Here is a 57,506-nt window from a genome sequence, read left to right on the forward strand (position 1 = left end):
CCGGGTGTGGCCCACACAGCAAGCAGCATCGTGACCCGGGCGAGGAGTTCGGGGGTGAGGTTGGCGGTCATTTTGGCGGTGCCGTCGGCGCGTTGGCGGTGGATGCTCAGGTTGCGGCGGCGTTTGCGGTCGGTGTCGTCGGCGAGTGTGCCGTCGGGATCGAGGTGAGCCAGCAGGCGTGCGCCGAGGGCGGTGATGTCGGCGGGGGTGTGGTCGACGGCGATCTCGGCCATGTGTCGTTCGGCGGCGACTTTGATGTCGTAGTCGACGGCGTGGGGGATCTGCTCGAGCACCTCGACGACCGCTCGCACGTGCGCAGGCCCGACGCGACCACCGGCGAACGCCTCCGCCAGGGCGGGATACTGCGGTGGCAGCTGCTCGCCGGTGTGGCTGGAAAAGCTTGCGGTGGCCGACATCTGGTTGCGGCGTCGGATCGGTTCGGCCACGCGCAGACGGTGGGTCATGAACTGGATGACGCTGCGGTGGCCGGTCTTGTGGGGCAGGTCTCGTTCGGTGGCCTCGACGATCTGGCGGTCACCGGCGAAACTCAGTCGCGCGATGGCACGTTCGGTTTCGGCCGCGACGTCGACGAGTTCGGAATCGGAGCACTGCGTCAGATCGGCGGTCTGCAGTTCGGCGGTGATCCGGTGCAATTCCTGCACGAGTTCAGACGCGCGCGAAACCGGGGCACCGGACTGCGAGATCTCGGTCAAGACGGTCACCCCCCGATGCCGTTGTGCGAATGTATGTTCGACTTTACTCGCAAACCTGTTGACGCGCAACGAGTATCGAAAAACAATCGGTCGCCGAACTTGTCGGTGGCGTCTGATAAGGGGCTGCCGTTGTCGGGGTTGGGGTGCTGGGCCCGACTCTGCCCATATTGCTTCTTACGGTATACGGGTAGGGGGTATATAGTCGGACGCATGAGTGCTACATCGACCCATCACGGGCACGACACGGGTACGCACGAAGGTCACCAGCATGCTGGTGGCGAACACGGCGGTCACGCCGACCACGTCGGCCGGTTCCGCCGACTGTTCTGGATCATGTCGGTACTGGCCATCCCGACGGTGGCGTTCAACGAGATGTTCGCCCACCTGATCGGCTATTCGCTCCCTCACCACGGGTGGGTCGCGTGGATCTCGCCGGTACTGGGCACGGTCATCTACGTCTGGGGTGGCCGGCCGTTCCTCACCGGTGCGGTCGCGGAAAGTCGGTCCCGCGCCCCGGGGATGATGCTGCTCATCGGGCTGGCCATCACTGTTGCCTTCGTCGCGTCGTGGGGTGCGAGTCTCGGGTTGTTGGACAGCGAGCTGAACTTCTGGTGGGAGCTGGCACTCCTCGTCGTGATCATGCTGTTGGGACACTGGGTCGAGATGCGGGCGCTGGCCCAGACGACATCCGCCCTCGACTCACTGGCCGCGTTGCTGCCCGACGAGGCGGAGAAGGTCGACGGTGCCGGAACGGTTACCGTCCCGGTCTCCGAACTGGAGGTGGGCGACGTGGTGCTGGTCCGCCCCGGTGCAGCGATCCCGGCCGACGGGGAAGTCGTCGACGGCACGACGGATTTAGACGAGTCGATGATCACCGGTGAGTCGCGGCCGGTCCGACGATCGGTCGGGGATCGCGTGGTTGCGGGGACCGTAGCCACGGATTCCGCGGTCCGTGTCCGGGTCACCGCGATCGGCGAGGACACCGCGCTGGCCGGCATCGAGCGGCTCGTCGCCCAGGCGCAGGCCTCGTCGTCGCGGGCTCAACGTCTTGCCGACCGCGCCGCCGGGTGGCTCTTCTGGTTCGCCGTCGTCTCGGCGGCTATCACTGCAGTCGTCTGGACCTCGGTGGGCATGCCGGACTCGGCCGTGGTCCGGGTGATCACGGTGCTCGTCATCGCCTGCCCGCACGCTCTCGGTCTCGCCATCCCGTTGGTGGTGTCGATCGCGACCGAGCGTGCGGCGCGTGGGGGAGTGCTGATCTCCGACAGGCTCGCCCTCGAGACGATGCGGTCGGTCGACGCCGTGCTCTTCGACAAGACCGGGACGCTGACCCGTGGCGCTCCGACGGTCCTTGCCGTCGAACCGGCGGGCGGCCGTACATCGGACGAGGTGCTGGCGCTGGCCGCGTCGGCGGAGGCGGACAGCGAGCATCCGCTCGCGGTTGCGATCGTCGAGGCCGCCCGGCGTCGGGACCTGAAGGTGTCGGCGGCGCAGGACTTCACCTCGTCGCCTGCGGTGGGTGTCTCGGCGCGCGTCAACGGGATGTCCGTCGCGGTGGGCGGGCCGAGATTGCTCGACACGCAGGGTGTTTCAGGGCTCCCGATCGCCGGGACTTGGCGCGACGAGGGGTCGATCATTCTTCATGTGCTCGCCGACGGTGAGGTCGTCGGCGCCTTGGCGCTGACCGACGAGGTGCGACCGGAGTCGCGCGAGACGGTCGACGGTCTCCGGCGCCGGGGGGTCGAGACCGTGATGGTCACCGGGGACGCGCGGGCGGTGGCCGAGGATGTGGCACGGGAGCTGGGGATCGACCGCGTCTACGCCGGGGTCCGTCCGGAGGACAAAGCCGAAAAGGTGGCCGAACTGCAGCGCGAGGGAAAGCGGGTCGCGATGGTGGGTGACGGGGTGAATGATGCGCCGGCACTCGCGCAGGCCGATGTTGGCATCGCCATCGGAGCCGGTACCGACGTCGCCATCGCCTCCGCAGGTGTGATCCTGGCGTCCTCGGACCCGCGGTCGGTGCTCTCGGTGATCGAGTTGTCGCGGGCGAGCTACCGGAAGATGGTGCAGAACCTGTGGTGGGCGGCCGGGTACAACCTGATCTCGGTCCCACTTGCCGCCGGTGTGTTGGCGCCGATCGGATTCGTGTTGCCGATGAGCGTCGGTGCGATCTTGATGTCGGTGTCGACGGTTGTCGTCGCGCTCAATGCCCAACTGCTCCGGCGGCTCGATCTGTCTCCCGATCGACAAGCGCCACGATGACTGCGATCTGGTGACTGACGCCTGGCGTCTCGAGGGCTCGGACTCGCTGTCGCCAGGCGGTTCCGAGCCCCGGTGGTGTCTGCGAAGGAGCGCCACTGAGGGTTTGTCATCGAGAACGGCGACATCACGCTGGTGATCTCACTCACACAGGGTCATCTGTCCAAGACGGCCTTACCGGCATCATCGTCTGAAAAGCATTGTGCCGCAACGGTATTGAGGATCGTATATGGATCGGGTCCTAATGCGCGTCGAAAGTAGTTTCGCGGATTCTTGAAATCGCCCCGGAATAGTCGAATATTCATATCTACTGGCAAGTAACAACGGCAAGGAAAAGGGGGACGAAAGTCCCCTCCATTCGCGCCCGTTGTTTCATCCCCCCAACGATGTGAAGATTTGTGACATCCCCTCATGAAATACTCTTCCTCTGCACGTAAGCCGCGCCATGCGTGCGACTCAATCGGTGATTCGTCTCAGTCCGGCCTCTCCCGATCTGCTCGCCAATGGGCAATCGGTCTCGGCGGAATAGCGCTCACTGCGAGTGTTGCGGCAACCGCATTCGGTGGTGCCGGTGCCGGCGTTGCCGCCCCGGCTCCGACGGTTCCCACGTTCAATCTCTTCATTCCCGGGACCTGGGAAACGGATGCGGCTGCTGATCCCACCCATGCAACCGGCGCGCTGGCGGGGGTGGCTGACTCGATCTCGCGGACACACGGCGGCTCGGCGACCATCTACTTCCTCCCGTACATGGCCCGCGCCTTCGACAACGGGCGGACGTACGCGGACAGCAAGGCCACCGCGATCGCGAACGCCTCGAAGGTGCTCGCCGACCGGGCGGAAGCCGACCCCGACCTGAAGTTCACGATCAGTGGCTACAGCCAGGGTGCGGATGCGGCGGGAGATCTCGCCGCAGCGATCGGCAACGGCGACGGCCCGATCCCAGCGGACAAGGTGCTCGCGGTCGGCCTCCTCGCCGACCCTGGCAACGGAACGGCCGGCCAGAAGACCGTGGGTCCGAAGCCGCGCGGAATCGGGATCGCCGATCCGCGCCCCGAGGGGATGGGCAAGCTGTCCGGGAAGGTCACGAGCATCTGCGCCCCCTCCGACCTCTACTGCTCCATCGACAAACGGCGCCATCCTGTCCTGGGCAAGATCGGCACCGTCCTCAGTGAGGGGGCGGAAGAGGTGGCGGAGGCCGTCGAGACCGCGATCGACGTCATCGGCGCGATCGCCAGGATCGACTACGCCGGTCTGGGTGCCGATATCGGTCGATTGCCGCAGCTCATCGGGGTCGGAGACCTTCGGTCAGCCCACAAGGTCGCGGGGCGGGTGAACACTCAGCTGAGGCCGTTCGTGAAGCTCGCGGACACGGTGGACTACGCGAAGACCGCCCGCATCCTCGACCTCATCCCGGACCAGACGGGCCTCGCCAAGGTCGGTGCCTCGATCTGCCGTGTGCTCGACCGGGTGGACATCGAACGGACCGCGGATCTGGTCGGGGAGGTCCAGGAGCTGACCTGGACGGCGGCGGGGTCGGTCGGTGCTCGCGTCGGAGCCGCGTCGCTCCCGGACACCGACGTCTCGGCCGAGGAGGTTCTCGAGTTGGGCAGGGAGCTCGCCTCACTGGTGGCGGATACGACTGTCGATGTCTCCGACGACGGGGACGAGGGGGAAGAGAAGGGCACCGGGGTGTTGTCCGAACTGATCTCGCCCGAGTTCAAGGAGCTCGGCAAGGAGCTGGCCGGGATCGTCGCGAAGCAGGCCGTCGCCGACCCCGCGTCGCTGATCCGTGACGCCGTCACGGCCAAGGACTGACTTTTACTCCGGCAACTCGCACACCAACTACGCCAAGCTCGTCGTCGACGAGGCGGGCCGAAGCGCGATCTCCTGGCTCGGGCTGTGGCTGACGGACACCATCAACAAGGCCGGCGCCGAGGTGGAGCGCGACTCCGAGTAGTCGACAGTTCGGCCGGGTTTACCAATAACTGTTGTCGAAATATCAATGATCATTGTCTTGAATAACAATGCTTATTGTCATTATCGCAATGGTCATTGTCGTAAATTTCGGGACACTAACGAAGTGGGTCGAACGACCATCGAAGAAATAGTCCGATCGGTCTACAAATAAGACAACGGCCGTATCCAGAAAATCGGTACATATGACCAAAAGGCGGTGAGTCACTTCACACGATTGATCTGCAAGAACTGGTAACAAAAAGCGCAAAACAATCTAAATTACTCGTGAGTAGCAATGAGCTACGCCCCCGCAGATTGATGGACGGAAGATGACCAACAACCAGACCCCCACCAGCGCCCCCCTGACCGACGAAGAGCGCAACCGCAAGAGCCGCAAGCGCAAGGCGATCCTCGCCTCCGGTGCGGTCCTCGGTGTCGGCGCCGTGGTCACGCTCGCCGCGTGGAACGACACCGTCTTCGGTGCCGGCGAGTTCGGTATCGGCGACACCGCGTGGAACGTGCAGGGGAGTATCGATGGCACGACCTTCACCGAGTACGAGACGAGCCCGGGCGGCGCGATCGCATTCACCGTCGACCCTCAGGTCGACGCCGGGAACCTGATGCCCGGCGAGACCGCGAAGGGTTCGTTCTGGCTCAAGGAGACCAGGGGCCACATGGCTGCCAGCATCTCCATCCAACCCGCGACGGGCGCCGGTAACAGCCTCGGCCAGGCCCTGCGCGTGACCATCAAGGATGGTCCCACGTCCATCGTGAACAACCAGCCGCTGAGCGCGACGGGCACCGCGAGCACCTTCACGGTTCCCGCGGGGCAGACCAAGAAGCTCGACTTCGAGGTGACTCTGCCGGCCAACGCCAACCCGAACCTGATCACCAACGACTCCGTGACCGCGATCTGGGAGATGAAGGCCCAGAGCGTCGAGTGACCTCTTGATCCTGGTCCGGCGGCGGTTTTCCCCCACCCGACCGCCGCCGGGCCGGCACCTCGTCTCCGGGGCCGACGTCGCCGCAGACCGAGTCCCGCACCACCCTCAAGTCAGAGAGACATACGATGACGACGACCGCGAAACCAGGACCCGACCAGGCTGAGGCGCCGCCGATTCGGGATTCGTGGACCGTCACCACCCCGATCAAGGTCGTCCCGTCGTCGCAGCCACCTATGTGGACGTCGGCCCCCCGAAGCTACGTCCCGGCGTCGGACGCGCCGACCATCCCAATCCCCATGGTCCACCCGCTACCGCCGGTCGACGCTGCCGCTGCAGCATCGGCGACCGCCGAGTCGCAGGCAGCATGGGCTGCCACACGGTCTCTCGGCAGCAAACTCGTCGACTGGGGGCTCAACATCCTCGCAGTGTTCGGCGTGCTGTGCATCGCACTGACAGTGCTTGCATTCGTGGGCAATTACACAATCATCATGTTCAAGACCGGCTCGATGGATCCGACAATCCCGCAGGGTTCCATCGCTGTCGTGCACGAGATCCCGGCGACCGAGGTGAAGGTCGGCGACATCATCACCGTCGACCGCGGGGTCGGTCTGAAGCCGATCACTCACCGGGCGATCGCCGTGAAGCAACTCGGTGCTGGCGAGGCCCTCATCGAGATGCAGGGCGACGCGAACCCGAACCCGGACCCGGAGCCCTACCGCGTCGGTCAGGTACGCAAAGTCGTCTGGCATGCACCGGGTCTCGCGAAGCAGATCGTTTGGCTCTCCAACCCGTATGTGCTCGGTTCCATCACGCTTGGCGCCGCACTACTCGTGCTCTGGGCCTTCTGGCCGAAGTCGAGCGCAGGCCGTCGCAAAGAAGAGATGACCGATCCCTCTCGCCCCTGACCTCCATTTCCTCCGCTACTCATAGAGATACACGGCAAGTATGAACCTCACCAAGCGCAGCAAGATCCTGATCGCCGTCGTCGGCGTAGTCGCGATCGTCGGTGTACTCGCGCAGGCCACCGGCGTCCTCGCGGCCTGGAACGACAAAGTGTGGGGTACGTCGACATTCGGCCTCGCGCCGGCAACAGACGGCTACGCGCGGTCGATCACCGCGCACGCCAGGAACCAGCGACTCATCAGCGGTGACACGTGGGAGGCCACGACAGCGACGCGTACATTTGCCAACCCGGGGACCACCTTGACGCCCGGTGCCACCACCTACACCTCCAAGTCCAGCGGTAGTGGCTTCTTCGGTGTCGGGATGGTGGCTGCCAGAGGGCGTTCGGAGGCGATCTTCTCTCGGAGCGGTACTAACATCACCGCGAGTGCGAAGTCCTGGGCCCGGGACCTGAGGGCCTCCCCGACACCGAACTGGCTTGATCCATTCAGTTCGATCGTGTCCGTCCTGGACACTAAAGAGAACGTGTACACAGCCTCGGTCAACTGCACGTCGACGAACTACGGCGGGACCGTCACACCAACGGCCACCCCTCCGACCGGCGGCGACATCTATATCGGTGTGGGCTCGAACAACAACTACCCGATGCCGGCTCCCAACCAGTCCTACACATTCACCGACTATGCGGTTGGGTACGACGTTGTGGGCACCTTCCATAGCATTATCACCACGACTGCCAAGACGGCGCTGTCGACCCTGATTCTCGACCTCGACATTCGGAATTCGTTGTGGCCGTACAACACGGTCTGGACTGTAAGTATCCAGTTTGTCCGCGCGGAATGCGGTATCGGGCCCTCGCTTCCGAGTGCATCCGTCCAAAACCTCGCTGCGGGGATGGCGGCGCGCCTTGCTCCCTCCTCGGAGAGCACCACGCCGTCCGAGTCCGCGGAGAGCTCGGCGGCAGAGAGCTCCGAGTCGGAGGGCTCCGAGAGTTCGGCTTCTAAGAGTTCTGAATTCGAGAGTGCCTCGTCGGCAAGCTCTTCCGAGAGCGAAGCTGCTGACGCACCGGCCTTAAAGCAGGGTCCGACGACACCGACCGACGTCGATGTCGGGGAACGGTTCCCGGTGACTGCGACCGACGGAACCGACCTCGGTACGGCGACGATTCAGAAGGTCGAGTCCACGGCTCCTTCGGACGGTGCACCGGCGACAGTTGCGGTGAAGATGTCCGTGACAACGTCGGATACCGACGACGACGGACGATTGTCGTCGATCGACTGGGATGACTTCGCCCCGATGGTCGGGGGAGTGCAACAGGCACCCGGGCAGGCACCGAACGAGGGGCCGGAGCTGCCGGACCAGCTGGCGCCGGGCCAGACCTACACCGGCTGGGTGACGTTCACCGCGCCCGGCGCGGCAGGCAAGGCGATCTGGAAGCCCGAGGGCACAGCGGGATTCACGTTCGTCCTGCCGGACCCCGAGGTGCCGGTCACCTCGACGACGTCCACGCCCGCGCCCGTCGCCGTCGCGCCGGAGACCAGCGAACCGGAAGTGGCCCCGACCGAGGATGCACCCGCGGCGGAGGCGCCCGCCGCAGAAGCCGAGGACTCCGACCCGGTGCCCACTCCGGAGAAGAAGAGTCGGGCACGGTCGAGTTCCGGCGAGTCCGCGTCTGATCCCTCGGACGAGGAGTAACCGGTTAAACATCCCGTTGCGTTTTGTCCCGTAACCCGGGACAAAACGCAACGGGATCTTTCGTGTCAGGAGTCCTGAGTCAATCCGGCGAGAGCGCTTGCGAGATAGTCGTCTTCGGCGTCGTTGCCGGGTAACTCGAGTGCGCGTCGGTAGGCGGCGGCCGCACCGTCGTGATCGTCGAGCTCCGCGAGCGTGAGTGCCCGCGCGACATGGAACGGACGGTAGCGGTCGAGTGCGGTGTTCGACGCCAACAGGTCGAGCATCTCCAGCCCTCGTGACGGGGGATTTCTTCGTTGTCGGGACACCCCAGGGTTAGGACGACGTCCGCTGCAGGACAGACAAAGCGGGCGGAGGGTGAGAATCCCCGAGTGGAAGGTCGCTGCATCGCAAATGTTGGCCGGTGGCGGGGCTTCAGGGACCCTCACCCTTCGTTGCTAGGAGAATACGCCCGCGAAAAACGTGCTGCTAAACACAATTACCACCAGGGCGAGTTCGACAATGCCGAGTCCGAGTCCCCACGCGGCTAGGAGCGAGCCGTCTTCGTGGTCTCGACGCCGGGTTTCTGAGAGGCCGATGGCGCCGAAGACGACAGCAGGCAGCGCCAGAACGAACAGTGCACAGAGCAGGCTGATGATTGCGCACACGTTGGTGTTACGGCGGATCGGTTGGGGTGCGGCGGCAGTCGCTGGAGCGGACTGCCTGAGATCGCTTGCGCGAGTGAAGCCTCGACGGGCTGTGCTGGTCATGACAGTTTGATAACACGACTGGTTCGCGCCTGCGCTTCGTTCATCTGACCGTGGCGCGGATTCGGCTGTGCGGAGAGACTCGGACTGGAGTGGTTCCCGCCGTGGTGACGCACGGGTGGACGCGGGAACACGTCGAACGCTGCCCACCGAACTCATCGTGCAGCGGGTCGTGTTCGCTAAGCCCGGCAGACGACGACCGACGCGTCGTTGTCAGCAACGACGACCTCGCCGCCCACCCGGATCCGGCAGTGCAGCTTCCCCGAACCCCTCGCGGCGACGAACAAGTGGTCCGGCGTCGAGACGGGCGAGGTGTTCAGCGTCAACGAGTACCGGCCGGCGAGATTCGAGTACTCGAGCGTGTAGTCCTGCCAGTACCCAGGAGCCCAGGCGATCGAGACGTTCGGGGCGTCGGATTCGACCGTGTACAGGACGTTGACGGCGCTCGCCGGAGCCGCGGTGGCCAAGCCGCAGGCGATGGCGGTCGCGCAGATAACGGGAACGGTTCGACGCACAGGGACCTCCTCGCAGGAGGTTCCATTATCGGCGACGGCCGAGGCGGTGTCGCGGGTTCGGGCGATCGACACCGGGAAACGAAAAGTGGGAGGTCCGAAATTCGGACCTCCCACTCGTCGGGGTGGATGACGGGACTCGAACCCGCGACAGCCAGGATCACAACCTGGTGCTCTACCAACTGAACTACATCCACCATCGGCGTCGGAAACCTGTGCTTTCGCACTTGGCCTCAGAGCCAAGAACACTCTAGCGGGTAGATGCCGCAGAACTCCAATCGGTTATCTGACCTGCGTTTTCAGGCGGGTCCGAGATCCTCGACGATTTTCGCGAGAGCATCGACGTCGGGGCCTGGTGCCGGTACGAAGGCCGCCGCACGGTAGTAACGGAGCTCGCGGATCGACTCGCGGATGTCGGCGAGGGCGCGATGGGCGAGTCCCTTGTCGGGCTGACCGAAGTACACCTTCGGGAACCAGCGTCGGGCCAGTTCCTTGATCGAACTGACGTCGACCATGCGGTAGTGCAGGTAGGCGTCGAGTTCGGGCATGTCGCGGGCGATGAAGCCGCGGTCGGTGGCGATCGAGTTGCCGGCCAGCGGGACGGCGCCGGGCGTCGTCACGTGTTTACGGATGTAGTCGAGCACCATCTTCTCCGCCTCGGCGAGCGTGACGGTGGACGCGCGTACCTCTTCGGTAAGGCCGGAATCGGCATGCATCTTGGTCACGACGTCCGGCATCGACGCGAGAGCCTCGTCGTCGGCGTGGATGACGACGTCGACGCCGTCACCCAGGATGTTGAGGTCACCGTCGGTGACCAGGGCCGCGATCTCGATCAACTTGTCCGACTCGAGTCGGAGGCCGGTCATCTCGCAATCGATCCACACCAGTTTGTCCTGCACCCGACAACCTTAGCCAACCGCCACGACAGGCCCGCGTCAGACGGAGAACAGCGGTACACCGCGGGCTATTGTGTCCTCGTGACCGAAGCCCTCAGCCCTGCTCAGACCATCGCCGCCGGCTATGCCTTCACCTCCACCTCTCTCGAACTCGGGACGGTGTCGGTGAACGGCCAGGTCGACGCCACCGCTTCGGTGCGCATCCCGCTCGCGATGATGAACCGGCACGGCCTCGTCGCCGGCGCCACGGGTACCGGCAAGACGAAGACGCTGCAGTTGCTGGCCGAACAGCTCTCCGCCAACGGTGTGCCCGTGGTGATGGCCGACATCAAGGGTGACCTCTCCGGGCTGAGCCGCGAGGGCATCAGCAACGACAAGATCGTCGAACGCGCACAGCAGACCGGCGACTCCTGGCAGCCCGCTGCTCACCCCGTCGAATTCGTCTCGCTCGGTGACACCGGCATCGGCGTCCCCATTCGCGCGACCATCACTTCCTTCGGCCCGATCCTGCTGTCCAAGGTGTTGGGACTCAACGACACCCAGGAATCGACCCTCGGACTGATCTTCCACTGGGCCGACAAGAAGGGTCTGCCGCTGCTCGACCTGAAGGACCTGCGGTCGGTGATCGCCTTCCTCACCAGTGACGAGGGCAAGGAGGAACTCAAGAACATCGGCGGGGTCTCGCGTCAGACCGCGGGCGTGATCCTGCGTGCGCTGACCAATCTCGAGGCAGACGGCGGCGACACGTTCTTCGGTGAGCCCGAGATCGAACCCGCCGACCTCATCCGCCTCGCGGCCGACGGTCGGGGCATCATCACGCTTTTCGAACTCGGCGCACAGGCCTCCCGGCCCGTTCTGTTCTCGACCTTCCTCATGTGGATCCTGGCCGACCTCTTCGAGTACCTGCCCGAGGTCGGCGACCTCGACAAGCCGAAGCTGGTCTTCATCTTCGACGAGTCGCACCTGCTGTTCGACGACGCGTCGAAGGCATTCATCGACCAGGTCGTCCAGACGGTCAAGCTGATCCGCTCGAAGGGCGTGGGCGTGTTCTTCTGCTCGCAGCTGCCCACCGACATTCCCAACGAGGTGCTCTCGCAGCTCGGCGCCCGCATCCAGCATGCGTTACGCGCCTTCACCCCTGACGATCAGAAGGCGCTGAAAAAGACGGTGAAGACCTACCCGATCTCGGAGGTCTACAAGCTCGAGCAGGTTCTCACCTCCCTGGGTACCGGTGAGGCCGTGGTGACGGTGCTGTCGGAGAAGGGTGCGCCGACCCCCGTCGCGTGGACGGTCGTGCGTCCGCCGCGTTCGTCGATGGATGCCATCGGGGCGGAGGCGATCACCGCCGCCGCCAAGGCGAGCCCGCTGTACGCGAAGTACGGGCAGTCGATCGACCGCGAGTCGGCCTACGAGATGCTCGCCGCCAACACCCTGGCGCCTGGCGAGCCTGCCGACGCGCCCGCACCGGCACCCATCCCGGCTCCGGCACCCGCTCCCGCGCCGGCTCCGAAACGTACTCCGGCACCGAAGCCCGTCCCCGAGGAGCCGGGCATCCTCACCGAGGTGCTGACCAGCAAGCCCATGCAAAGCTTCCTGCGGTCGGCGGCCAGCGCCGCGGGACGCGAGTTCAGCCGGGCGATCTTCGGCACGGGGCGGCGCCGCAAGCGGTGAGAAGTGTTCGGCGCGAAGACCTACTCGGCGCTGAACTTGCGGTAGAACCCGCCGACGATCGGCGCGACCACGGCCCGCGGGGTGTAGCCGCCGGCCACTGACATCGCCTTGGACAGGGTTCCGGGAACGACGCGCATCTTGTTGTGCGCCAACGCGTCCAGGCTCATCTCCGCGACCTTCGCCGACGAATGCCAGAGGAAGTCGGGGACGACCTTGTCCACGATCGACTCCTCTTCGGGCGTCGGCGTGTGGGTGCGGACGGGCCCGGGCGCGAGCAGCGTGACGTGGACGCCCTGGGACGAGACCTCACCGCGCAGCGACTCGCTGAAGGTGTTGACGAAGGCCTTCGACGCCGCGTAGGTGGCGTTGTTCGGGATGGGCATGTTGCCGGCCGCCGACCCCACCATGAGGATGCCGCCGGAGCCGCGCTTCACCATCTGGGGAAGCACCGCGAGGGTGAGGTCGTGAACGGCGTTGACGTTCAGGAGGACCTGCGACTTCTCGTAGGCGGCGTCGAGTTCGGCGACGGGGCCGAAGGTGGCGATGCCGGCGTTGTTGCAGAGGATCGAGATCTCGCGTCCGGCGAACTCGGCGGCGAGGACCTCGACCTTGGTCGGGTCGGACAGATCGACGGCGCGGACCTCGACCGCGACTTTGTGCGCCGTGCGCAGTTCACCGGCTAGCTCTTCGAGGAGTTCGCCACGACGGGCGACGAGGATGACCGAATGGCCACGGGCGGCCAGCGCCCGGGCCAGCTCGCGGCCGATACCGGAGGAGGCCCCGGTGACGACGGCGCGGGCGGTTTCTGAAGGCGGCGGTACCGGCATGGGAGCAATCGTAGCGGCCACTGCGCCCCGGCCCGAGGAGAGCCGGAGCACAGCGACAGCTGGTTCTCCCGGTCAGTCGATACCGGCGGCGACCTCGGTGCCCTGCCGGATCGCCCGCTTGGCGTCGAGCTCGCCCGCGTAGTCGGCGCCGCCGATGACGTGGGTGGTGACGCCGGCGAGGGTCAGCGGATCGATGAGCTCGCGCACCGATTCCTGGCCCGCGCAGATGACCACGTTGTCGACCTCGAGGAGGCGGGTCTCGGTCACGTTGCCCTCGTCGTCGCGGAAGCTCAGGTGCAGACCCTGGTCGTCGATCTTGTCGTAGGTCGCGCCGCTGATCTGCTCGACGCCCTTCATCTTCATCGTGGCGCGGTGAACCCAGCCGGTCGTCTTGCCGAGCGACTTGCCCTGCTTACCGGACTTGCGCTGCACCATGTAGACCTGACGAACCGGCGGCAGGGGACGGGGTTTGGTGACGAAACCGGGCTTCTCCGGATCGTCGGTGACGCCCCATTCCTGTTCCCATTCCTTCAGATTCAGCGTCGGCGACTCGTCGGTGGTGAGGAACTCGCTGACGTCGAAACCGATGCCGCCGGCGCCGATGACGGCGACCCGCTTGCCGATCTCGCGGTGGCCGAGGACGGCGTCGGCGTACGACATCGCCATCGGATGGTCGACGCCGGGGAAACTCGGGATGCGCGGTACGACACCGGTGGCGACGATGACGTCGTCGAACTTCTCCGCGATGAGGGTGTCGGCGTCGACCCGGGTGTTGAGCCGGACGTCGACGCCGAGGACCTCGAGCTTGCGGGTGAAGTAGCGGATCGTCTCGTTGAACTCCTCCTTGCCCGGGATGCGGGCGGCGATGGAGAACTGGCCGCCGATGGACTCGCCGCCCTCGAACAGCGTCACCTTGTGGCCGCGTTCGGCGCTCGAGACGGCAGCCGACAGGCCGGCCGGTCCGGCGCCGACGACCGCCACGCGCTTGGCTTTGCGCGTCGGACTGAGGACCAGCGTGGTCTCACGCCCCGCACGCGGGTTCACCAGGCACGACACCTTCTTGCCGACGAAGGCGTGGTCGAGGCAGGCCTGGTTGCAGCCGATACAGGTGTTGATCTCGTCGGCGCGTCCCTCGCGGGCCTTGTTGGCCAGGTGGGGGTCGGCGAGGAACGGACGGGCCATCTGGATGGCGTCGACGCGGCCGTTGGTGAGGATCTCCTCGGCGAACTCCGCGGTGTTGATGCGGTTCGCGGCGATCAGCGGGATCGACACCTCGTCGCGGAGACGCTCGGTGAACTTCACGAAGGCACCACGGGGGACCGAGGTCACGATCGTGGGGACCTGGGCCTCGTGCCAACCGATGTCGGTGTTGATCGCGTCGACGCCGTGCTCCTCGGCCTTGCGTGCCATGAGGGCGATCTCGTCCCACGTCTGGCCCTTGCGAACCAGGTCGGCGATCGACTGACGCAGGATGATCGGGAAGTCGCGGGGAACCTGACGGCGGATCTCCTTGATGACCTCCACGAGGAAGCGCTGCCGGTTCTCGGTGTTGCCGCCCCACTTGTCGGTGCGGTCATTGGTGTGCGGACACAGGAACTGGTTGATCAGGTATCCCTCGCCGCCCATGATCTCGACGGCGTCGTACCCGGCCTTGCGGGCCAGCTTCGCCGACTGACCGAAGGTCTTGATGACGTGCCAGATGATCGGCTCGGTCATCCGCAGGTGCTTGAACGGGTGGATCGGCGACGGCTCCTTGCCCGGCGCGACCTTGAACGGGGTGTACCCGTAACGGCCGGCGTGGATGAGCTGCATGGCGATCTTGCCGCCCTCGTCGTGCACGGCCTTGGTGACGCGCTGATGACGCTTCCAGTCGAGGGTGTTGGTCATCTTGCCGCCCGCGAACATGAGCAGACCGGTACGGCTGGTGCCGAAACCACCCGTGATGATCAGTCCCGCACCACCTTTGGCGCGTTCGGCGAAGTAGGCGGCGAGCTTGTCGGTGTCCCAGAGACGATCCTCGAGACCCGTGTGCATCGACCCCATCACCAGACGGTTCTCGATGGTCATGCCGCCGATCTGCAGCGGTGTGAACAGGTGTGGGTAATACGGGTTGGGTTGTGCCGTGTGGGCTGACATGGCGCGACCTTTCATCTCGGTGTCGTCGTGACGCTTGGTGCGTGTATCGCTCTGTCTGGTTTGGGCGTTCGTGCAGTCACCGGCGGTGGTTCACATGCCGGCGAGTTCGCGTTCGAGTGCCGGGATGACCTCGTCGCACCACTCGATGTAGCCCTCCTCCTGCCGGATGCCGCCGCGCAGCACGAGGTACTGGTGGAGCTTGCGGCCGGTCAGGGTGTCGGGCTCGGGGTAGTAATCCTTCTGGAACCCCTTGAACAGCTTCAGTTGTGCGACGTGCTCGTCGCGGTGGGCCTTGAGTTCGCCGATGATGGCGGCGAGGTCACCGAACTCGGCGGCGCGGAGTTTGACGCCGATGTCGCTACGGAGTGATTGCCGTGGGGTGGGGCTCATCGCCCACTGCGCCAACGCATCCCGGCCGGTGTCGGAGATCGTGTAGACCTTCTTGTCCGGGCGGCCGTCCTGACTGATCGACTCGACGCTGACCAGTCCGTCGTCGAGGAGCTTCTTGAGCGTCCGATAGATCTGCTGGTGGGTCGCCGACCAGAAGTAACCGATGGATCGGTCGAACTGCTGACCGATCTCGTAACCCGTGCCGGGTCGCTCCGCCAGCGACACCAGAATCGCATGTTCGAGCGCCATGTGAGCACGCTAACACTGCAACAGCGCACTATGCAACAAGGTGCTTATGAGTCTTGTTGCATATGCGGCTGGGCAAGCACGGGGTAAGGGGAGCGGGTAAGCCGTGAGTGACGCAAACTGTTGCGCATGACTGAACCGGGGACGAGATCCCAGAACCTGCTGTCGTGGAAGCTCACGACGAACACCGTGGTGGCACCGGAGGAACGCCTGACCTGGCCGAAAACCGTGAGTATCGGTCTGCAGCACGTGGTCGCGATGTTCGGTGCGACCTTCCTGGTGCCGGTGCTCACCGGGTTCCCGCCGTCGACGACCCTGCTCTTCTCGGGTGTCGGCACCATTCTGTTCCTGCTGATCACCCGTAACCGTCTGCCCAGCTATCTCGGCTCGAGCTTCGCGATCATCGCGCCGGTCACTGCAGCGGTCGCCTCCGACGGTGCGTCGTCGGCGCTCGGCGGCCTGGTCGCGGTTGGTGCACTGCTCGTCATCATCGGCCTGATCAGCCACTTCGCCGGGGTGAGGTGGATCGAGACGCTGATGCCGCCGGTGGTTACCGGCGCGATCGTGGCGCTGATCGGCCTCAACCTGGCTCCGGCCGCGAAGAACAACTTCGTCGAGGACCCGGTTCTCGCGACCATCGTGCTGGTCCTGCTCGTCGCGTCGGCGGTGCTGTTCCGCGGACTTCTCGGGCGTCTGGCGATCTTCCTCAGCGTCGCGTTCGGTTATGTTCTGGCGCTCGTCCTCGACTGGATCGACTCCGACAACGACTACATCGACACCTCCGGCATCGCTGACGCCGCGTGGGTCGGCCTGCCCGACTTCCAGACCCCGACCTTCGATCTCGGTGTCCTGCCGCTCTTCCTTCCCGTCGTCCTGGTGCTCGTGGTGGAGAACATCGGTCATGTGAAATCGGTGGCGATGATGACCGGCAAGGACTACGACGACACGATGGGCCGTGCGCTCGCCGCCGACGGTCTCGCGACGATGCTCGCGGGCAGCGGTGGTGGTTCGGCGACGACGACCTACGCCGAGAACATCGGCGTGATGTCGGCGACCAAGGTCTACTCGACCGCGGCCTACTGGGTGGCCGGTGCGGCGGCGATCCTGCTCGGCCTGTCGCCCAAGGTCGGTGCGGTGATCGCCGCGATCCCGCCGGGCGTTCTCGGTGGCGTCACGACCGCCCTCTACGGCCTCGTCGGCATCATCGGCGTGCAGATCTGGGTCAGCAACAAGGTCGACTTCTCCAAGCCGATCAACCAGTTCACCGCGGCGATCCCGCTCATCATCGGCATCGCCGACTACACCTGGCAGGTCGGCGATCTCGTCTTCGCCGGCATCTCGCTGGGCTCGGTGGCCGCACTGGTCATCTACCACTCGATGCGGATCATCGGCGGCTGGCGCGGGACGGTGGTTCCCGACAAGTCCTGACGTCACCACGGCAGCCGCAATTCGACGTCGGGCTTCCGGGGGACGTAGAGGTCGGGTTGCTGACCGGTGATGACCTTCACCATGTTCCGGAAGGCCGTCGAGTCGGGGTCGTTCCAGTAACCGCCGTGGGTCTTGATTCCGCTGTCGTAGGTGCGGCCGTCGATCGTGACCGTGCCGGTGTCCAGGCGGGTCACTCCCGGTGCCGAATCGGGGTCGGAGCCATGCGGATTCCCGGGGAGCGACTGTGCGAGGTGGATCGGGTCGCCCGGGAACGTCAGTGAATAACGTTCGACGCCGCTCGGATGCGGCAGGTCGAGCACTCCGGTGCCCGCCGACGACGCGTAGATGACGCGATCCGGTGTGAGGCCGAGCTGCTCGGCGGTGCCGACAACAGAGCCGCCGTACGAGTGGCCGATGTAGGTGGTGGTCGCTCCCGGCGCGTGGCACGCGATCTCGGCGTCGAGTTCGGATCCGAACAGTTCGAGCCGGCGCGCCATGGCGGCAGCGAAAGAAGTGCTCGTGGCCGCGCGGAGGTCCGGGGGTAGGTCGCCGTCGAGGTAGAGGAACACCGGGCCGCCCGTCCGTGCGGCGAGTTCGGCTGCGGCGCGACGGTTGTCGCCTGCGGCGGTGTCGACGGTGGTGCCGGTGCCGGGGACATACGTCGTCGTATTCCGGGTGCCGGGGCGCAGCGACCCGATCATCTCCACGACACGCCCCCGCGGTGTGTTCACAAAGGTCACGAAGCGCCGCTCGACCGGCCCGGGCGCCAGCATCTCCCGCAGCGTTCGAGCCCGACGTCCCTCGCCCCGGCCGGCCTGGATCTCGTCGACGAGGGCGTTGCGGATGTTGATCTCGTTGGCCTGGATGCGGACGTCGAAGGGCACGCCCGGAAGATTGCCCATGACATGCGGATTCGCCTGGAGGAGGCGTCGGACGTCGTCGGGTTCCAGGTGTTCGACGATCGCCCGGATCTGGGGTGGGCTGAGGCTCTCGAGCGTGCGGATCGCGGCGTCGGCGTCCATCGTCCGGCCGCCGGGCAAGATGACGTCGGGTTGGCCGTCGACCATGGTTGTCAGATCAGCGGCGTACCCGTCGAGTCGGGAGCCGTAGCGTTCGTCGAGGGCGTCGATCGCGGCGAGGCCCGAGTCGATGGTCTCGGAGACCTCGGCGGCGGTCGATGCTCGACGTGGATCGGGGTGGGTGACGGTCCCGTCGTCGGCGACGTCGAATCCGGAGGACGTCGCCGCGTCGACGATCCGAAGGACGTGATCACGTGCATGGGACAGATCAGTCCCCGCGTCGGAGGCCTCGTCGGCGATCATCTGCAGCACGTTGCGGACCTCCCCGCCGTGGTCGTGCTCCTGCCAGATCTTCTGGTGCGCCGCATCGTGGGCGCGGCCGCGCCACGACCGTACGGAATCGAAAGTCCGCACAGCGCGGTCGATTCCGGTGTCGACGGCTTCGGCGGCCAGGGTCGCCGCCGACCCGGCGTCGGAGAAGGACTGCGGATTCCACCCACGTAGGGCCGAGATCGAGGGGCGCATCAGCGGGTCCGCAGCGAGTCGAATGTCGATGCCACCCGGGCATCCGATGCGACGGTCGTCGTGACAGAGGTGTCGAGGAGTTCGCTCATCGTCAGCAGTCGGTGGCCGATCGACTCGACCGCGCGGCGGGCGGGTTCAGCGGTGTCGCGGAGTGCGTGTGCGATCCGGCTCGGCGAACCCTGGACCTCGCCGATGGCCGCGGTGTCGATCGCGGAGATGGCGATGCCGTTCCCGCGCCACGACCTGACCACGGCCTCGATCTCGTCCGGCGAGACCCCGAAAGTGCCTTTGTCCGAATCGTTTCTGCGTTCGGGTCGGGGAAACCACCGGGGCACAAGCGGGATGGGTACGGGAATGGGGAACGGTAACAGCATGATCCTCCGCGACTCGTCGAGGACTGCGACCACCCGGCGAGGTGATGCACTTCTTGGACGCGCCGGGTGCCTCGGCGGTTCCGAAAAATCGTTTCGCCCGGCCATGAGCGGTCGCTACGTTTGGGGGCACTCGACACAGGACAGGGGACTCACCGATGCCGCAACAGACTTGGCGCACGAGGTCGGAGCGGGCCGACGACATCGCGCGCGTCCACGAGATCAATGCCGACGCCTTCCCGACGTCGGAGGAGGCCGAACTGGTCGACGCGCTGCGCGCCGACCCGGCCTGGATCGACGGACTGTCCATGGTCGCGGTCGATGCCGACGATCGCCCGGTCGGCTTCGCGCTGCTGACGCGTTGCCACATCGACGATGCGCCGGCGCTGTGTCTGGCACCGTGTGCGGTCGCCACCGACCACCAGCGCACCGGGGCCGGTTCGGCCGCGATCGTCGCAGCCCTCGATGCGGCGCGCGAGATGGGGGAGAGCACCGTCGTCGTGCTGGGTCACCCCGACTACTACCCGCGCTTCGGTTTCCGACGAGCCGTCGACCACGGTGTCCGCCTGAGCATCGAGGTGCCAGAGGACGCGCTGATGGTGCTCGGTCTCGACGGGGCCGATATCCCGTCCGGGCTGGTCCGCTACGCGGCGCCGTTCGGTATCTGAGCGGGGTCGTTCCCGCGTGCCTGATTTCGTCCCGCTTGTTCGTTTCCTTCCCGCCAATTGAGCTCAATCAGCGGGGAGGAACTGAACAAGCGGGAATCCGGCGCGGCACCGCGGCGAGCGCCCCCGGCAGGATTCGAACCTGCGACCTAGGGATTAGGGGGTTGTTCCGGAAGGTTGGTTCGTCTTCTAGGTTCGTTTGGGTCGATAGAATGTGCTTTGCCGTGCATTTATGTGTCGAAACGTAGGGTCTTCTTGATTCTTCTGGGGATTGGTACGTGCGCCGAAGTCGGGCCGTAAACGGCACTTCCTGGGGCGAAAACGGCACGTATTCGGCACTAGAATTGGTGCTATGAAGGCGCTGATATTGACCGTGGGTACCGGTGATCCGGTGGCCATCCTTGGTGCGTTAAGTTGCGCCGTGGCGCGGGGGTGGAGCTGCTGTGGGTGAGTTGACTCCCGGCGACCGCCGGATGCTGGCCACGATGCGCGCCGCTCGTGATCGGGGCACGGCTGCGGGACGGCGGTTCCCTCTGCCTGAGGGGCTCTCGTTTGTCGGTGGTGACGTTCACAAGTTGCTCCGTGGTCGTGGGTATGTCGGCGGGTTTCGGGTCGCGACGGATGACGATGGGGCGCGGTATGCGGTGCTGACGGATTTCGACCGCCCTGACGCGTGGCGGTCCCTGTCGAGTGAGGCGTCGTGAGCATGGCGGTGTCGGCGGGGGTTGATCCTCGTGATCGGGTGTTCGCGTTGGTGGGTCGGCTCGATGAGAGTCTCGTGGTCGGCATGGTGAAGATGGCGCCGGGTCCGACTGTCTACCGTCGGCGGGGTGGCGTGTGGGTGCAGGACCGGGCGCTGCTCGCGACTCTGCGGGCGCGGTCTCGGCGGCGCCCGTTGCTTCGGGAACTGACGCGGCGGGACTTGATCTCGTCGGAGGTCGCGCGGTGGGATGCCGAGGAGACTCGGCGTGCTGCTGCGAAGTCCGGCATGTACGGCGAGGTGGCTGCTCGTCCGGCTGTGCCGTCGCGGGCGGCGGTAACGAACGCCCGCCGGGTCGCTCGGGCTGCGCGGGGCGATGATCCTGCGGCACGGGAAGACGCGTTGCTGGCCGAACTTCTGGATGAGCGGCGGCGGTCGGCTGAGGTGATGGGGGCGCCGGTTATGGCCAGCGCCGCGCGCCCGACGGGTGACAGGCAGCGTGAGGTCACAGCGGCTCGGCTGCGGGAGCTGAGGGCGTCTCGGGAGCGGATGGGTGCGCTGGTGGCGGCGGTGCGTGCTGGGGGTCGGTGAGGGTGCGCGTCTGTTTCGGCTGGGATGACATGGCGGCGTGGCTCGCCGAGGGCCTCGGCACGATGGATCCCGGTGATGTTCTCGACGTCGGTGACGGGCGGGCTGTCGAGGATGATGAGCTCGTTGACTGTGCTGACGTCACGCGGGTTGAGGGCGGGTGGATCGTGCGGTTGTCGAGGATTGCCCTTGTCGACGAGGTTGTCGGCGAGGGCGAGCTTGAGCCGGAGGTGTGGGCGGTCGATGACCTTGCGACGGACGGTGTCTTGCTGACCGGCGACGCTGAGCTCGCGGCGGGTGCTGTGGTGGGGTGGTTTCGGGACCGGCTGGGTGTCGTGGGTCCGGCGGCGCTGGGTTTCTCGTACTCGGAGGCTGTCTAACGCTTACGGTGGCTCGCATGGATATTGCGGCGCTGGTGGTGTCGATCTTCGCGGTGGTGTTGACGGTGGCGCTGTTCTTGGTGCGGTTGCCGCGCGTGGTGGTGGAACATACGCGCGATGCTCAGCCTGGGACTCCGGCACCGGAAGGAACGATCGTCGAGCCCGATGGTTCCTATCTCGACAGTCATGGCAACACGCATTCGACGTTGTCGGAGCAGCGGTTTCGGGTTGTAGTGGTGAATCATGGCTCGGAGGCGATTACGGTGCGGTCCATCGGCATCGTCGACGAGCACGGTAAGGCTCTGAAAGACGAGTCGGGGGCCATCCTGCTCGACTACGAGGAGTCCCAAAATCGGGGGTATCTCCGGCGTGTGGGCGGGGGTGCAGTTCTAACCGGTGACTTCCCGCTTGGGCCGGAGTTGCCTGCGCGGGTGGACGGGCATGGGTGTGTGGTCTGGCGGTACCCGACCGAGCAACTAGAGCCGATCCGTGGCAAACAGGCGCGGGCGTACGCGGTGGTGTATCGGTCGGCGTGGCTGCCGTTTTTACCAGTGAAGTCGCGGCGGGTCCTTGCGCCGCGTGACTAGCGGGGCGGTCGCAGCGTCAGGCGACGCGGATGGCCTTGGTGACGTCGAAGACGATCCGGAAAAACGAGGTTAGTTCGACCTGATGGCGGTTGACGTCGGTGCGTGTCGACCGCGTTGTGTCGAAGGGGGTGAGCTGGATTCGGACGTCGGTGTCGGTGATGGCGATGGTGCGGGCCGGGTAGGCGGGGCTGTAGTACCAAGCGACGGTGAGGTTTTGGAGGCCGAGGGCGAGGGTGAGGGCCGCTTCGGTGCCGAGGTGCAGGAGCGGGGTGCCGTAGGGCGTTTTGGCGTAGAACGCCGCCAAGGCGGCGCCGAGGTCGGTGGCGAGGTTGCCGGTGCTGGCGACAGTCTCGACGTCGGCGTGGGACAGGAACACCTCGTCAGGATCATCGAGTCCGGCGCCGTAGTACAGGTGGCGCGCGGCGTAAAACTCGGCGGTGCGGTTGGCGCTGGGGCTGACGGCGGCGTCGAGCTCGTCGAGGGTGGCGCAGCGGGTGGGAACTTGGGCATGCACGACCATGGCTTGGGGGCCGAAGTCTTCGCCGAGGGAGACCTCGGGCGGCTCGGGGAGCGGGTAGGCGGGTTCGCAAATGTCGGTGACGACGACGTTGGTGGTGCGGTCGAGGAACTCCTCGGGTTCTTTGGCGCGGGTCCAGCTACCGGCGGGTTCCTGGGTGACCGTGATCGTGTCCAAAAGTGTGTGGCCCATCATTGGCCTCCTAGTTGACTAATTGCCGGCTGCTCGCTGGTAGAGGGTTAGGGGCCTGCACCGCCCCGCACGCGTAGTGCCGGGTGCGGTAGTCCATGCGGCGCAGGCCTTGTCCCGTTGTGTCTCCGGTGGCGCGCTGCTTTTGAGGTCACACGCGCGGGTTGCCCTGGCTGACGAGCACCGTTGTGGTGGGCGCCGGAGATGTGGCGGGTGGGGGTGCGGGGCGTCGCAGGTGGCGTCGAGGGGGGTCATTTGGTGGGTTCCCCAAGCGGTGCGAGCGGGCTGTGGACCGCTCGCGGGCTGGCAACCTTACTGGCTCTGGTCGGTGTACCGATACCGACTGCGGCCCGATGGACGACGCCCCGCAGGTATTTAGGTGGTGGCCATGGCTGGCTCCTTGTGTGCGGCCACGGCTTCGGTGGCGGTCCGGATGGTGGGTGCGGCGCCGTTGGCGATGGCGTCGCAAATCCAGAGGGTGGTGCGGGTGCCTGCGGTGGTGGTGTCGGGGAGTTTGTCGGGGTGCTCGAAGTAGAGCGCGGCGGTGGTGGTGTTCGTCTCTGCTGGGTCGAGGTCAGGCAGTAGGCCGCGTTGGCGGAGTTCGTCGACGACGTTGGTGACGTGCTCGAATTCGGCGACGAGCTGGACTGCCCGCAACCGCTTGTAGGGGACGTGGTGCCGTTGGGGCATGGTGTCCCAGCGGCGGATGTCGGCGGCGGTGAGGCTGTATTCCTGCCGGAATTCTTCGGCTTCGACGAGGCCTTGCCAGCGTCCGGCGACGATGTGGTCGGCGAGGGTGTGGGGTTCGCTGGTGAGCTCGACGATGATGGCTTGGGTCCATGGTCGGAGGGTGTCGGTGATGAGGGTGTCGCCGAGCCGAAGCCAGGTGTTGTGGGCTTCGCGGGCGCGGCGGAAGCGATTCTGGTTGCGCATTTTGGTGAGTTGGCGGGCGGTTTGGGGCGTGGCTCCGGCGATGACGCGGGCGGCGGCTTCGCTGCGTTGCTGGGGGCTGGTGTCTTCGCGGGAGAGGATCGCGAGGGCGTCGTCGGCGGTGCCGTCGAGGTGGTGCGCGAGGTTGGCGATCTCGGCGTCGGTCTGTTGTTCGGCGAGGACGACGTCGGCGATGGCTTGGCGGGTGTCGGCGACGGCTTTGGTGGGTGTGATGCCATGTTCGGCGGCGTCGGCGAGGAGTCGGTCGAAGGCGTCAAGGGTTTGTTGCGCGGTGTCGAGGGGGCGGGGTGGCTTGGTGCGGGTGCCGGGGTGCTTCTTGGTCACGGGGGCTCCTAGTCGCGGGTGAGTAGTCGGGTGATGGTCGCGGCGGTGCGGGGGTCGCCGCTGGTGGCGGCGAGCATGGCTTCGGCGCGGATTGAGGCTTTGATGGTGCGCTGGCCGGTGGCGGGGCGCGCGGGGGTGGTGGTGAGGCGGTGGACGAGATACTTAGCGAGGGCGCCGTCGGCGTTGCGCTGGTCGGGCGTTGAGACGTCGGCGAGGGCTTGGAGGGCTTGGGCGCGCCAGGCGGGGAATCGGGGGTCGTCGGGGGTGGCGCCGGTGCGCCAGGCGATCTTCGCGCGGTTGGCGGCGGTGCGGAGGACGACGGTCCATTGCAGGAGTGCCGGGTCGCTCATTGCCTGTTGGACCTGCTCGGTCCATCCGTCGCGGGTGAGTGCTTGGTCGAGGAGTTCGACGAGGGGGTGTTGCGGGGGGATGGGGTGGGGTCCGGGCATGGGGTCGCGCGGGAACGGTTCCCAGTCGGCGAGGAGTGCCGTGGGTTGCGGTTCGCGGTGGCGCCGGGTCATGGCTGTGACTGTACGCGCGCGGGCACGCGTACGCGAGGGCGAGACCCGTTGTGCGAGTTGTGGTTTGGTGTCCTGCGCTTGAGTAACTCGTATGTTTGTGCTGGTCAGTGTGGGTGCGGGGGTTTGCTTTGTGTCCTGCGCTTGAATAACCGAATTGGTTTTGGCAGTTGGTAGCGCTGCTGCCCGGCGCTTGCGGCGCGCGCGCTGGGGAAGCTTGACCGGGTCAGTGGGGCGGTCGCGAGGGTGTTTGCCAGGGTGGGGCATGGGTGCCGCCGTGGGTTGCTCGCGGAGTTCGCTGCGGCTCGTGATTTCCAAACTGTGTGGATTGCGTTGCGGGTGGAGCGTTTCCGGCGTCTCGGGGCAAGTCTGCTACTTGGGCATTAGTAGGTATGAGTAGGAGGGTCGGAACGTTTGGCCTGGTAGGGGGCGGCGTCGACGGGGTGGTGGGTGATTGGTTGGCTGTTAGGTGTCGTTTATGTGTCTTCTACCTGCGCTGTTTTCGTTGTGCGCGTTCGGTTTTGGTGGTGTGGATGGTCGATAGGTTTGTGGTCTTCGATGTTGGTTGATGTGTTCGTCTTCATCGTTGTTCTACTTCTTGGTTGTGTGCTCTCAATGTGTGCGTGTTCTGTTGTGTGCCGGTGTGAGGTCGAACCGTGGGGTCGGGCCTTGTTGTAGGCCTCGTTCTGTCCGGTATTCGTTCACCTCTGCAACAAACGTCTGTGATGTGCGGATCTGCGCCCACATGCGTCGGATCTCGTGCTCGGTGGCGCTGGCCGGATGTACCAGTCGCGGGGCGAGGTGGACGGCGCTGGCCGTGGAGGGCGAGTGGTTGAGCGAGATCCCGATGAGCCAGTCGTCGCGGTCGAGGATGGCTGATAGCCAGTCGATCCCGCGCTCGGGTGGTTCTGAGAGTTCGGCGGATCGGGCGGCAGTTCCAAGGTCGAGGTGGACGGCGCTGGTGAGGACTCGGTTGAGTCGTCCGAGGTCGTCGACGAATAGTGAGCTGTACGCGTATCGGGTAGGCGTGATCATGCCGGGGTGGCCTCCTCGGTTGGGGGTTGTGGCGCTGGACCTCGGCCTTGGCGGGCAAGGATGTCGGCCCGGAGGGCGTCGAGGTCGGTGGGGGCGTCGCGGCGGCGCAGCTCGGCGAGCACTTCGTCGAGGCCTTTGGCGGCGGGCGCGATGATGGCGAGGGTCTGGTATGCGCTGGCTCGTGCGGTGAGGGTGCCGATGGCCCATGAGGGGCGGGTGGTGTCGGCGTGGCTCCACCGGATGGCGCCGTGGGCGTGCTCGGCGGCGGCTCTGGCTTCGGTGAGGGTGGTGAAGGTCGTGGCGCTGGCCGTGGAGTTGAGGACTGCTCCGCCGGTGCCGAGGGTCAGTGTGGTGATCCGGTAGGTGGTCATGGAGCTCCTCGTCGCGGCTGGTGGAGGGTTCGCGGGTGGGTTGTGTTGTGCGGCAGACTATTTCACTAGTTGGCTATTTGTTTGCGCTGGTCAGCGGGTGTTTTGTCGAGTATGGCACGGTTTCGAGCGGGTGCGTGTCTACGTCGTGGCGGGTGTCCTCGGGTGAGTCGAGGTTGGTGGCGCTGGCCCATGACGAGGGGGGTCGGGGGGTCGTCGGGACGTCGGGCGGCCCTGCGGGATGGGGGGTGGGCTTTGCGCGTGCGCGCGCGAAGGGCGGCGGTGAGCGCGCGTCCGATTTGCCCGACTGCACAGGCAACTGCACAGGCAACTGCACAGGCATTTTTGGCCTCAAAAACCCTACCTGACCTGGTAATACACTAGGTGCACAGGCTGCACAGGCTCAAAACTTTTTTCCATACGATTTTTTGCTGTTCGTGGATATAAATACTGTAAGAGAATTTTTTCGAACCTGTGCAGCCTGTGCAGTGCCACCGGCGGGGGCGTTTGCGCTGTTCAGGCATGGTTTTATGGGGCTGTGATGGTCGAAATCTGCGTGTGCACTTGCCTGTGCAGCTACCGTTTGCCCAGGTCGCGCCCCGCCCACGGGGATCGCGCTCTAGACGGCTCGGATGCCTTGGTAGACGCGTGTCCGGCTCCCTGCGATGGTGACCTGTTCTTTGGTGATGAAGGGGAATCCTTCGAAGAGGTACTTGCCGAAGACGTTGAGTGCTGCGGGGGTCTCGCCGTTGTTGTTGCACCACTGTTGGTAGCGGGTGTAGAGGCTCGTTACCGGCTCGGCAGCGGTCGGCTCTAGTTCGCATTCTGAGCGGATGAACTCGGCGATGGGCGAGGCGGCGTCGTTCATCATGTCGATGACGGTCTGTGACGATGCTGGCGCGGTGAATTGGTTGTTGGGTGCGGCGGTGAGGCGGTCGAGGCCGTCGAGTGCCCAGAGCAGGATGGCGGGCAGTTCGGGCCGGATGCGGTTGTAGAGGTCGGCGTCTTCCTTGCCGACGAAGCTCTTGTTGAGAACAAGGACCAGCGCCCGGATTTGGAGGGCTCCGGAGGGATCGGGCAAGCCGAGGATGTGGTTGGTGGCCAGGACGAAGCGGGTGGGTGCGTGTCCGACCCATGGGGCGAGGTACTTGCGGGCGATGCTGACTTTGTCACCGCCGATGATGTTCTTGAGCTTGCCGACGATGGCGTAGGTGCGTCCGTTGTTGGCGAGCTTGACGTCTCCGGCGATGGCGAGGGACTTGCCTACGGTTTGTTCGAGGCCGTGGCGGTCGTCGAGGCGGGTGACGTCGACGGCGGTGGTGTTGTTGATGCCGATGAGTTCCTCTTGGATTTTGAGGATGGTGCCCTTGCCGGATCGGGGTCGGCCTTGCATGAGGAGGAACTTGTGGAGGTCGGTGCGTCCGGAGAGGAGGTAGCCGAACCACTCTTGGAGGAGTGCGATGGCTTCGGTGTCGAGGATGCCGGTGTCGTCGTCGGTCCAGATGGAGGCGAGGAACTTGAGGAACTCGACCGGGGCGCCGACGTGCTCGTCGTGGGCGAAGGGTAGGACGGCGCGGTTGAGTAGCTCCGGGGTGTGGTCGTAGAGCGTGCGGGTTGGCGCGTGCAGGAGGCCGTTGGCCATGGCGATGAGCTCGTTGGCCGGGGGGCGTGTGGCGGTGGGGTCGTCGGTGAGCCAATAGGGTTCAGCGATTTCAGAGCTGAGCAGCTGGGTGCCCTTGAGCTCGCCGATGATGTCGTCCTTGCGGCGCTTGTTGGGGTTCCATGGCTTGAGGGTCACTGCGCCCTTGCGGTCGGTGTGGGCGTAGCGGGCGTGCTCGAACGTCTCGCTGATGAGCTTGCGGAGTTCCTCTTCGTCGATCTCCTGCCAGTATCCGGCGTTCCAGCTCAACCACTTTCGGCAGTGGAAGAGGAGGAGGTTGTTGCCGTTGTCGTCGGTGAAGTGGAGTTCGGCGAGGAAGCGGGCGCACGGTAGGGGTGCGTCCGGGGGTGGGGCGATCATGGGGGTGGCGCCGTCGGGGCCGTCTTCGGTGTATCCGGAGGGGCGCGGGAAGCTGGGTGAGGTGCCGTAGCGGACGGCGCTCGTGATGTCGATGTGGAAGTGGTAGCCGTCGGGGTCGGCGGCGTGCAGGGCGGTGCTCTTGCCCAGTGCCCACGCGGTGAGGTCGTCGACTTCGGCCTCGGTGTCGGCGGGGTCGGTGAGGTCGCACCCGCTGGTGGGGTCGTCCCGGAGGGCGACGACCGCCTGACGGATCTGGGTGAGGGCGTTGGCGGCGTCGAGGTAGCCGTAGCGGGCGAGGCCAAAGACGTCGACGAGGAGTCCGAGGGCGGTGTTGTGGAGTCCGGCTCCGGCGCGGGCGCGTTCGTTGAGGTTGGCGACGATGGTCTCGGCGATGGTGGCGCCGGTCTCGCTGGTGGTGGTGTAGGTGTTGGTGAACGCTTCGACCTCGGCGGTGTTCGCCGCTTCGAAGATGATGTCGTGGCCGTTGAATTTCGTCTGTCGTGCCTTGAGCCCTTTCGCCAGTTCGTCGGGCATGACGGGGATTTCGCCGACGCGGATCCATTGGTAGCGGCGTCCTAGGTGCGCCTTGGGGTGCTGAGAGGGGGCGGTCAGGATGATCGCGTTGTTGTGGCGGACTTCGCCCGGCGACTTGGTGTGGGTGCGGGTGCGAGGTTCGCGGACGTCTCCGGGGGCGAAGAAGGTCACGGGGTCGATGCCGGGTCCTCCGATGCGGCCGTTGGTGAAGCTGTGCCCGGCGGGTGTCTTGAAGATGTAGTGACCACGGCGGTCGTCTGTGGCGGATGAGCTGTGGAAGCATGCGCGGTCGAGGTGTGGCCACATCCACGGCGGGACGGCGTCGGGGTTGTCGACGTCGAGGACGGTGTGCTCGGGTCCGATGTGGATGGCGAGATTGACGGTGGCCAGGGGGACGGCGCGGTAGAACCCGGCACGCTGCACGGCTTCGGTGGGGTCGGCGCTGGGGGTGAACCACTTGGTGATCTCGTCTTCGCGGATGGTGCTGCGGTGTTGCCATCCTTTGCCTACGAGGGAGCCGGGGTTCTTTGAGGCGTCTTCGCCGGGCTTTCGGTCGGTGGGGACCGACGTGGTGGGCAGCACTCGGAATCCGGCGCGGACGAGGGCGCTGGCGGCGTCAGCCATGGTGATGTCGGTGTCGAGGAGTTCGGTGCCGAGGTAGCCGGGGCGGCTGCGGTATTCGAGCGTCTCGGACGAGGAGGGTTCCGCTAGCAGCGACTGGACGGGTGGCAGCTTGGCCGGCGGTTCGGGGGCGAGCTCGGGTTCAACGCCAGTGGTCGCAGGTGTTGTGGGCTGACTGGCCAGCCACCGACTGATATCGGTCTGCTGCGGGCTGTCACCTGACACCGGTCGGGCGGCGTCGGACGTGCCGGTCCCCTCGTCGATGTCGTCGGGGACGGCCAGAGGCGGGACGAACTCGAAGTCGTCAGCGTTGTAATCGGCGGTCATGGCGCTCTCTCTCGCTGGTACGTGCGTAGGTGCCAGGTGCGTCGAGAGCGGTTAGAATCGGCCCAGGGTAGGGGTTGGTTATCCAGCTCTCGGCGGCGTCGCCCTTGGCAGGGGCGGCGCCGTTTTTCGTGCCTGTGTCATGTGTTTCGCCTGTGTCTGTGTGTCGTGTCTTCTGTGTCTGTGTGTCGTCGCTGGTGTCGGGTTGTGTTGCGGTGTAGTCGGTTACAGCATGTCGGCTAGTTCGGTGGGGGCGGTCACGCGGCCACCTCCGTCGTCTTGGTTGGCACGACGGCGATCATGCGGATGAGCTGGTCGCGCTCCTCGGGGGTGAGGCTGAGTCCATCGAGTTCGCCGGAGAGGTCGCGGATAATCCGGAGGACGGCGAGCTGGCGGGATAGCTCGGGGACGGTGTCGCGTCCGTAGCGGCTCGCGTTGGCGAGTCGGGCGCGGGCGTGGGCGATGCGGTCGGTGATGGTGGCGTCGATGGTTGGTGCGGTCATTTCTTCTCCGTGATGCTCTTCGGTGTGGAGCGGATAGGGGTAAACGTACGCTTCGCGCAGATGCGATGCAACGACTGAATACGTTGCGCGCGTTGGCATTTGATCAAGTTGCGGACATAGTGCAATTGCTCAGACTGCGGCTCGGACTCGGAGGAGTTTGGCGACGAGGTGGGGGCAGAGTGTGATGAGCTCGTCGGCGAGTTGGGTGTCGGTGGCGAGTTGGTCGAGCGCGGCGCGGAGGATGAAGTCGTCGGTGCAGCGGGTGACGGTGAGGGTGGGCCGGTATCGGGCGGTCTCTTTGCGGGAGCAGGTGCGGGCGGCTTTGGCGACGTTGATGAGCCAGTTGGCGCCGAGTTTTTCGGCGGGCTGGAGCCAGTCGAGGTAGCTGCAAATCCATTCGCGCGCGGCGAACTCAGGCAGTAGCGGACGGCGTCGGCGTGGGCGGCGCTCGGCGTCGCGCTGGTGGACGTGTTCGAGTGCGGTCGCGGTGTTGAGGAGGCGGATCACGAGGGCTCGGGCGAGTGCGCGGCGGTCGGCCGGGTCGGCGGGTGGCTCGACGCGGCGCTCTTCGATGTAGCCGTCGACGGTCGCGTCGGCGAGGGCGAGGGCGTCGGTGGTCGTCAGCATTGAAGGTCTCCGAGGAGTGAGGCCAGCGCCACGGCGCCGGTGGCGGGGTCGAGGTGGTCGAGGGCGTCGTCTAGGCGCTGGCGGAGCTCGGCGAGTACCTCGGTGGCGCCGGTGATGCGGACGACGCTCCGGATGGACTCGTGGCGGCGTAGGTAGGTGTCACCCCCGGTGCGGGCGAGGTCGACGAGGTCGTCGGCGACGGATCCGTTTCGGGTCGAATCCGCTGGTAGACTTGGTTTTGCTGTCGGCAAGCGCATGGCGACGGCTCCTTCGGTCCGTGCTCCTCTGGGGCACGGACCGCTTAGTTGTGGGTGGTTCCTCGGCTGTGCGAGGGCGTGCGGTAGAGGCGTCCGGAGACGATGCCGTCGAGGCTCGAACGCGGCAGGCTGCTTGACCATTGGGCGCAGGGGGCCAGGACCGGGCAGGCGGCGCAGGTGGCTTTGGCCTTCGCGACGCGTTCGCGTTCGGGTCCTGCACTCCAATCGGCTGATGGGGCGTCGAAGAGCCCCGGATCGTCGCGACATGCTGCGTGTTCGATGACGGTTGTCGGTGGGGGCGGTCGCCGGGTGGTGTAGGGGTTGACGCGGCGGTTGGTGCGGTTCAATTCACTTGGCGCCGTGGACGAATCGAACGACGTCGGCGGTCGAGTAGTGCCAACGGGACGCCACTTTCCATGGTGTTGGACCGACTCCCTTGCTGCGCCACGCGTGAATCGTGCGGTCAGTGACGTGGGCGAGGCTCGCGAACTGAGGCGTTGTCATAGTCGGGCCGAATTCGTCGGTGGCGGCGTCGATGGCGGCGGTGAGGGCTTGTCCGCCCTTCGCGCGGGTCTGGGTGGTCATGGTTTCCGGTTCTCCAATGTGTGCGTGGATTGGCTTCTGGGTGTCGTTTTCGACGCTCGGTTCGGACGGTTTAGCTTCTAGAATCTTCGGTGTCCGATGGGGTTGAGAGTGGCACACAACTCGGGGGTTCGCAAGCGTCAATACCGCTGTGACCAGGTACTATGTCCTGAGGTTGCACAAGACAGTTAAGCAACTAAGCGGGTGGAGGGTTCTGGGGTCGGTTTCCGGAATACGGTTACTCGAACCTGCTATTGTGAAATGGTCGGGACCGGCTGGCGGTCCTCTCTGGACGATTGGATTGATCTGATGGGACGCGCGATCACGCAGCCGGGGCGGAACACCCCGATCAAACGGAAGCGGCTAAAAGACAAGGACGGCAACGAGATTAAGGGTCGGTGGGTGGCTTGGTGCCGATACGCCGGTGATGATGGCGTGGTGCGTCGGGCGAAACGGTATTCACCCGACGGTGTTCGTGACCCCCATGGGGCCAAAGCGGTTGCCGCGCTTGAGGATGCGTTACCCGACCTGAAAGCTTCGTCGGGCGCTGCACCTCGGCAGAAGGTCGATGAGGAGACGTTGGTCGATCTGCTCCGGGTGGAGTTATCGAAGATTCGAAAGTCGCCTGAGTACTACTCGCGGCGCACGGTCGACTCGTATACGAGGGTTGAGCGGGTGATGGTGTCGTCGGTGCTCGACGACGAGGACAAGCCGAATGTGTGTCGGGAAGGTGGGCACGACCACCTCGGAGTAGTGAAGGACACCCCCGCGAAGTTGGTGACGGCGGCGGATTTGAAGGCCGTCATTTTCGACATCGAGTCCGGGCATGACCGGGTGACGGCGTCGCAGGCGCGGACTCTGCTGCGGTTGGTGGGGAGCTACCTCGTCGACTCGGGGGTGTGGACGGTGAACCTGGCCAGCGCCGTCGAGTTCCGTCGTCGTCGGCATGCGAAGGGTGCGGCGATGGGCTTGGGTCGGGATGAGGCTCTTGAGCTGATGTCGGCCCTGCGGACTTCGGAGGCGGAGTTGCCGCCGTCGAAGTCGGGCACGCGGGCGACGGGTCGGACGGTGTCGGAGTTCGCGGCGACGGTGGATCTTGTCGACCCGCTGATGATGACGTTGTGGACTGGTCTGCGGCGGTCGGAGGTGTTGGCGTTGCTGTGGTCCGACGTCGACTTCGAGGCGCAGGCGTTGACGGTTCGGCACCACATTGTCCGGGCGTACCAGCATCACGGTGAGGGTGAGGGTCCGAAGACGGAACTCCTCCACGAGGCCGCGACCAAGACGGAGAACAGTGCGCGGGTGATCCCGCTCGCGGACGAGGTTGTCGAGATGTTGCAGCGGCGGCGGCGTGAGTACATGACCGGTGAGCGGGTGGCGCCTCGGGTGGGTGTTGAGCCGGTGATTTTTCCGACGACGGTCGGCGGGCTGCGAGACCCGGACACCTTCGCCTCTCAGTGGACGCGGATCCGGGGCGCCCTTGGAGTGCCGTGGTTGACGTTGCACCGACTCCGGAAGTCGACGGCTCGGATCCTGCATGACGCGGGTTTCACGTCACGGCAGATTGCAGACCTGCTCGGGCATGCCCAGATTTCGATGACTGAGGACACCTACATCGGGCGAGGTTCGGGGCCGTCGCGTGAGGTGGCTGCGGGGCTGTCTGCGGCGTTGGGGTCTGCGACCAAGTAGGGGATTGCTGCCCAATAAGACACATAAACGGCACCTGAGGCCTCCTGGTTGGAGGTTCGGGTGCCGTTTTCGTGCATACTGGCTGGTCAGTGCCCCCGGCAGGATTCGAACCTGCGACCTAGGGATTAGAAGGCCCTTGCTCTATCCACCTGAGCTACGGAGGCTGGTCGACGCTCGTGACATCAGACACGCGGCGTCGGGCACATGGAGTTTACGACATGGCGCCGGCTCCGCCGCAGGTGTGCCGCACACCACGGGCTGACCAGGTCGGAGGGTGTGTCGTCGACGCCCGGACCTACAGTTGAGGAATGACCCGCTCGTCGACGTCCGCCACGCCGGATCAGAATCGCGACGCGATGAACGAACCGCGCGGCGTCGTCACCGCGGTCCTCTGGGCGTCGGGATGGCTCGCCGCGATCGTCGCCATCGCCGTCACCGCCGTCTCCGCGTCCACCGCGCTCAAGCTGACCGGCGTCCCCGACCCCGGCCCGCTCACCACTTACGGGCTGCCGACGCTGACCGCGATCGGTGAGTTCGCGGCCGCGATCGCGCTCGGCTGCTCGGTGTTCGCAGCCTTCTTCGTGCCGCCGCAGTCCGACAATGTGCTCGACGTCGGCGGTTATCGCGCCATCCGGATCGCGGCGTCGTCGGCGCTGGTCTGGTCGGTGTGTGCGCTGCTGCTGATGCCGCTGTCGGCGTCGGAGGTCAGCGGTTCGCCGCTGTCGGAGGCCATCAAACCGGCCAACCTGATCAACGCCTACGGCCAGGTCGCCGAGGTGCGCACCTGGTTCTGGACGGCCGTGTTCGCGCTGGTCGCGGCAATCATCGCGCGGACGATCCTCAAGTGGGGTCCGACAGTCGCGGTCATCGCGTTCACGATCTTCAGCCTGATGCCGTCGGCACTCGCCGGTCACTCGTCGTCGGGCGGCAACCACGACATCGCCACCAACAGCCTCATCCTCCACCTGATCGGGGCGACGCTGTGGCTCGGCGGACTCGCCGCGGTGGTCGTCTACGCGCTCGCGTCCGGGCGGTGGCGGGCACTGGCGGTCCGACGCTTTTCCCGCGTCGCGTTCTGGTGCATCATCGTCGTCGGCCTCAGCGGCGGGGTCAACGCCGCCGTTCGGGTGCCCTTCGATCAGCTCTTCTCCGACACCTACGGTCAGCTCGTCATCGCCAAGGTCGCGGCGCTCGTCGTCCTCGGCGCTCTCGGTGCGTGGCACCGCCGCGTGACCATCGCCCAGCTCGACTCGGAGGAGCGGCCGTCGCTGTTCGTCCGGTTCGGACTCGTGGAACTGGCTGTCTTCGCGGCCACCTTCGGTCTCGCGGTCGGCCTCAGCCGGACCCCGCCGCCGGCCCTCGACACCGCGAACGTCTCCCCGGTCGAGAACGCCATCGGCTACGACATCGACGGTCCGCCGACCTTCCTCCGCTTCTTCACCGACTGGCGTTTCGACCTCATCTTCGGTCTCGCCGCGATCGTCCTGGCAGTCGTGTACATCCGCGGCGTCGTGCGCCTGAAGCGCCGCGGCGACGACTGGCCGATCGGCCGCACCTTCGCGTGGCTTCTCGGATGCCTGCTGCTGCTCCTGGCGACCTCGTCGGGCCTCGGGAGGTACGCACCGGCGATGTTCAGCATCCACATGATCGCCCACATGCTGATGTCGATGATGATCCCCGTCCTGCTGGTGCTGGGCGGCCCGGTGACGCTGGCTTTGCGCGCACTCCCGCCGGCCGGCCGCGGCAACCCGCCCGGACCCCGCGAGTGGATTCAGGCCGGCGTGCACTCCGGGCCGTCGCGCTTCCTGACGCATCCGCTGATCGCAGCCATCATGTTCGTCGGCAGCTTCTACATCCTCTACCTCGGCGGCCTGTACGAGTCGGTGGTCGAATACCACGCGGCGCACCTGCTGATGAACCTGCACTTCCTGCTCAGCGGCTACCTGTTCTACTGGCTCGTCATCGGGATCGACCCGGCACCACGACAGGTCAAACCGGTCGCCAAACTCGGCATCGTTCTCGGCTCGCTGCCGTTCCACGCCTTCTTCGGCGTGGCCCTCATGATGACCACCGCCGTCATCGCCGAGAACTACTACCGCGGACTCAATCTGCCGTGGACCTACAACCTGTTCGACGACCAGCGCGCCGGTGGCGGAATCGCCTGGGCGGCAGGCGAGATCCCGCTCGTCGTCATCATGCTGGCCCTGCTGGTCCAGTGGCAACGCAGCGACACCCGGCAGGCGAAACGCTACGACCGCAACGCGGCCCGCGACCATGACGCCGAGCTCGAGAACTACAACGACATGCTCAAGGAACTCAACAAACGCGGCTGAGCTCCAACAGGATTCAGCTCGATCCCGTCGAGACCGCGCAGACGGACTCACCGGCCTGGGCCAGGGCCGCGACGTGCAGCGGGTCGAAACCGGCGCCGGCGGCGGACCGAGCACTCGACACGGCCAGTTCCGGCGGGCAGCGCAGGGTCGTCACGACGTCGCGTGAGGCCGCGAGTTCGTCGACGATCGCCACGTTGAACTCGTTGATCGCCGCACGGACCGGACCGAGATCCGGTGTCGCGGGCGGAGCTGTCTGCCCGGGCAACTCCCACAGGGCGAACAACCCTCGTTGGACCGTCTTGCTCGCCTCGATCTGATCCCGGAACACGTTGCGTACGTAGGCGGGGTCGAGGTCCCGGTCGAGAGCGAGCTGCGACACGGTGTCGAGGACGACCTGTTCACGCGCGGGATCGTCGATGGCAGCGCCCGATGCCCACTTCGACGCGGCCACCGCGTCGGCCAGCGCGAGGCGCCCGGCGACCGCGTCGGTCAGGCCCGACAAGGAAGGGGCAGGTGCCGCCGCGGACAGAGGTGGCGTGGACAAGGGTGGCGCGACCAACGTCGAGGCCGCCATCAGACCCACCAGGAACCCTCGCAGTCGCATATCGCGATCCTATGGGCGGAACGCCAGAGGTACCGGCGATCTGTGTGTAAACCTCGGAGAGTTCTCCACAGCCCGATCAGGTCCCCGTCTCGGACGCACGCCGGGGGAGATGCTGATGCGGCCACACTTCCCGTGGCCGACACCAGTAGGAGACGACTATGTTTGAGACGTACACGACCGTCATCGGAACCGTTGTGTCCGAGCCCCGCCGACGCCAGACCACCACCGGCGAGGACGTGATCTCGTTCCGCGTGGCCTGCACCTCGCGCCGCATCGACAAGCGCAGCGGCGAGTGGGTGGACGGACCGACGCTGTATCTGACGGTGAGCTGCTGGCGCCGACTCCTCGCCGGCGTCGGCCTCGCCATCGCGAAGGGGCGGCCGGTCATGGCGCACGGTCAGATCAAGACCAACGAGTACCCGACGGCCGACGGGTCACGCCGCTCCGACCTCGAGATGACCGCCGTCGCCGTGGGACTCGACCTGAGTCGCTGCATCGTCACCTACCGCGGCACGCCGTCGTCGGAGCGAGACATCGCGGCCGCACTTCCGGTCGCCGCCGCAGACAAGGCGGAAACCCAGACGGCCGCGTAAGGGTCACGCGGTTCGGTTGCGGACCAGCCGCCAAAGGTTGTGTCCGTCGGAGCGGCGGTAGGACAACTCGTCGAGGACCCTGACGGCGATGGCGAGTCCGCGTCCTCGTTCGGCGACATCCTCGGGCAGGCTCACGGTGTCGAGGTCGACGCGAGCCGGATGGCCGTCATCGCGGTAACGTGCCTCGATCCGGTCCGGGGTCACCTCGACCTCGAGGCGGAGGTGCACGGTGCTCCCGTCCCGCGCGTGTTCGATGATGTTCGCGCCGATCTCGGCCAGGGCGAGCTCGAACTGCATGGCATCCATGTCGCCGACGGGGCATGTGCGCAACAGGTCCGCGAGGAGCGCGTGGACGTGCTCGAGGGTGTCGTCGGAGGTGATCTCCTCGAGTTCGCGCGTCCCCGTCTGTTCGGTCATGACGGTGATCCGGCGGATCTCATTCGACGGTCTCCGCGGCCGGACCGAACGCGGAGTCCGCGGACTCGTGCACGCGCAGAACCCGATTGAGATTGGTCAACTCCAGGACGGTCACGACCTGCTCGGTGGGAGCCGCGATCCGCAGATCTCCACCGGCCTGCCGCGCCACCTTCAGCCCGGAGACGAGCGCTCCGAGACCGGACGAGTCGATGAAGTCGGTCCCGGACAGGTCGACGACGATCCGGGACGATCCGGCGCCGACGAGCTCGTGCAACTGATCGCGCAGCTTGGGGGCCGCGACCATGTTGAGTCGGCCGGCGGGGGTGATCGCCACGGCATCGCCGTTCACGGCGCGGGTTGCGAAGGTCGTCATCATGGCCTTTCGTCTGTGGAGCTGTCGGCGGCGGAGTCGTTCGCGGTGGTACCGGCCGCAGTGGTCTCGTCGTGACCGCGGTAGCGGACCGCCATGATGACGACGCTGAGGATCACCAGATCGAACAGTACCCAGAACAGGTTGACGCCCACGCCCAGAACGGAGATCGCGCCCCGCCACAACTGCACGATGCCGATCACCGACGCCACGACGAGGAGGGCCATCGCGGCGAGTTGTGGACGGACGAGGTGCCACGGCAACGCGTCCTGGGACTGCTTCGTCTTCGGCGTGACCGCGAAGCCCAGGGGCCGGTTCAGGTAGACGTTGCGGAACGCCGTGGTGCAGGCCCGGATCCAGACCGGGAACAACGCGAGACTGTACTGCTGTCCCCGCCAGGTCGGGGTGCCTCTGGCCACCACGAGGAACAGCACCTGGTTGATCACCAGGAACGGGATGAGGCGGAGGAAGAAGTCCCAGCTGTAGGCCTGCACGGGGAGAACCCCCAGGACGAGGTACACCACCGGGGCGGCGATGTAGGCGATCGCCGCGAAGCCCGCCAGGTAGCTCCACATCGTCGCCCAGTACATGAGTCGCTGGGCAACGGTCAGTCCTTTCTGGACCAGCGGGTTCTCTCGCAGCATCACCTGGATGGTGCCTTGAGCCCACCGAAGGCGTTGGGTGAGCATCGTTTTCAGGTCCTCAGGGGCAAGACCGTAGGCGAGGTTCTCGTGGTGATACGCCGAATTCCACCCCAGGGCGTGCAGTCGCATACAGGTGGCCATGTCCTCGGTGACCGAGATCGTCGCGAGCGGCAACATCGGTTGCGCCTCATCGGATCTGCCGACATCGACCGCCGCGACCAGCGCACGGATCGACTCGATGGCGCCGAGCGGGGACCATTCGCGATCGGCCAGAACCGCCAGTGCGTCGAAGTCGAGTGCCCCGGCGCCTGCTTCCTGCTCGCTGAACTCCGTGAGGGCCTCGATCGCCTCGAGGTCGGCACGCATCACCTCGACATCGGCGTCGACGAGTCCGCGGGCGGCCTCGTCGACCCGCGCCTGGAATCGGTACGTGATGTCGGCCAGCGGTTCCCGGTCCTTCAGCTGCGTCCGTGCCTCCTTGACCGCGGCATCCACCCGGTCGAGTGCGGCGAGTGCCGGGGCGTTGTCGCGGACGCGACGCCTGGTTTTGCGGAGCACGGTCCGCGCGGTGCGCAGGGCACGGTCGACGCCGTCCTCGACGGCGGTGACATACTGCGTGATCCCCAGCTGCATCAACGCTTCCCGTCGCAGCACGGCGTTGGAGCCGCAGAAGAAGGCCGCGTTCCAACCGTCCTTTCCTTGCTGGATCGGCCCGTAGAAGAGCGGTGCCTGCGATCCGAGCGGGTCCGAGGGCGGCACATTGACGAAGTACTGCGGGGTCTGGACCAGGGCCATCTTCTCGTCGTGGAAGTAGCCGAGCGTGCGGTCGAGGATCTGAGGTTCGGGAACCTGGTCGGCGTCGAGGATCAGGATGAACTCGCCCTCGGTCTGCATCAGCGCGTTGTTGAGGTTGCCCGCCTTCGCATGTCGCGGTTTGTCCAGCCAGTTCGACGACCGGGTCAGGTAATCGACGCCGGCCGCGTGCGCGGCCTCGGCGAGTTCGGCGCGGTCACCGTCGTCGAGAATCCAGGTGGTGTGCGGGTAGGTGATGGCCCTGGCGGCGAGCGCGGTCTTCATCACGAGGTCGATCGGTTCGTTGTAGGTGGTGATGAAGACGTCGACCGTCGCGTCCGCGGGTGGCGGTGGAGGGTCGGGACGGTGCTGCAGTTTCCACATGGTGAGCCCGAACAGCAGCGAGTCGATGAGGCTGTAGGTCTCGGCGACGACCAGCGGTACGGCGATCCACCATGCCTCCCAGTTCACCGAGGCCAGCCAGCGCCACACGATGTAGTTGAGTCCGAGCACGGCGGCCACGACGATGAGCAGCCGCAACCACGGTGACGGGGCGGTCCGCGCGAGGGTGGACTCCTCGAGGCTCTCGCTCATCCGGCATCGTCCCGCCGGATCGCGACGAGCGTGACATCGTCGACCGGAGGAAGACTGGCCACCAGTTCCTCGACCTTCCTCCGCACCGCGGCGGGAGTGCTTGTGCCGGAGAGTATTCGGAGCAGTTCGAACGCGTCGCCGCCGGCAACGAGGTCGAGGAGACCGTCCGAGGCGATCACGAGCATGTCGCCGGGGCCGAGATCGACTGCGGCCGACCGCCAGGTGTCCTCCGGCAGGATGCCGATGGGGAGTCCGCCGCCGTGCAGGACGGTGCAGTGGCCGTCGGAGCGGCGTACGGTCGCCAGGCCGTGCCCACCGTCGACGTAGTCGATGTGACCGTCTCGGGTCCGCAGCCGCGCGTGGAAGAGCGTCGCGAAGGTCTCGGTGCCCGCGAAGTCCTCGGCGAGCTGCCCCGCCACCGTCTCGACCACCTCGCCGAGATCGTGTTCTGGGGTATCCACGCAGACAGCATCGAAAGCGCGTGAGGCAGCGCGCATCGCCGACCGCACGGTCGCGGTGAGGATCGCCGCCCCCAGACCTTTGCCCATGACGTCGGCGACGGTGAACACGAGTCCGTCGTGACAGCGGTAGTGGTCGTAGAAGTCGCCACCCACGGCGAACGCGGGTAGGCACGTCGCCTCGATCGCATAGCCGGGCACGACCCCGAGCGGCGGTGGGAGCAGCTGACGCTGCACCTTCGCGGCGCGCTCGAGGTCATCGGAGTTCTCGATCTCGCGTTGCGCCCAGGCCGCCAGCTCGCGGAACGCGGCCAACTGGTCGGCGGTCAGCTGCCGGGGCCGGGTGTCGTAGACGCAGAAGGTTCCCACCGGGTGACCGCCGGGACCGTACAGCGGATACCCGGCGTAGAAGCGTATTCCACCCTCACCGCCGATCTGGGGGATCTCCGCGAAGAAGGGGATCGTCGACACGTCCTCGATGACGAGCGCCGGGTCGGCGGGACGTGTGTAGGCCCGAGCGACCGTCACCTGGCACACGGTCTGCTCGCGCGGCTGGTTCTGCAATTCGATGCCGTCGACCGCCTTGAACCACTGTCGATCCCGGTCGAGAAGAGAGACCGTCGACATCGGGACGCCGAACACCGCCTTGGCCATGCGGGTGATCTGCGCGAACCGGTCCTCGGGGTCGGAGTCGAGCAGGTTGAGCTGCTCCACCGCCCGCAGACGTGCCTCCTCGACGTCGGGGTCGATCCGCGCGTGCGTCTCGTCCACCGCGACCCGACCCGGTCTCTCCACTTCGACCCCCGTCACCGTGTGTCTCCTTTCACCGCAGTCCCACTTCCTCGAGCGCGCGGGCCATCGCCCGGCCCGCTTCCGGCGAGCTGTTCAGGCCCCAGTCCGCTTCCTTGTCGTGGTCGAACCACACGAAGCCGGTGACCCCGTCCGCATCGTCGAGGTAGTCGACGAGATCGGCGATCCAGTCGGCCTTCGAGCCGCCGGCCTCGGCGCACCCGACCTCGGTGACGAGGATCGGCTTGTCCGGCGCCAGTTCGCGCAGCTGGTCGAGCGAGGAGTCGAAGAGGTCGTCCGGCGATGTCCATCGGTGGCCGGGAACCGAGCCCCAGTTGTAGCCGTCGAGGCCCAGGACATCGACGTAGCCGGCGCCGGGATACCAGCGGGACAGGGGAGCATCGGAGATGGGCACGTTCGGCGCCCACACCCACTTCACATTCACCGCGTTCTTCGACGCGAACAGGTCGTGGACGTGTCGCCAGGCCGCGATGTACGTCTCGGGGGACGTCCCACCGGCGGGACTCCACGGGTACCAGTCGCCGTTGGGTTCATGTGCGAACCGCAGGTACACCGTCGAACCCCAGGCGACCAGTTCGTCTGCCCAGCGGTAGAGGTGGTCGTCGTGTGTTCCGTCGGCGATCGACGCCATCGAGAACGCGGTCCGGTCGTAGGTGCCGTCGCCGAGATGCCTCCAGGGTTCCCAGGTGACGATCGGCTCGGCACCCGCTCCGACCACGGCGTTCAGCGCGGCGATCGGTGGAATGGCCGTGAAGTCCTCGAAGAACAGGTTGATGCTGGGGGACACACCGGTCACCCGGGCGACGGCCGCGGCATCGGCCGGTTCGAGCGGCCCGTTCGGCGTGGTGATCCCGAACCGCAGACACGGGCCGGGGGGACCCGACAGCGGGGTGATGCCGGCGGGGCACACGCGCGGATCGGCGGAGCACGCGCCGACTGCGCCGATCGACACGGCGATCACGCCGAACACCATCGTCATCACGGTCCATCTGCTCACCGGGGGCATGACACTCCCATCACGATGCCCCAGTGCCGCGCGGTGCTCGACGACCCTGTTCTTCTCATCCGGGACCATCGCCACACGCCGATCGACCCGCGTCGGCTCCGGCCGACAAGAATCCATTGTTGCGACAGATCGCACATCTTGTGCCATATCCGGCGAAATGAGCACCGACGATCCGCGGGCAGGGTCACCGGGCGACGAGTCCATACGGGCCGACCACTAGGCTGGGACCCATGTATGCGCACCGACCGTGCGTGCGCCAGAGCATCTCTAATTGCTGACATCCCCGCATCGAGCAGGTCCGAAGGAGTTTTCACGTGGCTGAGTTCATCTACACCATGAAAAAGGTGCGCAAGGCGCACGGCGACAAGGTCATCCTCGATGACGTCACCATGTCCTTCTACCCGGGCGCCAAGATCGGCGTCGTCGGTCCCAACGGTGCAGGTAAGTCGTCGATCCTGAAGATCATGGCCGGCCTCGACCAGCCGTCGAACGGCGAGGCCTTCCTCGACCCCGAGGCGACCGTCGGCATCCTGCTCCAGGAGCCGCCCCTCAACGAGGAGAAGACGGTCAAGGAGAACGTCGAAGAGGGCATGGGCGAGATCAAGGTGAAGCTCGACCGCTTCAACGAGATCGCCGAACTGCTGGCCACCGACTACTCCGACGAGCTGATGGAGGAGATGGGCAAACTCCAGGAGGACCTGGACAACGCCGACGCCTGGGACCTCGACTCGCAGCTCGAGCAGGCCATGGACGCCCTGCGCTGCCCGCCCGCCGACTCGCCGGTCACCCACCTGTCCGGTGGTGAGCGACGCCGCGTCGCACTGTGCAAGTTGCTGCTGCAGAAGCCCGACCTGCTGCTCCTCGACGAGCCCACCAACCACCTCGACGCCGAGTCGGTGCTGTGGCTCGAGCAGTTCCTCGCCTCCTACCCGGGCGCCGTCCTGGCCGTGACCCACGACCGGTACTTCCTCGACCACGTCGCCGGCTGGATCTGTGAGGTCGACCGCGGCAAGCTGCACCCCTACGAGGGCAACTACTCCACCTACCTCGAGAAGAAGGCCGAGCGTCTCGAGGTCCAGGGCAAGAAGGACCAGAAGCTGCAGAAGCGCCTCAAGGAAGAGCTCGCCTGGGTCCGTTCGGGTTCCAAGGCCCGCCAGACCAAGAACAAGGCCCGCCTGGCCCGCTACGAGGAGATGGCCGCGGAGGCCGAGAAGACGCGGAAGCTCGACTTCGAGGAGATCCAGATCCCGACGCCGCCCCGTCTCGGCGATGTGGTGGTCGAGGTCTCCCACCTCGACAAGGGCTTCGAGGGCCGCGTCCTCATCAAGGACCTGTCCTTCACGCTGCCGCGCAACGGCATCGTCGGCGTCATCGGCCCCAACGGTGTCGGTAAGACCACGCTGTTCAAGACCATCGTGGGTCTCGAGGAGCCCGACTCGGGCACCGTCAAGGTCGGCGAGACGGTCAAGTTGAGCTACGTCGACCAGACGCGCGCCAACATCGACCCCAAGAAGAACGTGTGGGAGGTCGTCTCCGACGGGCTCGACTTCATCGAGGTCGGGCAGAACGAGATGCCGTCGCGCGCCTACGTCAGCGCCTTCGGTTTCAAGGGCCCGGATCAGCAGAAGAAGGCCGAGGTGCTCTCCGGTGGTGAGCGCAACCGCCTGAACCTCGCACTGACCCTGAAAGAGGGCGGCAACCTGATCCTGCTCGACGAGCCGACCAACGACCTCGACGTCGAGACCCTCGGTTCGCTGGAGAACGCGCTCGAGAACTTCCCCGGCTGTGCCGTGGTCATCAGCCACGACCGCTGGTTCCTCGACCGCACCTGTACCCACATCCTGGCGTGGGAGGGCAACGTCGAGGAAGGGAAGTGGTTCTGGTTCGAGGGCAACTTCGAGGCATATGAGGCGAACAAGGTCGAGCGCCTCGGCGCCGACGCGGCACGTCCGCACCGGGTGACCCACCGCAAACTCACCCGCGATTAATACCGACCCGTCCGGCACGGGTGACTAGCATCGGCGATGTGACGTCACTCGTGCCGGACGCGGTGAACCACTACTTCAAGTCCCGGGCCGAAGGCTCCGGGGCGGACAGCGCCGCCGAGCAGGTGATGCGTCACCTTGACGTCGCGATCCGGCGCGATCCCGGTCAGGCGCTGGTCGAGGTCGCCGTCGACGAGGGCGGCGCGGTCGAGATCGTCGTCGTCAACGACGACATGCCGATGCTCGTGGAGGCGGTCCTCGCGACCGTCGAGGCCCACGACCTCGCCATCGACCGCATGGACCATCCGGTCATGCCGGTGCAACGCGACACCGACGGCCGGCTCGAGGCGATCGACGACGGGCCCGGTGCCGCCTGGGAATCCTGGATCTTCGTCGGCGGGCTCGCCGGACATCCCGGCGTCGACCCGGAGGCACTTCGTGCGGATCTTCTCGAAGTCGTGTTCCGGGTGGGCGACGTCGACCACGACGCCGCCCGCATGCGGTCGCGGATGACATCCTGCGCCGCCGACCTGTCGGTGGCGCCGGTGCGCGAGTCCACCGGCATCCGCAACACCGACCGCTACGAGTACGCCAAACTCCTCGAATGGTTCGCCGGGAACCACTTCCACCCACTCGGCTACACCCGGGTCGGCACCGACGGCGTCCGGGACGGCGACGAGCGGCTGGGTGTCTGGCGCACCGACTCCATCAACCGGGACTTCCCGGCGGTGACCACGCGTCCACTGCTCCCGCGAGCGAGCCGGGTCTACGTCGCAACCGGCATACAACGGTCGAATTTTCCCGTGCTGCTTCAGGTTCCGGCTTTCGATTCGCACGGGAACTACGACGGTGAGCACCGGTTCCTCGGTACGCTCACCTCCTCAGGTCTGCACCAGACCGTGCTCGACGTCCCGGTGCTGCGCACCAAGGTGCGCGACGTGCTCGCCCGGGCCGGCGTCGACGAGGACTCCTTCGCGGGGCAGTCCATGATCGAGCTGCTGCAGAACTATCCGGTGGTGGAGATGTTCGCCTCCACCACCGACGAACTCACCCGCCGCGTCACCGAGATGCTCGACGCGGTCGCCACCCGGTCGTTGCGCCTGTTCGTGCGAACCAACGCCGACGGCAAGACCGCGGTCGCCCTCATCTATCTACCCCGGGATCGCTACAACACCCAGAGCCGGCTCGCCCTCGAACGCGCCCTCATGGACGAATTGCACGGCAGCGCACTCGAATACACGGCGCGCGTGAGCGAGATGCCGCTCGCGCTCCTACAGGTGCTGGTCTGTATCGAACCGGGCGCCGCATCGGAACTCGGATCGGTGGACACCGGATCGCCCGCGCATGCGCGTATGCAGGCGGCCCTCGCGGCGGCGATCCGCGGATGGGACGAACGTGTCCGGGAACTTGCCGCGAACCTGGGTGATCGTTCCGGATCGATCGCCGGCGGGCCGGAACTCCTGCTGCGGCAATTGCCCTCACTTTCCGACGACTACAAGGAGATACGCGAACCCGGGGACGCCCTCGAGGACCTGATCCACGTCGTCCCTCTCGAACCGGGTGCGCTGGCGGTGACACTGGACGCCACCGAGGAGCGCGGACCGGGCGACCACCACCGCTGGCGGTTCACCCTCTACCTCTGCGGGGAGTCGGCGACCCTCACCGACGTCCTACCTGTGCTGCACAGTCTCGGCCTCGACGTTCTCGAAGAACATCCGTACGAGATCCGACGGTCCGACGACACCGTCTGCTGGGCCTATGAGTTCATCGTGCAACTCGCCGCGGGGATGTCGGTGGACCTCGACCATGCCGACGACCTCGAGGAGCGCTTCACCGAGGCGTTCCGTCAGATCTGGCTCGCCGCAGCGGAGGTCGACGACTACAACGAGCTGATCATCCGCTGCGGTCTGGACTGGCGGTCGGCGGCGATGCTCCGCGCCTACGGGCAGTACCTGAGGCAATGTGGATTCTCTTATAGCACAGCCCATGTCGCGAATGTGCTCGGCCGTCATCTGCAGATCACGCGCGGACTGGTCGATCTGTTCGTGGCCTCCTTCGACCCGGCCGCCGCCGATCCCGAACGGCGCGAGCGGGTGAGCGAGCAACTCCGGACCGACATCGGGACGGTGCTGAGCCTCGACGCCGATCGCATCGTGTCCGCTTTCGCCGCCGTCATGACCGCGACGTCACGGACGAACTACTTCGTGAAGGTCGGCGACCGGGATGGCGAGCATCGCCCCGTGATCTCGTTCAAGCTCCGGCCCCGCGAGATCCCGCAGACCCCCGAACCCCGTCCGCTGCACGAGATCTTCGTGTACTCGCCTCGGGTCGAGGGCGTCCACCTGCGGTTCGGTGCGGTGGCGCGCGGCGGGTTGCGATGGTCGGATCGGAAGGAGGATTTCCGTACCGAGATCCTCGGTCTGGTGAAGGCGCAGGCCGTCAAGAACGCTGTCATCGTCCCGCTCGGCGCGAAGGGCGGATTCGTCGTCAAACGTCCGCCGGCGCCGACGGGTGACGTTGCAGCCGACCGGGATGCGCAGCGCGCGGAGGGGATCGCCTGCTACCGGCAGTTCATCTCCGGTCTGCTCGACGTCACCGACAACATCGACCGCTCGACCGGCGAGGTCATCCCGGCCCGCGGTGTGGTCCGCCTCGACGAGGACGACACCTACCTGGTGGTCGCGGCCGACAAGGGCACTGCGGCGTTCTCCGACATCGCCAACGAGGTGTCACAGTCGTACGGCTTCTGGCTCGGTGACGCGTTCGCCTCGGGCGGCTCGGCCGGTTATGACCACAAGGCCATGGGCATCACCGCCCGCGGTGCCTGGGAATCGGTCAAACGACACTTCCGGGAGATGGGCGTCGACACCCAGACGCAAGACTTCACCGTTGTCGGCATCGGCGACATGAGCGGCGACGTGTTCGGCAACGGCATGCTGCTCAGCGAGCACATCCGGCTCGTCGCCGCCTTCGACCACCGGCACATCTTCGTCGACCCGGACCCCGTCGCCGACAGGTCCTACCGCGAACGCCGCCGGCTGTTCGAGTTGCCGCGATCGTCGTGGGCCGACTACGACACCGATCTGATCGGCGTGGGCGGCGGGGTGTGGTCCCGCGACCGCAAGGCGATCCCCGTCAGTGCGGAGATGGCGGCCGCGCTCGGCATCGAGGAGGGGGTCGACGAACTCTCGCCGCCCGAACTGATCCGGGCGATCCTCCTCGCGCCGGTCGACCTGCTCTGGAACGGCGGGATCGGCACGTACATCAAGGCGTCCACGGAGACCCACGGAGATGTCGGCGACAAGTCCAACGATGCGATCCGCGTCGACGGTGATCAGGTGCGCGCCAAGGTGATCGGGGAGGGCGGCAACCTCGGGGCCACCGAACGGGGGCGGATCGAATACGACCTCGCCGGTGGCCGGATCAACACCGATGCACTCGACAACTCGGCCGGCGTCGACTGCTCCGACCACGAGGTCAACATCAAGATCCTGCTCGATTCCGCGGTGTCGGGCGGCGCACTCGACCCCGACGATCGCAATCCGCTGCTCGAGTCGATGACCGATGACGTCGCCGATCTCGTTCTCGCGGACAACATCTCGCAGAACTCCGAGTTGGGCTTCTGCCGCACCTTCGAGCTCACGCGCGTGGAGGTCCATGCCCGGATGCTCGACCAGCTGTCACGAGAACGCGGCGTCGATCTCGAGCTCGAAGCCCTCCCGCAGGCGCGTGCACTCCGCAAGCGGTTCGACGGGGAGTTGCACCGTGGGCTCACCTCGCCGGAGTTCGCGACCCTGATGGCGCACGTCAAACTCGAGGCGAAGTCGGATCTGCTGGCCAGCGATCTCCCCGACAACGATGTGTTCGCGCCACGCGTCGCCCGCTACTTCCCGGAAGCTCTGCGCGAGACGTACGGAGAGCAGATCAACTCCCACCGGCTGCGGCGTCAGATCGTCACGACGACCCTCGTCAACGACGTCATCGATCACGCCGGGATGACGCACCTGTTCCGGTTGAGCGAGGGCGCCGGGTGCACCACGGAAGAAGGTGTCCGCGCCTACGTCGTGTCCAACCGGATCTTCGGCATGGGCGACGTCTTCGAGAGCATCCGGCACGCACCGGCGCCGGCCGAGGTCGTCGACGGGATGATGCTGTATGCCCGCCGGCTGCTGTTCCGGGCGTCGCGGTGGCTGCTCGCGTTCCGCCCGCAGCCGCTCGCCCTGGCCGCCGAGATCACCCGCTACTCCGATCGGATCACCCAGCTGTCCGCGGCTGTCGACGGCTGGCTGGGGAAGAGCTCCGCGAAGGACATCGCCGATCGCGTGCGTGCCTACGTCGACGAGGGGGTCCCCGACGGCCTGGCCCGGACGGTGGCCGTCAGCCTCCACCGGTTCTGCCTCCTCGACATCATCGACGCCGCGGAGATCTCCGACCGCGATCCCGAAGAGGTCGGCGACCTCTACTTCGCGGTGATGGAGCACTTCGGACTCGAGGGACTGCTCACCGCGGTGTCGAACCTGGACTACGGCGACCGCTGGCACGCGCTCGCCCGACTGGCGCTCCGCGACGACATGCACGGCGCGCTACGTGCGCTCACCCTCAAGATCCTCGAGGTCAGCGAACCCGACGAGTCGAGCGACGAGAAGATCGCCGAATGGGAGTCCTCCCAGTCGAACCGGCTCAGTCGCCTCCGCAGCGTCCTCGGGGAGATCGAGGAGACCGGGACCCTCGACCTCGCGACGCTGTCGGTCGCGGCACGACAACTCCGGAGTGTGATCCGCTGACGCGCTTCGGCCCGTGATCCGTTTCGGCCCCGCCGACCCGATGCCCGGGCCTAGCCTGGGCTCATGACGCGTACGGCACCGCGAATCTGCCCGCTCTGCGAAGCGACCTGCGGCTTGACCCTCGTCGTCGACACCCACGGCGGCCCGATCGACGAATACGCCGTGGGAGACGGGCACCTGCGTGGACACGTGACCGGTGCCCGCGGCGACGCCGACGACGTGTTCAGTCACGGCTACATCTGCCCGAAGGGGGCGAGCTTCCCACAGCTCGACAACGACCCGGACCGTCTCGAACACCCGCTGATCAAGCGGGACGGACGGTTCGTCGAGGTCGACTGGGACGAGGCGCTCCACGAGGCCGTCACTCGTCTGCGCGCGGTCATCGACGCCCACGGCGGATCGTCGGTCGGTTTCTATCTCGGCAACCCGTCGGCGCACACCATTGCGGGCACCATGTACGCACCGCTGCTCGCGCGGGCGATCGGCACCCGCAACGTGTTCAGCGCGGGCACTCTCGACCAGATGCCCAAGCAGGCGGCGTCGGGATACCTGTTCGGTCACGCCGGGACCTTCGCGGTTCCCGATCTCGACCGCACCGATCACCTGGTGATCATCGGCGCGAATCCCGTTGTCTCCAACGGGAGTATGGCCACCGCCGCGAACTTCCCCGGCAAGCTGAACGCCCTCCGGAGTCGCGGCGGGCAGCTCACGGTCATCGACCCGGCGCGCACCCGCACCGCCCGTCTGGCAGACACCCACCTCGCACCGCGCCCCGGAACCGATGCCGCGTTGCTGGCCGCCATCGTCACCTGCCTGTTCGACGAGGGGCTGGTCGCCGACGACCTCGGCGGCATCGCGCCCCACGTGCAAGGTGTCGACGAATTGCGCAACGGCATAACCGATCTCACGCCCGAGAGGGTGGCCCCGTACTGCGATGTGCCGGCCGAGGACATCCGCGCGCTCGCCCGTGAGATCGCGGCGGCGCCGTCGGCGGCGGTCTACGGCCGTCTGGGCACCACCGTCGTCGAGTTCGGAACCCTCGGCAGCTGGCTCGTCGACGTGGTCAACGTCCTCACCGGCAACCTCGACCGGCCGGGTGGGGTGATGTTCCCGACGGCGCCGACAGCCCCCGCACCCAGGCCGGCCCGGCCGGGGCGCGGATTCCGGACCGGCCGCTGGCGCAGCCGGGTATCGGGACATCCCGAGGTCGCGGGGGAGTTGCCCGCCGTGGCGATGGCCGAGGAGTTCGAGACGCCCGGCGAAGGGCAGCTGCGGGCACTGGTCACGGTCGCGGGCAACCCCGTGCTGTCGGCGCCCAACGGCAGCCGCCTGGCCACTGCGCTCGATGCCGCCGACATCGTCGTGTGCGTCGACCCCTATCTGAACGAGACCACCCGGCACGCCGATGTCATCCTGCCGCCACCGCGCCCCTCCCAGAGCCCGCACTTCGACGCGATCCTCAACAACCTCGCGGTACGCGCGAACGCCCGCTACTCGTCGCGCGTCCTTCCGCTGCCCGACGGCCGACCCGACGAGATCGACATCGTGTGCCGCCTGATCCTCGGACTCTCCGGGGTGGGCGTCGACGCCGATCCGGGCCTGGTCGACGAGCAGGTCATCGCCGCGACCCTGGCCAAGGAGGTGACCGACCCGCATTCACCGGTCGCCGGGCGCGACACCGAGACGCTGGTGGCGATGTTGCCCGATGCGCCGGGCCATCAGCGCCGCCTGGACATGATGCTGCGCCTCGGCGCGTACGGCGACGGTTTCGGTGCACGGGAGGGCCTGACGTTCGCCGATCTGCTGGCCGCCCCGCACGGCATCGACCTCGGGCCGATGCGGCCGCGGCTGCCCGGCGTGCTCCGCACCCCGTCGGGAAAGGTCGAGCTGGCACCGGACCCGCTGATCGGGGATCTCGCCCGGCTGCGCGTCGCGGTCGACGCCGGACACCCGACGGGCGACCGGTCGTTGCTCCTCGTCGGGCGCCGGCACCTGCGGTCCAACAACAGCTGGATGCACAACCTCCCCGCTCTCACCGGCGGCACGAACCGATGCACCCTGCAGATGCACCCGGACGATGCGACGCGACTGGGCATCGACGGCATCGCGACGGTCCGCGGAGCGGGCGGATCGCTGACCGTCCCGGTGGAGATCACCACCGACATCAAGCCCGGCGTCGCCTCGATGCCGCACGGCTGGGGTCACGACGACGCACAGTCCCGGCTGTCCGTGGCGGCCGCCGAACCGGGCGTCAACGTGAACCTCCTCAACGACGGGGCACGGCTCGACCCGCTCTCGGGGACCGTCGTCCTCAACGGCGTGCGGGTCGAGGTCGGTCCCGCCTGAGCCGATCGAGGTCGCTCGTCGCCCGTCCGAGGTCTCGGTGCCCGTCGTGCGTAGGGTTGATCTCGCGGCGCCCGGCGTCGTACCAGCAGATCCGGATCGACAGGGGATGGAACGCACGTGCTCAACGAGGACTCGGGGACCGCAACAGCTGCCGGCTACGTGGTGAAGGTCCCGGTGCGATGGTCGGACATGGATGTCTACCAGCACATCAACCACGCCCGGATGGTCACGCTGCTCGAGGAGGCGCGCATCCCGTGGCTGTTCCTCGACGGTCGGCCCACCGCGCCGCTGCGGGACGGCTGCCTCGTGGCCGACCTCCACGTGAAGTACCAGGCACAGCTGCGGCACTCCGAGGGGCCCATCGAGGTGACCATGTTCGTCGAGCGCCTGCGCGCCGTCGACTTCACCGTCGGCTACGAGGTCCGCGCGGCCGGGGCCGATCCCGCCTCGAAACCGGCGGTCGTCGCCAGCACTCAACTCGTCGCCTTCGATGTCGCCGGGCAGCGCATCGCCCGACTCACCCCGGAACAGAAGGAGTATCTGAACTCCTTCCGCCGCGCCGACGACACGTCTGCGAACCCGCGCTGATGGAACGGTTCATCCAGATCGCGGAGTCCGATCGTTCCAACGCGTCGGCCTTCCTCGCCCATGCCCAACGGCTCGACGACGCCGCCGTCGTGCGCGTCATCGCCCGCTCGGACGGACTCGTCGGACTCTGGACGCACACCGGATTCGAGGTGCTCGCGACCCGTGCGGTCTCCGGGCGGGTGGCACCTGCCGACATCGTCTGCGACGCCGCATCGCTGCACTCCGCGCTCGCCGCGGCTCCTGCGGGCGAACCGATCGATCCCGGATTCTCCCTCGACTCCGCCTGGCGCGGTGCACTTCCCGCGTCCGTCGGCTACCGGCACGTCGATGATGTGCCCGCGCGCAGCATCGTCGGCCTGGCGCGCGACGGTGCCCGCGTGGCGCGAGAGGAGGGAAGTGCTCACGGACCCGCCACGGGTGTCCTCGACCAGGACGTGCTCGAGGTCTCGACCGAGGACGGCGCGCTGCGCGCGGCGGTCACCATGCGGTCGCTCTTCGCCTTGACCGGAATGGGTTTCATCCGCGACCGCGACGGGCGCGCGGTCACCGAGAGCTCGCCGGTCGAGGACATCGACGCCGCCGAGCCGGTCCGGATCCGCTTGTCCGCGGCCTGGATTCGGGTCGACGCCCGATACGGGTCGGTGTACCAGCGGCGTCACCGCGACCTGTCGGTCACAGTGCTCTAGGAGTCCTCAGACCAGCCAGGCGGCGGCGTCCGGCGGCAGCATGCCGTCCACCAGAGGCGAACTGATCAGGATGAGCTCGCCCGGCGGCAGCGGCACCGGGACCTCGCCGGCGTTCAGCGCGCAGATCAGGAAGCCTTCCGACCGCCGGAATGCCAGGCAACCCTGGGGTGCCTCGTACCAGTCGATCGAGTCGCCGGCGAATTCTGTTCGGTCGTAACGCAATTCGATGGCCGCCCGGTACAGCGACAGCATCGAGCCGACGTCTTCGAGCTGTACCTCGGCGGTCAGCGACCGCCACGACTCCGGCATCGGGAGCCAGGTGTCGGCCGATGAGCTGAAACCGAAAGGCGGCTCGGTGCCCTGCCACGGCAGCGGCACTCGACATCCGTCGCGGCCGCGTTCGGTGTGACCCGACCGCTCCCACACCGGATCCTGGAGGGCCTCTTCGGGGAGGTCGTCGACGTTGGGCAGGCCGAGTTCGGAACCGTTGTAGAGGAAGATCGAACCGGGCAGGGCCATCTCGACGACGAGCATCGCCCGGGCGCGGCGCGTCCCGCGTGCGAGATCGAGTTCGCCGGTCGCGGGGTCGACGGGGGCGTACCGGGTCACCTCACGTGTGACGTCATGGTTCGACAGCGTCCAGGTGGGCGTCCCGGACACCGACAGGACCGCGTCGAGGGAGTTCTCGATGGCCTCGCGGACGGCCTCGGCGTCGAATGGGGCCTTGGCGAGACGGAAATTGAAACCCAGATGCAGTTCGTCGGGGCGCAGGTACTCGGCGAACCGCTCGTTGTCGTTCACCCAGATCTCGCCGACGTTCGCGGCGCCCGGGTACTCGTCGAGAACCTTGCGGATCTTGCGGTGGATGTCGTGCACCGCATAGTTGTTGAACCGCGGATCATCGTCGTCGTTGGAGAGCAGCGCGGTCTTGGTCAGATCCATGTCGGGCAGGTCGGCGGGCTTGGCCATCCCGTGCGCGACGTCGATCCGGAACCCGTCGACCCCGCGATCGAGCCAGAACCGCAGTGTCTTCTCGAGATCTTCGAAGACCTCGGGGTTCTCCCAGTTCAGGTCGGGCTGCTCGGCGGCGAAGATGTGGAGGTACCACTGGCCGGGACTGCCGTCGGCCTCGGTGACCCTGGTCCACGACGGCCCGCCGAAGATGCTGTGCCAGTTGTTCGGTGGCTCGTCGCCGTTCTCACCGCGACCGTCGCGGAAGATGTACCGGTCGCGTTCCGGACTGCCCGGGCCGGCGGCGAGCGCGGCCTGGAACCACTCGTGCTGATCGCTGGTGTGGTTGGGGACGAGGTCCATCGTCACCCGGATGTCGCGGGCGTGGGCCTCGGCGATGAGGGCGTCGAAGGTGGCGAGATCGCCGAAGAGCGGGTCGATGTCGCGCGGATCGGCCACGTCGTATCCGTGGTCGGCCATCGGGGAGGTCATGATGGGGCTGAGCCAGATCGCGTCGATGCCCAGCAGTTCGAGATATCCGAGTTTGCCGATGACACCGGCGAGGTCGCCGACGCCGTCGCCGTTCGCGTCGCAGAACGACCGCGGATAGATCTGGTAGAAGACCGCGGACTTCCACCACGTGGTGTCGGTCGGATCCAGCTGTGGCACCGACACGGTGGCCGGTTCGATTCGTGCGGCGGCGGTTTCGGCATCCGGGATGAGATCGGCGTCCGGGTCGAGTTCGGCATCCGCCTCGGCCTCGATGGCCTCGTCGTCGAGGGCCTCCGGGTCGGTCGTCGCGGGATCGACGACTTCCGGGTCGACGGCCTCGGTGTCTGTGGTTGCGCGATCGTCGATTTCGGGATCGTCGGCTGCTGCCGCGTCCTCGGTGGGAACGGCGCTCACGGCGTCGCCGGTCTCGGCATCCGATGCGTCTCCGGCGATCTCGGGGGTGTCTCCCGACAAGTCACTCACGTTGCCCTCGGTACCCGTGGTCTCCGGTACGTCGGTGTGTGCGCCGTCGGTCTGACCCCCGTCAGATGGCTCGGCGGGGACAACATCTGGTGTCTCATCGCTCACCGTGGTCATTCTGCCCTACCTGAGTTTTCGGCGAGAAATCCTGGTCAATCGGCGCGTCGTGGGCGTGTCGAATGTTCGGGTGCCGAAAAGCAGAGGGTATCCGCGGATCTCAGATCGGGGAGTTCATCATCGACTGGGCGGCCATCTCCATGTAGTCGACGAGTGCCTGCCGATGCGGTGGGTCCAGGGTGTCGTCGTCGATCGAGGCGATCGCGGTGTGCATGCACCGCAGCCAGGCGTCGCGCTCGATCGGGCCGACGCGGTAGGGGTTGTGGCGCATGCGCAGCCTCGGGTGGCCGCGCTCCTCGGAGTAGGTCCGCGGACCGCCCCAATACTGCTCGAGGAACATCCGTAGGCGCCGTTCGGCGGGACCGAGATCCTCCTCGGGATACAGCGGGCGGAGCACCTCGTCCTTCGCCACCTCGGTGTAGAAGACCTCGGTGAGTCGTCGGAACGTCTCCGCGCCGCCGATCTCCTCGTAGAAGCTCCGCGGGGCCGGGTCGGGGGAGTTGCCGGATTCGCCAGTCACAGCCGCCATTGTCCCTACGACCGAGGGGTGCCTCAACGTCGCGTGCCGCCGGTGGGTCCCCGACGGGGTGTCCTGCCGCGGATTTTCCGTGCACGAGATCGGTGTCCGTGGTGAACTTGTGCAGGTCAACCTGTTCACGCCGATCCGGCGGGAGGGCGAATGACGCACCGGTCACATCACAAGACGGGCGAGGTGACGAGGCTGCACGGCGGTGCCGCCTCGCCGCCGGGCGGTCCACGGTCGCGGACGCGCCGCCGGGTGCTGCTGCTCAACGCCACCTACGAGCCGCTCAGTGCGGTCACCATCCGCCGAGCCGTCGTCCTGATCCTGCGTGGACGCGCCGACATGGTCCACGCCGACGAGTCCGGGGGAGCGTTCCACTCGGCTGCGACGGAGGTCCCGGTGCCGACGGTGATCCGTCTGCGCAACTATGTGCGGGTCCCATACCGTGCGACCGTGCCGATGACCCGGGCGGCGCTGATGCATCGGGACCGGTTCCGCTGCGGATACTGCGGCAAACCCGCCACCACCATCGACCACGTCGTGCCACGCAGCCGGGGAGGCGCGCACAACTGGGAGAACTGTGTGGCGTGCTGCACGTCGTGCAACCACCGCAAGGCCGACCGCCTGCTCAGCGAGCTGGGCTGGACGCTACGGACCCGTCCGGTCGCACCGAAAGGCCGGCACTGGGGACTCATCGCCGCCGTCAAGGACATCGATCCGGCCTGGATGCAGTACATCGACGCGGGTGCCGCGTGAGGCGCGTGGACACGCCGGGGGTTGCCGCCGAGAACTGTCTACGACGCGCTGTAGGGGTCGCTGCACCGGGCCGTGTGATGTGGGCTAGATTGATCAACGATGACCTGTGCCGACAACCGGCCTGGTCCGGCGCGACCATCGAAAGGGTGACATGGACAGCCTGATCGTCCCCATCGGAGTGCCAGTCACGATCGTGACGGTGCTCTTTGTCGTGCTCTGCGTTGTCGCGATGGTGTTCTCCAACGGGGTCAAGTACCCGAAGGTCAAGGAGTACACCCTCGATCAGCAATGGGAGCATGCTCCGCTTCTCTTCAGTGCCACCGACATCGAACCGATGGCACTTCCGCGGCACGCGGAACCCGGCGACGTTGATGGGAGCTCGGCAAGTGGCAAGTGGTGAGGTTTCGCACGCGAACGTGAGTGCAGAGGTCGCGGCCCGGTCGGCCGCCGAACTTCCGCTCGGCGCCGTGATCACCAACAGCGGACGCATCTCGGCGGCCCGCTACCCGGGTGACACCCCGTCGACGCCGCCCTTCAGCAAGAAGGACCTGATCGCTCTCGACGACACCCTGAAGGCCGCGAGCGAGAAGGCTCTCGTGCGCTTCTCGGTCTACATCGGCGATCTCGACGGTGACCTCGACGCGAGCGCCCGCGCTGTCCTGGCGAAGGCTCCCGAGCCCGCCCACGGCACGCTGATCGCGGTGTCGCCGAACACGCGCGACGTCGTCATCGTCTCCGGTAGCGAGGTGTCGAGCCGCGTCAACGACCGCGTCGCCGCACTCGGCGTGACCGCCGCGGTCACCGGCTTCCGTCAGGGCAACCTGATCGACGGCCTCATCGCGTCGCTGCGCGTGATGGCGACCGCCGCCGCAGCAGGCTAGTCCAGCAGACCACGAAGAAGGCCGCTCCACCTCTGGGTGGGGCGGCCTTCTTCGTGTTCGCGTCTTACGTGTGCCGGGACGGGTGCCGGGTCAGCGGTACATGCGGACCAGGGGACAGGTAAACGGATCGCGATCCCCGAGCCCGACCTGGTTGAGGTAGCGGATCACGATGCCATAGGACCCGACCAGCGAGGTCTCGGTGTACTGCACGCCGTGACGCGCGCAGTGCGCCCGGACCAGCGGCTGCACCTTGGCGAGGTTGGGACGCGGCATGCTCGGGAACAGATGGTGTTCGATCTGGTAGTTGAGCCCGCCCATCATGAAGTCGGTGACCGGGCCGCCCCGGATGTTGCGCGACATCAGCACCTGTCGGCGCAGGAAGTCCACGCGCATGTCCTTGGGAACCAGCGGCATGCCCTTGTGGTTCGGCGCGAACGACCCGCCGAGCAGGAGCCCGAACACTGCGAGCTGTACCGCGATGAACGCGACGGCGAGTCCGGGGGACATCACGAGGAACGGAACCGCGACACCGAGGAGAAGGCGCAGCAGGATCAGTGCGATCTCGACGGCCCGGTGCGGCACGGCCGTGCGCGCGGCGAGTCCTTGGAGGCTCGCGACGTGGAGGGCGGCCCCCTCGAGTGTCAGCAGCGGGACGAAGAACCATCCCTGGTGTCTGGTGAACCAGCCGTAGAGGCCGGTCCGTTCCGCGGCCACCGTCGGCACGAACGCGATGGGGCCGTCGGCGATGTCGGGGTCGGTGCCCACCTGGTTGGGGGCCTTGTGGTGCCGGTTGTGCTTGTTGCGCCACCAGTGGAAGGAGAGACCGGCTCCCGCGGCGGCGAGAATCCGTGCGTTCCACTCGTTGGCCCCGGCGGAGGCGAACATCTGGCGGTGGGCGCCGTCGTGACCGAGGAAGCCGAACTGGGTGCTCACCACGGCGAGCAGAGCCGCGGGCACGATCTGCCACCAGGTGTCGCCGAGCAGGATCACCGCCGTCCAGATCCCGACGAACGAAAGGACGGTCAATCCGATCCGGGCGACGTAGAACCCGCGTCGACGGTCCAGCAGTCCTGACGCGCGGAC

General features: G+C 66.6%; 50 protein-coding genes, 2 tRNA genes and 1 pseudogene (1 of these 53 running past the window's edge). 22 read left to right on the forward strand and 31 right to left on the reverse strand.

Annotated elements, in window-relative coordinates; all coding sequences use genetic code 11:
• Positions 1-722, reverse strand: a 722-nt coding sequence (locus tag GONAM_RS10295) for a DUF222 domain-containing protein (protein ID WP_040536013.1), incomplete at its 3' end; no start/stop codon positions are given.
• Positions 723-923: 201 nt separating this feature from the next.
• Between GONAM_RS10295 and GONAM_RS10300 the strand changes: the two genes are divergently transcribed.
• The 6 genes from GONAM_RS10300 (at position 924) to GONAM_RS10320 (ending at position 8,470) form a co-directional block, all read left to right on the forward strand.
• Entirely contained in the window at positions 924-2,975 is a 2,052-nt protein-coding gene (locus GONAM_RS10300; protein ID WP_245548602.1) for a heavy metal translocating P-type ATPase, read from the forward strand.
• 744 nt (positions 2,976-3,719) lie between these two features.
• The gene (locus tag GONAM_RS10305) at positions 3,720-4,787 is read left to right on the forward strand and encodes a cutinase family protein (RefSeq protein ID WP_369403358.1); all 1,068 of its coding nucleotides are present in this window, start codon (positions 3,720-3,722) and stop codon (positions 4,785-4,787) included.
• Complete coding sequence (locus GONAM_RS22940; RefSeq protein WP_006866708.1) at positions 4,762-4,929, forward strand: hypothetical protein; 168 nt, start codon at positions 4,762-4,764, stop codon at positions 4,927-4,929. The genes GONAM_RS10305 and GONAM_RS22940 overlap by 26 nt, the downstream gene beginning before the upstream one ends.
• Before the next feature lie 328 nt (positions 4,930-5,257).
• Positions 5,258-5,872, forward strand: a complete 615-nt coding sequence (locus GONAM_RS10310) for a SipW-dependent-type signal peptide-containing protein (protein ID WP_006866709.1) — start codon at positions 5,258-5,260, stop codon at positions 5,870-5,872.
• Positions 5,873-6,297: 425 nt separating this feature from the next.
• Positions 6,298-6,777: a signal peptidase I gene (locus GONAM_RS10315; RefSeq protein ID WP_245548603.1), complete on the forward strand. Its 480-nt coding sequence runs from the start codon at positions 6,298-6,300 to the stop codon at positions 6,775-6,777.
• Between the two features lie 40 nt (positions 6,778-6,817).
• Complete coding sequence (locus GONAM_RS10320) at positions 6,818-8,470, forward strand: hypothetical protein (RefSeq protein ID WP_006866711.1); 1,653 nt, start codon at positions 6,818-6,820, stop codon at positions 8,468-8,470.
• 65 nt (positions 8,471-8,535) lie between these two features.
• On the opposite strand, the pseudogene GONAM_RS10325 reads toward GONAM_RS10320, so the two are convergent.
• From GONAM_RS10325 to orn, 5 genes and pseudogenes are all read right to left on the reverse strand, one after another.
• A pseudogene (locus GONAM_RS10325) lies at positions 8,536-8,751 on the reverse strand (RNA polymerase sigma factor); the annotation flags it as partial.
• Between the two features lie 153 nt (positions 8,752-8,904).
• Positions 8,905-9,216, reverse strand: a complete 312-nt coding sequence (locus GONAM_RS10330; protein WP_006866713.1) for a DUF4190 domain-containing protein — start codon at positions 9,214-9,216, stop codon at positions 8,905-8,907.
• A gap of 176 nt (positions 9,217-9,392) precedes the next feature.
• Positions 9,393-9,728, reverse strand: coding sequence for a hypothetical protein (locus GONAM_RS22200; RefSeq protein ID WP_006866714.1), 336 nt, complete (start codon positions 9,726-9,728; stop codon positions 9,393-9,395).
• 121 nt (positions 9,729-9,849) lie between these two features.
• Positions 9,850-9,922, reverse strand: a tRNA-His gene (locus tag GONAM_RS10340).
• A 102-nt stretch (positions 9,923-10,024) separates the two neighbouring features.
• Complete coding sequence (gene orn, locus GONAM_RS10345; protein WP_006866715.1) at positions 10,025-10,624, reverse strand: oligoribonuclease; 600 nt, start codon at positions 10,622-10,624, stop codon at positions 10,025-10,027.
• A gap of 78 nt (positions 10,625-10,702) precedes the next feature.
• Here orn and GONAM_RS10350 point away from each other — a divergent pair, with 78 nt between their 5' ends.
• On the forward strand, positions 10,703-12,292 hold the full coding sequence (locus GONAM_RS10350) for a helicase HerA-like domain-containing protein (RefSeq protein WP_006866716.1): 1,590 nt from the start codon (positions 10,703-10,705) through the stop codon (positions 12,290-12,292).
• A 20-nt stretch (positions 12,293-12,312) separates the two neighbouring features.
• Here GONAM_RS10350 and cmrA read toward each other — a convergent pair whose 3' ends face one another.
• The 3 genes from cmrA to GONAM_RS10365 all read right to left on the reverse strand — a co-directional run bounded on the left by cmrA (position 12,313) and on the right by GONAM_RS10365 (position 15,894).
• Positions 12,313-13,119 carry a mycolate reductase gene (cmrA, locus tag GONAM_RS10355; protein ID WP_006866717.1) on the reverse strand — a complete coding sequence of 269 codons (807 nt, stop codon included), beginning with the start codon at positions 13,117-13,119 and terminating at the stop codon, positions 12,313-12,315.
• 72 nt (positions 13,120-13,191) lie between these two features.
• Positions 13,192-15,255: an NADPH-dependent 2,4-dienoyl-CoA reductase gene (locus GONAM_RS10360; protein WP_006866718.1), complete on the reverse strand. Its 2,064-nt coding sequence runs from the start codon at positions 15,253-15,255 to the stop codon at positions 13,192-13,194.
• Positions 15,256-15,345: 90 nt separating this feature from the next.
• Positions 15,346-15,894 carry a PadR family transcriptional regulator gene (locus GONAM_RS10365; protein WP_006866719.1) on the reverse strand — a complete coding sequence of 183 codons (549 nt, stop codon included), beginning with the start codon at positions 15,892-15,894 and terminating at the stop codon, positions 15,346-15,348.
• 126 nt (positions 15,895-16,020) lie between these two features.
• On the opposite strand from GONAM_RS10365, the gene GONAM_RS10370 reads away from it, so the two are divergent.
• Positions 16,021-17,319, forward strand: a complete 1,299-nt coding sequence (locus tag GONAM_RS10370; RefSeq protein WP_040536020.1) for a uracil-xanthine permease family protein — start codon at positions 16,021-16,023, stop codon at positions 17,317-17,319.
• A gap of 2 nt (positions 17,320-17,321) precedes the next feature.
• Here the strand turns inward: GONAM_RS10370 and GONAM_RS10375 are convergent, their stop codons facing one another.
• Both GONAM_RS10375 and GONAM_RS10380 read right to left on the reverse strand, forming a co-directional pair.
• Positions 17,322-18,863 carry a hypothetical protein gene (locus GONAM_RS10375; protein WP_006866721.1) on the reverse strand — a complete coding sequence of 514 codons (1,542 nt, stop codon included), beginning with the start codon at positions 18,861-18,863 and terminating at the stop codon, positions 17,322-17,324.
• Positions 18,863-19,114: a hypothetical protein gene (locus GONAM_RS10380; protein ID WP_245548604.1), complete on the reverse strand. Its 252-nt coding sequence runs from the start codon at positions 19,112-19,114 to the stop codon at positions 18,863-18,865. Before GONAM_RS10380 ends, GONAM_RS10375 begins: the two co-directional genes overlap by 1 nt.
• A gap of 278 nt (positions 19,115-19,392) precedes the next feature.
• Between GONAM_RS10380 and GONAM_RS10385 the strand changes: the two genes are divergently transcribed.
• The 3 genes from GONAM_RS10385 (at position 19,393) to GONAM_RS10405 (ending at position 22,154) form a co-directional block, all read left to right on the forward strand.
• A complete protein-coding gene (locus GONAM_RS10385) occupies positions 19,393-19,902 on the forward strand; it encodes a GNAT family N-acetyltransferase (protein ID WP_006866723.1) in 510 nt (169 codons plus the stop codon).
• Between the two features lie 1,317 nt (positions 19,903-21,219).
• On the forward strand, positions 21,220-21,567 hold the full coding sequence (locus GONAM_RS10400; protein ID WP_157159150.1) for a hypothetical protein: 348 nt from the start codon (positions 21,220-21,222) through the stop codon (positions 21,565-21,567).
• Positions 21,568-21,584: 17 nt separating this feature from the next.
• Positions 21,585-22,154, forward strand: coding sequence for a hypothetical protein (locus GONAM_RS10405; protein WP_006866727.1), 570 nt, complete (start codon positions 21,585-21,587; stop codon positions 22,152-22,154).
• Between the two features lie 16 nt (positions 22,155-22,170).
• Here the strand turns inward: GONAM_RS10405 and GONAM_RS10410 are convergent, their stop codons facing one another.
• From GONAM_RS10410 to GONAM_RS22665, 10 genes are all read right to left on the reverse strand, one after another.
• Positions 22,171-22,866, reverse strand: a complete 696-nt coding sequence (locus GONAM_RS10410) for a hypothetical protein (RefSeq protein ID WP_006866728.1) — start codon at positions 22,864-22,866, stop codon at positions 22,171-22,173.
• Positions 22,867-23,235: 369 nt separating this feature from the next.
• On the reverse strand, positions 23,236-24,135 hold the full coding sequence (locus tag GONAM_RS10415; RefSeq protein WP_006866729.1) for a hypothetical protein: 900 nt from the start codon (positions 24,133-24,135) through the stop codon (positions 23,236-23,238).
• A gap of 8 nt (positions 24,136-24,143) precedes the next feature.
• On the reverse strand, positions 24,144-24,656 hold the full coding sequence (locus GONAM_RS10420) for a hypothetical protein (protein WP_040536026.1): 513 nt from the start codon (positions 24,654-24,656) through the stop codon (positions 24,144-24,146).
• A 1,028-nt stretch (positions 24,657-25,684) separates the two neighbouring features.
• On the reverse strand, positions 25,685-26,059 hold the full coding sequence (locus GONAM_RS10430; RefSeq protein ID WP_006866732.1) for a hypothetical protein: 375 nt from the start codon (positions 26,057-26,059) through the stop codon (positions 25,685-25,687).
• A gap of 616 nt (positions 26,060-26,675) precedes the next feature.
• On the reverse strand, positions 26,676-29,558 hold the full coding sequence (locus GONAM_RS10435) for a phage/plasmid primase, P4 family (protein WP_006866734.1): 2,883 nt from the start codon (positions 29,556-29,558) through the stop codon (positions 26,676-26,678).
• 254 nt (positions 29,559-29,812) lie between these two features.
• Positions 29,813-30,058 carry a hypothetical protein gene (locus tag GONAM_RS10440; protein WP_006866735.1) on the reverse strand — a complete coding sequence of 82 codons (246 nt, stop codon included), beginning with the start codon at positions 30,056-30,058 and terminating at the stop codon, positions 29,813-29,815.
• Between the two features lie 129 nt (positions 30,059-30,187).
• Positions 30,188-30,685 (reverse strand): hypothetical protein, encoded by a 498-nt coding sequence (locus GONAM_RS10445; RefSeq protein ID WP_006866736.1) that lies wholly within the window; start codon positions 30,683-30,685, stop codon positions 30,188-30,190.
• Positions 30,679-30,942 carry a hypothetical protein gene (locus GONAM_RS10450; protein WP_006866737.1) on the reverse strand — a complete coding sequence of 88 codons (264 nt, stop codon included), beginning with the start codon at positions 30,940-30,942 and terminating at the stop codon, positions 30,679-30,681. The genes GONAM_RS10445 and GONAM_RS10450 overlap by 7 nt, the downstream gene beginning before the upstream one ends.
• Positions 30,943-30,986: 44 nt before the next feature.
• Complete coding sequence (locus tag GONAM_RS23100; protein WP_006866738.1) at positions 30,987-31,289, reverse strand: WhiB family transcriptional regulator; 303 nt, start codon at positions 31,287-31,289, stop codon at positions 30,987-30,989.
• A gap of 1 nt (position 31,290) precedes the next feature.
• Entirely contained in the window at positions 31,291-31,527 is a 237-nt protein-coding gene (locus tag GONAM_RS22665) for a helix-turn-helix domain-containing protein (protein ID WP_006866739.1), read from the reverse strand.
• A 306-nt stretch (positions 31,528-31,833) separates the two neighbouring features.
• Here GONAM_RS22665 and GONAM_RS22205 point away from each other — a divergent pair, with 306 nt between their 5' ends.
• The gene (locus tag GONAM_RS22205) at positions 31,834-33,213 is read left to right on the forward strand and encodes a site-specific integrase (protein WP_006866740.1); all 1,380 of its coding nucleotides are present in this window, start codon (positions 31,834-31,836) and stop codon (positions 33,211-33,213) included.
• A 90-nt stretch (positions 33,214-33,303) separates the two neighbouring features.
• Here GONAM_RS22205 and GONAM_RS10470 read toward each other — a convergent pair.
• Positions 33,304-33,377: transfer RNA gene (locus GONAM_RS10470), tRNA-Arg, on the reverse strand.
• 144 nt (positions 33,378-33,521) lie between these two features.
• Here GONAM_RS10470 and GONAM_RS10475 point away from each other — a divergent pair.
• Positions 33,522-35,546 (forward strand): bifunctional copper resistance protein CopD/cytochrome c oxidase assembly protein, encoded by a 2,025-nt coding sequence (locus GONAM_RS10475; protein WP_040536029.1) that lies wholly within the window; start codon positions 33,522-33,524, stop codon positions 35,544-35,546.
• 13 nt (positions 35,547-35,559) lie between these two features.
• On the opposite strand, the gene GONAM_RS10480 is transcribed toward GONAM_RS10475, so the two are convergent.
• On the reverse strand, positions 35,560-36,150 hold the full coding sequence (locus GONAM_RS10480; RefSeq protein ID WP_006866742.1) for a chorismate mutase: 591 nt from the start codon (positions 36,148-36,150) through the stop codon (positions 35,560-35,562).
• A gap of 158 nt (positions 36,151-36,308) precedes the next feature.
• Here GONAM_RS10480 and GONAM_RS10485 point away from each other — a divergent pair, with 158 nt between their 5' ends.
• Positions 36,309-36,743: a single-stranded DNA-binding protein gene (locus GONAM_RS10485; protein ID WP_006866743.1), complete on the forward strand. Its 435-nt coding sequence runs from the start codon at positions 36,309-36,311 to the stop codon at positions 36,741-36,743.
• A gap of 3 nt (positions 36,744-36,746) precedes the next feature.
• On the opposite strand, the gene GONAM_RS10490 is transcribed toward GONAM_RS10485, so the two are convergent.
• Genes GONAM_RS10490 through GONAM_RS10510 form a run of 5 tightly spaced genes read right to left on the reverse strand, consistent with a single transcriptional unit; the run spans position 36,747 to position 41,834 of the window.
• Positions 36,747-37,160, reverse strand: coding sequence for an ATP-binding protein (locus GONAM_RS10490; protein WP_006866744.1), 414 nt, complete (start codon positions 37,158-37,160; stop codon positions 36,747-36,749).
• Between the two features lie 19 nt (positions 37,161-37,179).
• On the reverse strand, positions 37,180-37,533 hold the full coding sequence (locus GONAM_RS10495) for an STAS domain-containing protein (protein ID WP_006866745.1): 354 nt from the start codon (positions 37,531-37,533) through the stop codon (positions 37,180-37,182).
• On the reverse strand, positions 37,533-39,560 hold the full coding sequence (locus GONAM_RS10500; protein ID WP_006866746.1) for a glycosyltransferase family 2 protein: 2,028 nt from the start codon (positions 39,558-39,560) through the stop codon (positions 37,533-37,535). The genes GONAM_RS10495 and GONAM_RS10500 overlap by 1 nt, the downstream gene beginning before the upstream one ends.
• On the reverse strand, positions 39,557-40,828 hold the full coding sequence (locus GONAM_RS10505) for a PP2C family protein-serine/threonine phosphatase (protein WP_006866747.1): 1,272 nt from the start codon (positions 40,826-40,828) through the stop codon (positions 39,557-39,559). Before GONAM_RS10505 ends, GONAM_RS10500 begins: the two co-directional genes overlap by 4 nt.
• Positions 40,829-40,841: 13 nt before the next feature.
• Complete coding sequence (locus GONAM_RS10510) at positions 40,842-41,834, reverse strand: glycoside hydrolase family 26 protein (protein WP_006866748.1); 993 nt, start codon at positions 41,832-41,834, stop codon at positions 40,842-40,844.
• Positions 41,835-42,148: 314 nt separating this feature from the next.
• Here GONAM_RS10510 and ettA point away from each other — a divergent pair, with 314 nt between their 5' ends.
• The 5 genes from ettA to GONAM_RS10535 all read left to right on the forward strand — a co-directional run bounded on the left by ettA (position 42,149) and on the right by GONAM_RS10535 (position 52,223).
• Positions 42,149-43,822, forward strand: coding sequence for an energy-dependent translational throttle protein EttA (gene ettA, locus GONAM_RS10515; protein WP_006866749.1), 1,674 nt, complete (start codon positions 42,149-42,151; stop codon positions 43,820-43,822).
• 38 nt (positions 43,823-43,860) lie between these two features.
• Positions 43,861-48,603, forward strand: coding sequence for an NAD-glutamate dehydrogenase (locus GONAM_RS10520; protein WP_040536035.1), 4,743 nt, complete (start codon positions 43,861-43,863; stop codon positions 48,601-48,603).
• A gap of 63 nt (positions 48,604-48,666) precedes the next feature.
• Complete coding sequence (locus GONAM_RS10525; protein WP_040536037.1) at positions 48,667-50,949, forward strand: molybdopterin-dependent oxidoreductase; 2,283 nt, start codon at positions 48,667-48,669, stop codon at positions 50,947-50,949.
• 117 nt (positions 50,950-51,066) lie between these two features.
• Positions 51,067-51,537: an acyl-CoA thioesterase gene (locus GONAM_RS10530; protein ID WP_006866752.1), complete on the forward strand. Its 471-nt coding sequence runs from the start codon at positions 51,067-51,069 to the stop codon at positions 51,535-51,537.
• The gene (locus GONAM_RS10535; RefSeq protein ID WP_006866753.1) at positions 51,537-52,223 is read left to right on the forward strand and encodes a DUF8010 domain-containing protein; all 687 of its coding nucleotides are present in this window, start codon (positions 51,537-51,539) and stop codon (positions 52,221-52,223) included. Before GONAM_RS10530 ends, GONAM_RS10535 begins: the two co-directional genes overlap by 1 nt.
• A gap of 6 nt (positions 52,224-52,229) precedes the next feature.
• On the opposite strand, the gene GONAM_RS10540 is transcribed toward GONAM_RS10535, so the two are convergent.
• Both GONAM_RS10540 and GONAM_RS10545 read right to left on the reverse strand, forming a co-directional pair.
• Positions 52,230-54,263 (reverse strand): glycoside hydrolase family 13 protein, encoded by a 2,034-nt coding sequence (locus tag GONAM_RS10540; RefSeq protein ID WP_006866754.1) that lies wholly within the window; start codon positions 54,261-54,263, stop codon positions 52,230-52,232.
• Between the two features lie 100 nt (positions 54,264-54,363).
• Complete coding sequence (locus GONAM_RS10545; protein WP_040536040.1) at positions 54,364-54,792, reverse strand: globin; 429 nt, start codon at positions 54,790-54,792, stop codon at positions 54,364-54,366.
• A gap of 150 nt (positions 54,793-54,942) precedes the next feature.
• Here GONAM_RS10545 and GONAM_RS10550 point away from each other — a divergent pair, with 150 nt between their 5' ends.
• The 3 genes from GONAM_RS10550 (at position 54,943) to GONAM_RS10560 (ending at position 56,423) form a co-directional block, all read left to right on the forward strand.
• Complete coding sequence (locus GONAM_RS10550) at positions 54,943-55,542, forward strand: HNH endonuclease (RefSeq protein WP_006866757.1); 600 nt, start codon at positions 54,943-54,945, stop codon at positions 55,540-55,542.
• A gap of 151 nt (positions 55,543-55,693) precedes the next feature.
• Positions 55,694-55,942: an aa3-type cytochrome oxidase subunit CtaJ gene (ctaJ, locus tag GONAM_RS10555; protein WP_006866758.1), complete on the forward strand. Its 249-nt coding sequence runs from the start codon at positions 55,694-55,696 to the stop codon at positions 55,940-55,942.
• On the forward strand, positions 55,929-56,423 hold the full coding sequence (locus GONAM_RS10560; RefSeq protein ID WP_006866759.1) for a DUF5130 domain-containing protein: 495 nt from the start codon (positions 55,929-55,931) through the stop codon (positions 56,421-56,423). The genes ctaJ and GONAM_RS10560 overlap by 14 nt, the downstream gene beginning before the upstream one ends.
• Before the next feature lie 90 nt (positions 56,424-56,513).
• On the opposite strand, the gene GONAM_RS10565 is transcribed toward GONAM_RS10560, so the two are convergent.
• On the reverse strand, positions 56,514-57,506 hold the 3' portion of the coding sequence (locus GONAM_RS10565; protein ID WP_006866760.1) for a fatty acid desaturase family protein. The gene runs 72 nt beyond the window's last position; the window shows 993 of its 1,065 coding nt (coding positions 73-1,065); the start codon falls outside the window, past its right edge; it ends in the stop codon at positions 56,514-56,516.

It is taken from the genome of Gordonia namibiensis NBRC 108229, from assembly GCF_000298235.1.
GTDB lineage: Bacteria > Actinomycetota > Actinomycetes > Mycobacteriales > Mycobacteriaceae > Gordonia > Gordonia namibiensis.

Excerpts from the sequence above, each read along its gene's own strand:
- GONAM_RS10450 (WP_006866737.1), bottom strand. The coding sequence starts at position 30,942 with ATGCGCTTGCCGACAGCAAAACCAAGTCTACCAGCGGATTCGACCCGA.
- GONAM_RS10385 (WP_006866723.1), top strand. The coding sequence starts at position 19,393 with ATGCCGCAACAGACTTGGCGCACGAGGTCGGAGCGGGCCGACGACATC.
- GONAM_RS10485 (WP_006866743.1), top strand. The coding sequence starts at position 36,309 with ATGTTTGAGACGTACACGACCGTCATCGGAACCGTTGTGTCCGAGCCC.
- GONAM_RS22665 (WP_006866739.1), bottom strand. The coding sequence starts at position 31,527 with ATGACCACCCAGACCCGCGCGAAGGGCGGACAAGCCCTCACCGCCGCC.
- GONAM_RS10535 (WP_006866753.1), top strand. The coding sequence starts at position 51,537 with ATGGAACGGTTCATCCAGATCGCGGAGTCCGATCGTTCCAACGCGTCG.
- GONAM_RS10410 (WP_006866728.1), bottom strand. The coding sequence starts at position 22,866 with ATGATGGGCCACACACTTTTGGACACGATCACGGTCACCCAGGAACCC.
- GONAM_RS10495 (WP_006866745.1), bottom strand. The coding sequence starts at position 37,533 with ATGACGACCTTCGCAACCCGCGCCGTGAACGGCGATGCCGTGGCGATC.
- GONAM_RS10550 (WP_006866757.1), top strand. The coding sequence starts at position 54,943 with ATGACGCACCGGTCACATCACAAGACGGGCGAGGTGACGAGGCTGCAC.
- GONAM_RS10510 (WP_006866748.1), bottom strand. The coding sequence starts at position 41,834 with ATGCCCCCGGTGAGCAGATGGACCGTGATGACGATGGTGTTCGGCGTG.
- GONAM_RS10305 (WP_369403358.1), top strand. The coding sequence starts at position 3,720 with ATGGCCCGCGCCTTCGACAACGGGCGGACGTACGCGGACAGCAAGGCC.
- GONAM_RS10490 (WP_006866744.1), bottom strand. The coding sequence starts at position 37,160 with ATGACCGAACAGACGGGGACGCGCGAACTCGAGGAGATCACCTCCGAC.
- GONAM_RS10440 (WP_006866735.1), bottom strand. The coding sequence starts at position 30,058 with ATGACCGCACCAACCATCGACGCCACCATCACCGACCGCATCGCCCAC.
- GONAM_RS10480 (WP_006866742.1), bottom strand. The coding sequence starts at position 36,150 with ATGCGACTGCGAGGGTTCCTGGTGGGTCTGATGGCGGCCTCGACGTTG.
- GONAM_RS10300 (WP_245548602.1), top strand. The coding sequence starts at position 924 with ATGAGTGCTACATCGACCCATCACGGGCACGACACGGGTACGCACGAA.
- GONAM_RS22205 (WP_006866740.1), top strand. The coding sequence starts at position 31,834 with ATGGGACGCGCGATCACGCAGCCGGGGCGGAACACCCCGATCAAACGG.
- GONAM_RS10400 (WP_157159150.1), top strand. The coding sequence starts at position 21,220 with ATGGCGGCGTGGCTCGCCGAGGGCCTCGGCACGATGGATCCCGGTGAT.
- ctaJ (WP_006866758.1), top strand. The coding sequence starts at position 55,694 with ATGGACAGCCTGATCGTCCCCATCGGAGTGCCAGTCACGATCGTGACG.
- GONAM_RS10545 (WP_040536040.1), bottom strand. The coding sequence starts at position 54,792 with ATGGCGGCTGTGACTGGCGAATCCGGCAACTCCCCCGACCCGGCCCCG.
- GONAM_RS10420 (WP_040536026.1), bottom strand. The coding sequence starts at position 24,656 with ATGACCCGGCGCCACCGCGAACCGCAACCCACGGCACTCCTCGCCGAC.
- GONAM_RS10375 (WP_006866721.1), bottom strand. The coding sequence starts at position 18,863 with ATGCGCCCCTCGATCTCGGCCCTACGTGGGTGGAATCCGCAGTCCTTC.
- GONAM_RS10500 (WP_006866746.1), bottom strand. The coding sequence starts at position 39,560 with ATGAGCGAGAGCCTCGAGGAGTCCACCCTCGCGCGGACCGCCCCGTCA.
- GONAM_RS10405 (WP_006866727.1), top strand. The coding sequence starts at position 21,585 with ATGGATATTGCGGCGCTGGTGGTGTCGATCTTCGCGGTGGTGTTGACG.
- GONAM_RS10475 (WP_040536029.1), top strand. The coding sequence starts at position 33,522 with ATGACCCGCTCGTCGACGTCCGCCACGCCGGATCAGAATCGCGACGCG.
- GONAM_RS10525 (WP_040536037.1), top strand. The coding sequence starts at position 48,667 with ATGACGCGTACGGCACCGCGAATCTGCCCGCTCTGCGAAGCGACCTGC.
- GONAM_RS10445 (WP_006866736.1), bottom strand. The coding sequence starts at position 30,685 with ATGCTGACGACCACCGACGCCCTCGCCCTCGCCGACGCGACCGTCGAC.
- GONAM_RS10540 (WP_006866754.1), bottom strand. The coding sequence starts at position 54,263 with ATGACCACGGTGAGCGATGAGACACCAGATGTTGTCCCCGCCGAGCCA.
- GONAM_RS10310 (WP_006866709.1), top strand. The coding sequence starts at position 5,258 with ATGACCAACAACCAGACCCCCACCAGCGCCCCCCTGACCGACGAAGAG.
- GONAM_RS10370 (WP_040536020.1), top strand. The coding sequence starts at position 16,021 with ATGACTGAACCGGGGACGAGATCCCAGAACCTGCTGTCGTGGAAGCTC.
- GONAM_RS10330 (WP_006866713.1), bottom strand. The coding sequence starts at position 9,216 with ATGACCAGCACAGCCCGTCGAGGCTTCACTCGCGCAAGCGATCTCAGG.
- GONAM_RS10360 (WP_006866718.1), bottom strand. The coding sequence starts at position 15,255 with ATGTCAGCCCACACGGCACAACCCAACCCGTATTACCCACACCTGTTC.
- GONAM_RS10365 (WP_006866719.1), bottom strand. The coding sequence starts at position 15,894 with ATGGCGCTCGAACATGCGATTCTGGTGTCGCTGGCGGAGCGACCCGGC.
- GONAM_RS10435 (WP_006866734.1), bottom strand. The coding sequence starts at position 29,558 with ATGACCGCCGATTACAACGCTGACGACTTCGAGTTCGTCCCGCCTCTG.
- GONAM_RS10430 (WP_006866732.1), bottom strand. The coding sequence starts at position 26,059 with ATGACCACCTACCGGATCACCACACTGACCCTCGGCACCGGCGGAGCA.
- GONAM_RS10320 (WP_006866711.1), top strand. The coding sequence starts at position 6,818 with ATGAACCTCACCAAGCGCAGCAAGATCCTGATCGCCGTCGTCGGCGTA.
- cmrA (WP_006866717.1), bottom strand. The coding sequence starts at position 13,119 with ATGCCGGTACCGCCGCCTTCAGAAACCGCCCGCGCCGTCGTCACCGGG.